Annotated in this window: 49 protein-coding genes (1 of these 49 cut by a window edge); 27 read left to right on the top strand and 22 right to left on the bottom strand. The window is 66.9% G+C overall.

Going from position 1 to position 57,058, the window contains the following annotated elements; all coding sequences use genetic code 11:
- From FQU96_RS25590 to FQU96_RS25575, 4 genes are all read left to right on the top strand, one after another.
- Nucleotides 1-675 carry the 3' portion of an efflux RND transporter periplasmic adaptor subunit gene (locus tag FQU96_RS25590; RefSeq protein ID WP_146544198.1) on the top strand. 507 nt of this gene lie to the left of the window's left edge, so 675 of the gene's 1,182 nt are visible here — the last part of the coding sequence; its start codon lies beyond the left edge, outside the window; the stop codon is at nt 673-675.
- A 120-nt stretch (nt 676-795) separates the two neighbouring features.
- Nucleotides 796-1,836: an ABC transporter substrate-binding protein gene (locus FQU96_RS25585; RefSeq protein WP_255468531.1), complete on the top strand. Its 1,041-nt coding sequence runs from the start codon at nt 796-798 to the stop codon at nt 1,834-1,836.
- A gap of 5 nt (nt 1,837-1,841) precedes the next feature.
- Complete coding sequence (locus FQU96_RS25580) at nt 1,842-2,666, top strand: ABC transporter ATP-binding protein (protein WP_146544197.1); 825 nt, start codon at nt 1,842-1,844, stop codon at nt 2,664-2,666.
- A 108-nt stretch (nt 2,667-2,774) separates the two neighbouring features.
- Nucleotides 2,775-3,587: an ABC transporter permease gene (locus tag FQU96_RS25575; RefSeq protein WP_146544196.1), complete on the top strand. Its 813-nt coding sequence runs from the start codon at nt 2,775-2,777 to the stop codon at nt 3,585-3,587.
- A gap of 96 nt (nt 3,588-3,683) precedes the next feature.
- Here the strand turns inward: FQU96_RS25575 and FQU96_RS25570 are convergent, their stop codons facing one another.
- On the bottom strand, nt 3,684-4,517 hold the full coding sequence (locus tag FQU96_RS25570) for an enoyl-CoA hydratase (RefSeq protein WP_146544195.1): 834 nt from the start codon (nt 4,515-4,517) through the stop codon (nt 3,684-3,686).
- Between the two features lie 131 nt (nt 4,518-4,648).
- Between FQU96_RS25570 and FQU96_RS25565 the strand changes: the two genes are divergently transcribed.
- The 6 genes from FQU96_RS25565 to FQU96_RS25540 all read left to right on the top strand — a co-directional run bounded on the left by FQU96_RS25565 (nt 4,649) and on the right by FQU96_RS25540 (nt 9,675).
- Nucleotides 4,649-5,113: a MaoC family dehydratase gene (locus FQU96_RS25565; protein ID WP_146544194.1), complete on the top strand. Its 465-nt coding sequence runs from the start codon at nt 4,649-4,651 to the stop codon at nt 5,111-5,113.
- 36 nt (nt 5,114-5,149) lie between these two features.
- Nucleotides 5,150-5,824 (top strand): gamma-glutamylcyclotransferase, encoded by a 675-nt coding sequence (locus FQU96_RS25560; RefSeq protein ID WP_146544193.1) that lies wholly within the window; start codon nt 5,150-5,152, stop codon nt 5,822-5,824.
- Nucleotides 5,821-6,741 carry a DMT family transporter gene (locus FQU96_RS25555; RefSeq protein WP_146544192.1) on the top strand — a complete coding sequence of 307 codons (921 nt, stop codon included), beginning with the start codon at nt 5,821-5,823 and terminating at the stop codon, nt 6,739-6,741. Before FQU96_RS25560 ends, FQU96_RS25555 begins: the two co-directional genes overlap by 4 nt.
- Nucleotides 6,742-6,868: 127 nt before the next feature.
- A complete protein-coding gene (greA, locus tag FQU96_RS25550) occupies nt 6,869-7,345 on the top strand; it encodes a transcription elongation factor GreA (protein WP_146544191.1) in 477 nt (158 codons plus the stop codon).
- A gap of 162 nt (nt 7,346-7,507) precedes the next feature.
- Complete coding sequence (locus FQU96_RS25545) at nt 7,508-8,692, top strand: CaiB/BaiF CoA-transferase family protein (protein WP_146544190.1); 1,185 nt, start codon at nt 7,508-7,510, stop codon at nt 8,690-8,692.
- Between the two features lie 188 nt (nt 8,693-8,880).
- Nucleotides 8,881-9,675 (top strand): enoyl-CoA hydratase, encoded by a 795-nt coding sequence (locus FQU96_RS25540; protein ID WP_146544189.1) that lies wholly within the window; start codon nt 8,881-8,883, stop codon nt 9,673-9,675.
- A gap of 38 nt (nt 9,676-9,713) precedes the next feature.
- On the opposite strand, the gene FQU96_RS25535 is transcribed toward FQU96_RS25540, so the two are convergent.
- Nucleotides 9,714-10,196, bottom strand: coding sequence for an Lrp/AsnC family transcriptional regulator (locus FQU96_RS25535; RefSeq protein ID WP_146544188.1), 483 nt, complete (start codon nt 10,194-10,196; stop codon nt 9,714-9,716).
- Between the two features lie 244 nt (nt 10,197-10,440).
- On the opposite strand from FQU96_RS25535, the gene trxB reads away from it, so the two are divergent.
- Nucleotides 10,441-11,412 carry a thioredoxin-disulfide reductase gene (trxB, locus tag FQU96_RS25530; protein ID WP_146544187.1) on the top strand — a complete coding sequence of 324 codons (972 nt, stop codon included), beginning with the start codon at nt 10,441-10,443 and terminating at the stop codon, nt 11,410-11,412.
- A 72-nt stretch (nt 11,413-11,484) separates the two neighbouring features.
- On the top strand, nt 11,485-12,375 hold the full coding sequence (locus FQU96_RS25525; RefSeq protein WP_146544186.1) for a LysR family transcriptional regulator: 891 nt from the start codon (nt 11,485-11,487) through the stop codon (nt 12,373-12,375).
- Nucleotides 12,376-12,952: 577 nt separating this feature from the next.
- On the opposite strand, the gene FQU96_RS25520 is transcribed toward FQU96_RS25525, so the two are convergent.
- Nucleotides 12,953-13,948 carry an AraC family transcriptional regulator gene (locus tag FQU96_RS25520; RefSeq protein WP_146544185.1) on the bottom strand — a complete coding sequence of 332 codons (996 nt, stop codon included), beginning with the start codon at nt 13,946-13,948 and terminating at the stop codon, nt 12,953-12,955.
- Nucleotides 13,949-13,965: 17 nt separating this feature from the next.
- Here FQU96_RS25520 and FQU96_RS25515 point away from each other — a divergent pair, with 17 nt between their 5' ends.
- Both FQU96_RS25515 and FQU96_RS25510 read left to right on the top strand, forming a co-directional pair.
- On the top strand, nt 13,966-14,151 hold the full coding sequence (locus FQU96_RS25515) for a hypothetical protein (RefSeq protein ID WP_146544184.1): 186 nt from the start codon (nt 13,966-13,968) through the stop codon (nt 14,149-14,151).
- Nucleotides 14,152-14,214: 63 nt separating this feature from the next.
- Complete coding sequence (locus FQU96_RS25510) at nt 14,215-14,892, top strand: DUF899 domain-containing protein (protein ID WP_146544183.1); 678 nt, start codon at nt 14,215-14,217, stop codon at nt 14,890-14,892.
- Between the two features lie 473 nt (nt 14,893-15,365).
- Here the strand turns inward: FQU96_RS25510 and FQU96_RS25505 are convergent, their stop codons facing one another.
- The 6 genes from FQU96_RS25505 to FQU96_RS25480 all read right to left on the bottom strand — a co-directional run bounded on the left by FQU96_RS25505 (nt 15,366) and on the right by FQU96_RS25480 (nt 21,608).
- Entirely contained in the window at nt 15,366-15,662 is a 297-nt protein-coding gene (locus tag FQU96_RS25505) for an immunity 53 family protein (protein WP_146544182.1), read from the bottom strand.
- 84 nt (nt 15,663-15,746) lie between these two features.
- Entirely contained in the window at nt 15,747-16,541 is a 795-nt protein-coding gene (locus FQU96_RS25500; RefSeq protein WP_146544181.1) for a sterol desaturase family protein, read from the bottom strand.
- A gap of 142 nt (nt 16,542-16,683) precedes the next feature.
- Complete coding sequence (locus tag FQU96_RS25495; RefSeq protein WP_146544180.1) at nt 16,684-17,454, bottom strand: ferredoxin--NADP reductase; 771 nt, start codon at nt 17,452-17,454, stop codon at nt 16,684-16,686.
- 259 nt (nt 17,455-17,713) lie between these two features.
- The gene (gene bla, locus FQU96_RS25490; protein WP_255468530.1) at nt 17,714-18,586 is read right to left on the bottom strand and encodes a class A beta-lactamase; all 873 of its coding nucleotides are present in this window, start codon (nt 18,584-18,586) and stop codon (nt 17,714-17,716) included.
- Between the two features lie 269 nt (nt 18,587-18,855).
- Nucleotides 18,856-19,794 carry a polyphosphate kinase 2 gene (gene ppk2, locus FQU96_RS25485; protein ID WP_146544179.1) on the bottom strand — a complete coding sequence of 313 codons (939 nt, stop codon included), beginning with the start codon at nt 19,792-19,794 and terminating at the stop codon, nt 18,856-18,858.
- Between the two features lie 536 nt (nt 19,795-20,330).
- Nucleotides 20,331-21,608: a serine hydrolase gene (locus tag FQU96_RS25480; RefSeq protein ID WP_146544178.1), complete on the bottom strand. Its 1,278-nt coding sequence runs from the start codon at nt 21,606-21,608 to the stop codon at nt 20,331-20,333.
- 198 nt (nt 21,609-21,806) lie between these two features.
- On the opposite strand from FQU96_RS25480, the gene FQU96_RS25475 reads away from it, so the two are divergent.
- The 4 genes from FQU96_RS25475 to FQU96_RS25460 all read left to right on the top strand — a co-directional run bounded on the left by FQU96_RS25475 (nt 21,807) and on the right by FQU96_RS25460 (nt 25,991).
- Entirely contained in the window at nt 21,807-22,934 is a 1,128-nt protein-coding gene (locus FQU96_RS25475; RefSeq protein WP_146544177.1) for a ferritin-like domain-containing protein, read from the top strand.
- A gap of 323 nt (nt 22,935-23,257) precedes the next feature.
- The gene (locus FQU96_RS25470; RefSeq protein ID WP_146544176.1) at nt 23,258-23,926 is read left to right on the top strand and encodes a DUF1062 domain-containing protein; all 669 of its coding nucleotides are present in this window, start codon (nt 23,258-23,260) and stop codon (nt 23,924-23,926) included.
- A gap of 94 nt (nt 23,927-24,020) precedes the next feature.
- Nucleotides 24,021-25,583, top strand: a complete 1,563-nt coding sequence (locus FQU96_RS42270) for a hypothetical protein (protein WP_178130699.1) — start codon at nt 24,021-24,023, stop codon at nt 25,581-25,583.
- Nucleotides 25,584-25,742: 159 nt separating this feature from the next.
- Nucleotides 25,743-25,991 (top strand): hypothetical protein, encoded by a 249-nt coding sequence (locus FQU96_RS25460; RefSeq protein ID WP_146544175.1) that lies wholly within the window; start codon nt 25,743-25,745, stop codon nt 25,989-25,991.
- A gap of 185 nt (nt 25,992-26,176) precedes the next feature.
- Here the strand turns inward: FQU96_RS25460 and FQU96_RS25455 are convergent, their stop codons facing one another.
- Both FQU96_RS25455 and FQU96_RS25450 read right to left on the bottom strand, forming a co-directional pair.
- Nucleotides 26,177-30,502: a phytase gene (locus FQU96_RS25455; RefSeq protein WP_146544174.1), complete on the bottom strand. Its 4,326-nt coding sequence runs from the start codon at nt 30,500-30,502 to the stop codon at nt 26,177-26,179.
- Nucleotides 30,503-30,655: 153 nt separating this feature from the next.
- Nucleotides 30,656-31,528, bottom strand: a complete 873-nt coding sequence (locus FQU96_RS25450) for an NAD(P)-dependent oxidoreductase (protein ID WP_146544173.1) — start codon at nt 31,526-31,528, stop codon at nt 30,656-30,658.
- A 138-nt stretch (nt 31,529-31,666) separates the two neighbouring features.
- Between FQU96_RS25450 and FQU96_RS25445 the strand changes: the two genes are divergently transcribed.
- From FQU96_RS25445 to FQU96_RS25425, 5 genes are all read left to right on the top strand, one after another.
- Complete coding sequence (locus tag FQU96_RS25445; RefSeq protein ID WP_146544172.1) at nt 31,667-32,017, top strand: helix-turn-helix domain-containing protein; 351 nt, start codon at nt 31,667-31,669, stop codon at nt 32,015-32,017.
- Nucleotides 32,018-32,148: 131 nt separating this feature from the next.
- Nucleotides 32,149-33,030, top strand: coding sequence for a sulfite oxidase heme-binding subunit YedZ (locus FQU96_RS25440; RefSeq protein WP_146544171.1), 882 nt, complete (start codon nt 32,149-32,151; stop codon nt 33,028-33,030).
- 285 nt (nt 33,031-33,315) lie between these two features.
- The gene (locus FQU96_RS25435; RefSeq protein WP_146544170.1) at nt 33,316-34,473 is read left to right on the top strand and encodes an efflux RND transporter periplasmic adaptor subunit; all 1,158 of its coding nucleotides are present in this window, start codon (nt 33,316-33,318) and stop codon (nt 34,471-34,473) included.
- An 11-nt stretch (nt 34,474-34,484) separates the two neighbouring features.
- Nucleotides 34,485-36,455, top strand: coding sequence for a MacB family efflux pump subunit (locus FQU96_RS25430; protein ID WP_146544169.1), 1,971 nt, complete (start codon nt 34,485-34,487; stop codon nt 36,453-36,455).
- Nucleotides 36,455-37,873, top strand: a complete 1,419-nt coding sequence (locus FQU96_RS25425) for an efflux transporter outer membrane subunit (protein ID WP_146544168.1) — start codon at nt 36,455-36,457, stop codon at nt 37,871-37,873. Before FQU96_RS25430 ends, FQU96_RS25425 begins: the two co-directional genes overlap by 1 nt.
- On the opposite strand, the gene FQU96_RS25420 is transcribed toward FQU96_RS25425, so the two are convergent.
- Both FQU96_RS25420 and FQU96_RS25415 read right to left on the bottom strand, forming a co-directional pair.
- The gene (locus FQU96_RS25420; RefSeq protein WP_146544167.1) at nt 37,832-38,641 is read right to left on the bottom strand and encodes a DUF2927 domain-containing protein; all 810 of its coding nucleotides are present in this window, start codon (nt 38,639-38,641) and stop codon (nt 37,832-37,834) included. The two genes, FQU96_RS25425 and FQU96_RS25420, sit on opposite strands and share 42 nt — an antisense overlap.
- 155 nt (nt 38,642-38,796) lie before the next feature.
- Nucleotides 38,797-39,561 carry a DUF2927 domain-containing protein gene (locus FQU96_RS25415; RefSeq protein WP_146544166.1) on the bottom strand — a complete coding sequence of 255 codons (765 nt, stop codon included), beginning with the start codon at nt 39,559-39,561 and terminating at the stop codon, nt 38,797-38,799.
- Between the two features lie 382 nt (nt 39,562-39,943).
- Between FQU96_RS25415 and FQU96_RS25410 the strand changes: the two genes are divergently transcribed.
- Nucleotides 39,944-40,978 (top strand): succinylglutamate desuccinylase/aspartoacylase family protein, encoded by a 1,035-nt coding sequence (locus FQU96_RS25410; protein WP_218574861.1) that lies wholly within the window; start codon nt 39,944-39,946, stop codon nt 40,976-40,978.
- Nucleotides 40,979-41,146: 168 nt separating this feature from the next.
- Here FQU96_RS25410 and FQU96_RS25405 read toward each other — a convergent pair whose 3' ends face one another.
- Nucleotides 41,147-41,509, bottom strand: a complete 363-nt coding sequence (locus FQU96_RS25405; RefSeq protein WP_218574860.1) for a helix-turn-helix domain-containing protein — start codon at nt 41,507-41,509, stop codon at nt 41,147-41,149.
- Between the two features lie 146 nt (nt 41,510-41,655).
- Complete coding sequence (locus tag FQU96_RS25400) at nt 41,656-43,230, bottom strand: ABC transporter substrate-binding protein (protein ID WP_146544165.1); 1,575 nt, start codon at nt 43,228-43,230, stop codon at nt 41,656-41,658.
- Nucleotides 43,231-43,357: 127 nt separating this feature from the next.
- Between FQU96_RS25400 and FQU96_RS25395 the strand changes: the two genes are divergently transcribed.
- A complete protein-coding gene (locus tag FQU96_RS25395) occupies nt 43,358-44,128 on the top strand; it encodes a class III extradiol ring-cleavage dioxygenase (RefSeq protein ID WP_146544164.1) in 771 nt (256 codons plus the stop codon).
- Nucleotides 44,129-44,289: 161 nt separating this feature from the next.
- Here the strand turns inward: FQU96_RS25395 and FQU96_RS25390 are convergent, their stop codons facing one another.
- Complete coding sequence (locus FQU96_RS25390; RefSeq protein ID WP_146544163.1) at nt 44,290-44,700, bottom strand: cupin domain-containing protein; 411 nt, start codon at nt 44,698-44,700, stop codon at nt 44,290-44,292.
- Between the two features lie 169 nt (nt 44,701-44,869).
- Between FQU96_RS25390 and FQU96_RS25385 the strand changes: the two genes are divergently transcribed.
- On the top strand, nt 44,870-46,036 hold the full coding sequence (locus tag FQU96_RS25385; RefSeq protein WP_146544162.1) for an iron-containing alcohol dehydrogenase: 1,167 nt from the start codon (nt 44,870-44,872) through the stop codon (nt 46,034-46,036).
- 64 nt (nt 46,037-46,100) lie between these two features.
- Here the strand turns inward: FQU96_RS25385 and FQU96_RS25380 are convergent, their stop codons facing one another.
- From FQU96_RS25380 to FQU96_RS25370, 3 genes are read right to left on the bottom strand one after another with little or no spacing between them, the layout of a single operon-like run.
- Nucleotides 46,101-46,991 (bottom strand): carbohydrate ABC transporter permease, encoded by an 891-nt coding sequence (locus FQU96_RS25380; protein ID WP_146544161.1) that lies wholly within the window; start codon nt 46,989-46,991, stop codon nt 46,101-46,103.
- Complete coding sequence (locus tag FQU96_RS25375; protein WP_146544160.1) at nt 46,988-47,896, bottom strand: carbohydrate ABC transporter permease; 909 nt, start codon at nt 47,894-47,896, stop codon at nt 46,988-46,990. Before FQU96_RS25375 ends, FQU96_RS25380 begins: the two co-directional genes overlap by 4 nt.
- A 10-nt stretch (nt 47,897-47,906) precedes the next feature.
- Nucleotides 47,907-49,256, bottom strand: a complete 1,350-nt coding sequence (locus FQU96_RS25370; protein ID WP_146544159.1) for an extracellular solute-binding protein — start codon at nt 49,254-49,256, stop codon at nt 47,907-47,909.
- A 279-nt stretch (nt 49,257-49,535) separates the two neighbouring features.
- Between FQU96_RS25370 and FQU96_RS25365 the strand changes: the two genes are divergently transcribed.
- Nucleotides 49,536-50,693: an MFS transporter gene (locus FQU96_RS25365; RefSeq protein WP_178130698.1), complete on the top strand. Its 1,158-nt coding sequence runs from the start codon at nt 49,536-49,538 to the stop codon at nt 50,691-50,693.
- Between the two features lie 12 nt (nt 50,694-50,705).
- On the opposite strand, the gene FQU96_RS25360 is transcribed toward FQU96_RS25365, so the two are convergent.
- The 3 genes from FQU96_RS25360 to FQU96_RS25350 all read right to left on the bottom strand — a co-directional run.
- The gene (locus FQU96_RS25360) at nt 50,706-51,182 is read right to left on the bottom strand and encodes a hypothetical protein (protein WP_146544157.1); all 477 of its coding nucleotides are present in this window, start codon (nt 51,180-51,182) and stop codon (nt 50,706-50,708) included.
- 218 nt (nt 51,183-51,400) lie between these two features.
- Complete coding sequence (locus FQU96_RS43060; protein ID WP_146544156.1) at nt 51,401-56,596, bottom strand: autotransporter domain-containing protein; 5,196 nt, start codon at nt 56,594-56,596, stop codon at nt 51,401-51,403.
- A 262-nt stretch (nt 56,597-56,858) separates the two neighbouring features.
- Nucleotides 56,859-57,058, bottom strand: a 200-nt coding sequence (locus tag FQU96_RS25350) for an autotransporter domain-containing protein (RefSeq protein ID WP_146544155.1), incomplete at its 5' end; no start/stop codon positions are given.

Genomic DNA, 57,058 nt, shown 5'->3' with positions numbered 1-57,058 from the left:
GTCAAGCAGGCCCAGACCAGGGCGGCGCGCGCCAATGTCGATCGGCTGCAGACGATGGCCGGCTTCAAGCAGATCCTGGCGCCGTTCGATGGTGTCGTGACGGCACGCAACACCGATCTCGGCGCCTTGATTAATGCCGACAGCGGCAGCGGCATGCCGCTGTTCGTGGTCGCCGACGTGCGCAAGCTGCGCCTTTACGTCAACGTGCCGCAGAGCTTCGTGCCCGGCGTGAAGCCGGGAACCAAGGCGCGAATCACGGTGCCGGAATATCCCGCCCGCGTGTTCGCCGCGACGGTCGAGGCCTCGGCGCAGGCCGTCGATCCGGCGTCGGGCACGACGCGCATGCAGCTGGTGGTCGACAATGCCGCGGGCGAGTTGATGCCGGGTGCCTTCGCCAACGTGCGGCTCGATCTGCCGCAGCCGACGGACGTGCTCAGCGTGCCGGCCAGCGCCTTGATCTTCGGCCAGGACGGGCTGCGCGTCGCCACCGTCGATGCGCAGAACCGCGTCGTTCTCAAGACCGTCGTGGTGGCGCGCGATCTGGGCCGCGTGGTCGAGATGGCATCGGGCCTTGCCGCATCCGATCGCATCATCGAGACGCCGCCGGATGGCATCACGGACGGCACTGTCGTGCGCATCGTGGGCGACAGTCCGGCGCCCAAATCCGGGAACTGAAGCCCGAGCGACGGGTGCTCTCTTGCCGCACCGGTCCGCCGGGAGTGGACGCTGCCCGTGGCTTGCGGCAAGCTGCACGCAAGTGAACAAGCTCGTCCATACGAGAGGTTGGAGGAAACGATGCATGACACGCGCATGGGGCGCCGCCGCCTGTTGCTGACATCGGCCGCGGTCGGAACGCTGGGCGTGGCGTTGGGCCGCCCGGCCATCGCCAAGCCCGAGAAGGCCAAGGTCGTGCTCGCCGTCGGCGGCAAGTCTGGGCTGTATTACCTGTCGCTGACCATCGCCGAGCGTCTCAACTACTTCAAGGACGAGGGCCTGGATGTCGAGATCAACGACTTCCAGGGTGGCGCCAAGTCGCTGCAGGCATTGATGGGCGGCAGCGCCGATGTCGTGGCCGGCGCCTACGAACACACGATCCGTATGCAGCAGCGCGGCCAGCCCATCATCGGCTTCGCCCTGATCGGCCGCGGCATGCAGCTCAGCATCGCGCTGCTGAAAGACCGCGCCGCGAAGGTGAAGGGTCCCGCCGACATCAAGGGCATGAAGTTCGGCGTCAGCGCGCCCGGCTCGCAGACCCACATGCTGGTGAACTACTGGGCCGCCAAGGGTGGCCTGAAGCCGAGCGACATCGTGGCTATCGGCGTCGGTGCCGGTGCGTCGGTGATCGCAGCGGTCGAGAAGGGCGAGATCGACGGCATCTCGCAGACCGATCCGTCGATCACCATGCTGGACCAGAAGGGGCTGATCAAGGTCATGGTCGACACGCGCACCATGAAGGGCAATCAGGAGCTGTTCGGCGGCTCGATGCCGGCCGCCTGCCTCTACGCCCAGCCTGACCTGGTGAAGAAGACGCCCGGGACGACACAGGCGCTGGCCAACGCCATCGTGCGCGCCAACCAGTGGCTGCACAAGGCGACGCCGGAAGAGGTCGCCAAGACGGTGCCGGAGAACTATCTGCTGGGCGATCCCAAGCTCTACATGACGGCCTTCAGCAGCGTGCGCGAGACGATCTCTCCCGATGGCGTGATGCCCGATGATGGCCCGGCGAACTGCCTGAAGTTCCTGGCCGAGGGCGACAAGGATATCAAGCCGGACAAGGCGACGCTCGCATCGACCTGGACGAACGAGTTCGTCAAGCGCGCCGGCCAGAAGACCTGAGCCGGATGACGTCGACCGGTACGCCGGCGCTCGCCTTCAACGACGTCACCTGCCGCTTCGCCGGCCGCGACGGCGGTGATGCCTACACGGCGGTCGCCAACACGACCCTGGCGGTGCAGGCCGGCGAGTTCGTCTCCGTCGTCGGTCCGACCGGCTGCGGCAAGTCCACCCTGCTCAACGTGGCCGCCGGCCTGCTGGCACCGTCGTCGGGCACGGTGGATGTGTTCGGCGAGCGCCTGGTGGCCGAGCGCGGCGTCAACCGGCGCGCCGGCTACATGTTCCAGGCCGACGCGCTGATGCCCTGGCGGCGCGGCATCGATAATGTCGTGGCCGGCCTGGAGTTCCGCGGCGTGTCGCGCGCCGAGGCATTGCGCCAGGGCGAGGACTGGCTGCGCCGGGTCGGTCTGGCCGGGTTCGGCGATCGCTATCCGCACCAGATGTCGGGCGGCATGCGCAAGCGCTTGGCGCTGGCGCAGACCCTGATCCTCAGCCCCGACATCCTGCTGATGGACGAGCCGTTCTCGGCGCTCGACGTGCAGACGCGCCAGCTGATGGAGAACGAACTGCTGGCGCTGTGGGCCGAAAGCCGCAAATCGGTGCTGTTCATCACCCATGACCTGGAGGAGGCGATCGCGCTGTCGGATCGCGTGGTCGTGTTGTCGGCGGGACCGGCGACGCGACCCATCGGCGACTTCAAGGTCGACCTGCCGCGCCCGCGCGATGTCTCGGAGATCCGCATGACATCAGGCTTCAACGAACTGCACCGCGAGATCTGGAACACCATGAAGGAAGAGGTCCTGAAGGCCTATGCCCGGCAGAGAGCGGCCTAGCGTGTTGTTTCGGACCGCGCGCGTCCACGCGCGCACTCGCTCGCAGCGAAGCGAAGAGCGAAAGCCTGATGCGCGCGTGGACGCGCGCGGTCCGAAAACGGCACACCCATGAAGATCAGCCAACTCCAGCTGACGGTGCTGCGGCTGCTCGTGCTGGGCGTTGCCATCGGCATCTGGTGGGCGCTGACGGACCCGGCCTTCCTGCCGCCGATCTATTTCGACGACCCCGGGCGCGCCGCCTTCTTCTTCGGCAAGCCGTTCCGGGTGTTCGAGATCATCATCAACTGGTTCGTCTCCGGCGAGATCTTCTCGCATCTGGCCATCACCTTGCTGGAGACGGCGCTGGGGTTTGTCGTCGGCTCCGTCCTGGGGCTGGGCATCGGCCTGTGGCTGGCGTTGGCACCGACCGCGTCGGCGATCTTCGATCCCTACATCAAGGGCTTCAACTCGATGCCGCGCGTCGTGCTGGCGCCGATCTTCGCGGTCTGGTTCGGGCTCGGCATCTGGTCGAAGGTGGCGCTGGGCGTGACCCTGGTGTTCTTCGTGGTGTTCTTCAACGTCTACCAGGGCGTGCGCGAGGTCAGTCCCACCATCATCGCCAACGCCCGCATGCTGGGCGCCAACAAGCGCCATCTGCTGCGCCACATCTATCTGCCCAGCGCCATGAGCTGGGTCTTCGCCAGCCTGCACAACGCGGTCGGGCTCGCCTTCGTCGGCGCCGTGGTCGGCGAATATCTCGGCTCGGCGCGCGGCGTCGGCTACCTGATCCTGCAGGCCGAGGGCACGTTCGACATCAATACCGTGTTCGCCGGCATCCTGGTGCTGACCGCGTTCGCGCTGCTGCTCGACATGGCCGTCGGCGTGGTCGAAAAGCGCCTGCTGCTGTGGCAGCCCAAGACCAGCGAGACCGAGCCGACGTGAATTCCTGGGAGCGCGGACGTCTCGTCCGCATCTTTCTTGCGCCTCTGCGCGTAGCGCCGAGGGATGAGCGGGCGGGACGCCCGCGCTCCCAGGAAATCACCGTCCGGTGAAGCGGGCCTTGCGCTTCTCCAGGAAGTGCGCCACGCCCTCCTTGAAGTCGGCGGTGCTGAAGCTCTGTTCCATCTCGTGGTTGGCGATCACGGTGGCTTCCGACAGCGTCTGGAACTGCGCCTCCCAGATCTGGCGCTTCATGACCGCGACCGAGCGCGGCGAGACGTCCTCGACGATGGTCTTCAGGTAGGCGCGCGTCTGCGCCATCAGGTCCTGGTCGGGGAACAACCGTTGCACCAGGCCCAGCTGCAGGGCCTCCGGCGCGCGCACCTTGCGCGCCGAGTAGAGCAGGTCGGCGGCGTGCGGCAGGCCCACCAGCTTGGGCAGCAGCCAGGAGAGCCCGTGCTCGGCGATGAGGCCGCGCTGCGCGAAGGAGGTGGTGAACATCGCGCTCTCGCCGGCAAAGCGCATGTCGCAGTACAGCGCGATCACGAAGCCCAGCCCGGCGCAGGGGCCGTTGACCGCCGCCACGATCGGCTTGGGGATCGCCGGGAAATACGAATGGGTCATGCGGAAATCGGCGCGCGCATTCACCGATGCAGTCGGGTCGACCGCCGGCCGCGGCACGGCGCCGCTGACGGCAGCACCGGCGCCGCTGCTGGCGGCCGTCAGCACCTCCATATCGGCGCCGGCGCAGAAACCGCGGCCGGCGCCGGTCAGGATGATGGCGCGCACCGCCGCGTCGGCCGCCGCCCGCAGCATCGCGTCCTTGACCTCGCCCTGCATCTGCCGGGTCCAGGCGTTGAGCTTGTCGGGCCGGTTGAGGGTGACGGTGGCGATGCCGTCGGCGACGGCGTACTGCACGGTCTGTTCGGTCATGGTTCCTCTCGGCGCGTATGGGCGGCCTGCGTGATTAAACGTTGATTTATGGCGGCCGGCATTGTGATCTGCAAGGCGATGCCCGCAATGGCGCCCCCACTGTGGCGCATTGCCGGAACAGGGAGGCAACGATGGCCAAGCGTGAAGTCGAGACCCCGCAGGACATGGCGAAGCTGGTCGGCCAGGAGATCGGCGTCAGCGACTGGGTCGAGGTCACGCAGGAGCGCATCAACCTGTTTGCCGACGCCACCGGCGATCACCAGTGGATCCATGTCGATGTCGAGAAGGCGAAGAAGGAGATGCCCGACGGCAAGACCATCGCGCACGGCTTTCTCACCTTGTCGCTGATCCCGATGTTTGCGCACGACATCCTGAAGATCACGAAAGTGTCGCGCGGCATCAACTATGGCTGCAACAAGGTGCGCTTCACCAGCATGGTGCCGGTCGGCAGCCGGCTGCGCGCGCGCCAGAAGCTGCTGGCCGCCGATCCCATGCCGGGCAATGGCATGCGCATGACTTATGAATGGACGATCGAGCGTGACGGCGGCGACAAGCCGGCCTGCATCGCCGAAACCATGGGGATCGCCTACGCCTGATCCGGCGCGCGCCGGCAAGAAAAGACACAGGGTGACGTGCTCAAACGCGAAGAACTGACGCCCGAACGCGTCGACCAGATCGCCAGCGAAGCGAAGGCCGCCGGCTTCGACTACTTCCTCTCGCGCCCGGAGCGGGAGCGACGGCTGGCCGAGGCCTTGTCCTGGTGGACGCGCGGTACCGACGCCTGGGTGTTCGGCTACGGTTCGCTGATGTGGAATCCCGCGTTCCATTTCGTCGAGCGCCGTCCGGCCCGGCTCGAGGGCTATCGCCGCAGCTTCTGCTTCTGGACGCCGCTGGGGCGGGGCACGCCGGAGAAGCCGGGCCTGATGCTGGCTATCGAGAAGGGCGGCGTGTGCGATGGCATGGCCTATCGCATCGCGGCGGCCGAGGTCGAGGGCGAGCTCTCGATCCTGTTCAACCGCGAGATGCTGAGCGGCATCTACGATGCGGTCTGGGTCGGCGTCGTCGATGCGGCCGGCCAGCATTTGCGGGCCGTCACCTTCGTCATCAATCCGACGCACCCGCAATATTGCGGCCGCCTTGATATGGACCGCAAAGCCGATCACATTGCCCATGCCGAAGGCCGGCGCGGTACCTGCCGCGCCTATCTGTTCGAGACCGCCGATCAGCTGCGCGAGCTCGGCGTGCGCGACCCCTACATCGACAGCCTGGAGAGTGAAGTGTTGCGACTGCGGGACGGCCGGCGATGATGCAATGGCGCGCCCGCTGGGCGGCGATGTCCGGCAACCTGCAAGGCATCATCCTGGTCGCGATCTCGGGCGTTCTGTTTGCGGCGCTGAATGTCTGCACGTTCTTTCCGGCCGGCGAACTCAACTCCTACATGATGGCGTTTTGCCGCTATCTGTTCGGCGCGCTGTTTCTGTTGCCGATCTTCTGGCGCAAGGGCTTCGTCGAGCCGTTCCGCACCGAGCGCCTGGGCCTGCACGCGATCCGCGGCGCCCTGCACACCAGCGGCATGCAGCTGTGGTTCGTGGCGCTGCCGCTGGTCACGCTGGCCGACCTCACGGCACTGGGCTTCACCGGTCCGATCTTCATCACCCTGGGTGCCGCCCTGTTCCTGGGCGAGGACGTGCGGCTGCGGCGCTGGATGGCGGTGATCGTGGGCTTCATCGGCGCCATGCTGATCGTGCGTCCCGGTTTCACGGCGCTGGGCATCGGTGTGCTGGCGGCGCTCGCCTCCACGCCGCTGTTCTCGGCTTCGAACCTGATGGCCAAGGCGCTGGCGCGCACCGACGACGCCGACACCATCGTGATCTGGCAGAACGTTTTCATCGTGCTGTTCGCGGCGCCGTTTGCCATCGTCTTCTGGCAGACGCCGAGTTGGGAGCATATCGGCTGGTTCCTCCTGGCCGGCCTGTTCGGTACGGTGGGGCACCTGGTCATGCAATATGGATACCAGGTGGCGGAGATTTCAGCCGTGCAGCCGATCGGCTTCCTGTCGCTGATCTGGAATACCGTGTTTGGATTTATTCTGTTCTATCAACAGCCCAGTATGTGGACTTTCATTGGCGCGGCAGTGATTTTCGCCAGCGCTATGTATATCTCGCATCGCGAGGCGGTCCGCCGGGCCCAGGTCCGCACCGCCGCGGTGGAGGCCAAACCGTGACATCAGGGCGCCCGGACGGGGGGCCGGAGCCTCTTGCGATGGGTTTCCCCAACCCCCAAATCCGGTTATAGTGTCCCGAATGAGCCGGCCCTCAACGCCGGCCGTTTCTTTTTCCACGGATTGAACGATGGACAAGGTTCCCATGACGCCCGCCGGGTTCAAGGCTCTTGAAGATGAGCTGAAGACCCTCAAGACGACCGAGCGGCCGAGCATCATTCGGCAGATCTCGGAGGCGCGCACCCATGGCGACCTGTCGGAAAACGCGGAGTATGCCGCCGCGCGCGAACGTCAAAGCTTCGTCGAGGGCCGCATTCTCGAGATCGAGGACGTGATTGCGCGTGCCGATGTCATCGACGTCGCCAAGCTCAAGGGCGGCAAGATGATCAAGTTCGGCGCCACCGTGAAACTCGCCGACGAGGACACCGACGAAGAGGTCCGCTACCAGATCGTGGGCCCGTTCGAGGCCGATCTCGTGAAGCACCGCATCTCCGTCACGGCGCCGCTGGGCAAGGCCCTGATCGGCAAGACCGTGGGTGACACCGTCGAGGTGCAGACGCCCAGCGGCACCAAGAGCTACGAGATCATGCAGGTGCAATTCAAGTGACCCCTGGGAGCGCGGGCCTCTGGCCCGCATTCCCAGGCGATAGCGCTGCACGACGCCCGGCTTCGGCCGGGCGTTTTTCGTTGGGCGGCCGTGCATGTCAGGGGACTCGTGCATGACCCGTCGCCGGTGCTACCACCATGGTCTCGACTCGGAGGAGACGGCATGGCCGGACAAGGACCACTGGCGCGTTTCAAGGTGCTCGATCTCACCCGCGTGCGCGCGGGTCCGACGTGCGTGCGCCAGCTCGCCGACTGGGGCGCCGATGTCATCAAGATCGAGATGCCGCCGTCGGCCGAGGAAGGCGAGGGCATGGGTGGTCCGCGCCTGGGTCCGGACTTCTGGAACCTGCATCGCAACAAGCGCAGCCTGACCTTGAACTTGAAGGAGCCCGATGGCGTGGCGGTCTTCAAGGCGCTGGTGGCCGATGCCGACGTCGTGGTCGAGAACTATCGCCCCGACGTGAAACACCGCCTGGGCGTCGACTACGAGACGGTGCGCAAGATCAACAAGCGCATCGTCTACGCCAGCATCTCGGGCTTCGGCCAGGACGGTCCTTACGCGCTGCTGCCGGGCTTCGACCAGGTGGCGCAGGGCATGGGCGGCCTGATGTCGATCACCGGCCTGCCGGGCCAGGGTCCGGTGCGCGTCGGCATCCCGGTCGCCGATCTGACTTCCGGCCTCTTCGCGGCCCAGGGCATTCTGATCGCGCTCCTGGAGCGGGAGCAGTCGGGCGAGGGACAGTGGGTGCAGACCTCGCTGCTGCAGGCGCAGATTGCCATGCTCGATTTCCAGGCAGCGCGCTGGCTGGTGAACAAGGAAGTGCCGGGCCAGGCCGGCAACGACCACCCGACCAGCATTCCCACCGGCGTGTTCCCGACCAAGGACGGGCACATCAATATCGCGGCCTCGGGCCAGCGCATCTGGAAGCGGTTCTGCGAGGCGATGGACGCGCAGGCGCTGTTCGACAATCCGGCGTACAAGGCCGACGCCGACCGCTCGAAGAACCGCCAGCAGCTCAACGCCGATATCGGCACCTACAGCCGCAAGTACACCAGCGCCGAGCTGATCGAGCGCCTCAACAAGGCCAGCGTGCCCTGCGGTCCGATCTACACCATCGACCAGGTGTTCGCCGATCCGCAGGTCCGGCACCTCGGTGCGGCCGCGCCGTTGCACCATCCGCGCAAGGGTGACGTCGCCGTGGTGGACCAGGCGGTGCGGCTCAGCCGCACGCCCAGCGTGATCGACCGCGCGACGCCGGAACTGGGCGAACACACCGACGCGATCCTGCGCGGCATCGGCTACGACGACGCCAGGATTGCCGATCTGCGCAAACGCAACGTGGTGTGATTATCCCTCCCCCAGCTTCGCTGGGGGAGGTGGCCGAAGGCCGGAGGGGGACCCGACGGAGTCTTTGTTGTGAAGACCACGTCGCCTCCCCTCCGCCCGCCGACGTTTTCGACGCGAGGCGTCGAAAACGTCGTAGCGGGGGCACCTCCCCACGGCGTGGGGAGGAGATCAGAAGAAAGGACCAGACGATGGACACCGGCACGACAAAGATGATCGCGCGCAAGGAGGATGGCATCGGCTGGATGATCTTCAACCAGCCGGAAAAGCTGAATGCCGTGTCCTACGACATGTGGCTAGCCGTGCCCAGGATCCTCGCCGACTACGAAGCCGATCCCAACGTGCGTGTGATCGTGCTGGCGGGTGCCGGCGACAAGGCGTTCGTCTCCGGCGCCGATATCTCGGAGTTCGAGCAGAAGCGCGGCACGGCTGATGCGATCAAGGTCTACAACGAGGCGGGCGATCGCGCCAACGCCGCCCTGATCAACGCCACCAAGCCCACCATCGCGATGATCCGCGGCTATTGCATCGGCGGCGGCCTGGGCATCGCGCTCACCACGGATCTGCGCATCTGCGGCGACACCTCGACCTTCGCCGTGCCGGCCGCCAAGCTGGGTTTGGGCTATGCCTATGGCGGCATCAAGCGGCTGGCCGATGTCGTGGGACCGTCGTTCGCCAAGGAGATCTTCTTCACGGCGCGCCAGTTCACCGCCGAAGAGGCGCGCGTCATGGGACTGGTGAACCGCATCGTGCCGGTCGCCGAGCTGGAGCCCTACGTGCGCAAGTACGCGGCCACTATTGCCGGCAATGCGCCGCTCACCGTCAAGGCGGCCAAGATGGCGATCAACGCCGCGACCAAGGATCCCGACAAGCGCGACCTCGCCACCGTGCAGGCTGCCGTCGATGCCTGTTTCGCCAGCGACGACTACAAGGAAGGTCGCACCGCGTTCATGGAAAAGCGCAAGCCCGCCTTCAAGGGGCGCTGATTGCCGGGAGCGCGGGCAGCCAGGCCGTGCTCCCAGGCTTACTCCGCCGGGATCGGCACGCCGGGTTGATGCTTGGCGGTGCGGAAGACCATCAGCGACTTCACGTGGCTGACATTGGGCGCCGAGGTCAGCTTGGTGGTGAGGAAGCGCTGATAGGCGTCCCAGTCCTCGGCCACGATCTTCACCAGGAAATCGGCTTCGCCGGCCAGCATGTGGCACTCGCGGACATTGGGCCACGACGCCATCAGCTCCTCGAATGCCCGCAGGTCGGCTTCGGCCTGGCTGTTCAGGCCGACCAGCCCGAACACGGTGACGGTGTAGCCCAGCGAGTCGGGGGCGATGTCGGCATGATAGCCGCGGATCACGCCGGCCTTCTCCAATGCCCGCACGCGCCTGAGACACGGTGGGGCCGAAATGCCGGCGCGCTTGGCAAGATCGACATTGGTCATGCGACCGTCGTCCTGTAGGTCAGACAGGATGCGACGGTCGATCTTGTCCAGTTTAACGCGGCTGCTCGGCATCAATGGCTCCCAGGTTGGCGGGGTTCTAGGCCATTCAGACAGTGAAAAGCAATAAAATTACGTGAATGTCCCGAAGTGGGCATTTTTCGGGCGGAATGAGCCTTTTCTTCTCGCCGTTGATGTGCTCTCGTCCCGTTCTGCATACGGCCACTGCCATTTTCTTGAACTGTGCATGAATCAAGCCGATAGGGCTTGAGCTCTGCGTCTTTGTGGTACATATGCAAGAGACGTAGGGATGACAGGGATGAGCACGACGCATCAGAGCAAGGTTCTGATCATCGGGTCGGGACCGGCGGGTTATACGGCCGCGATCTATGCTGCGCGCGCCAGCCTCAAGCCGATCCTGGTCCAGGGCCTGCAGCCGGGCGGGCAGCTCACCATCACGACCGATGTCGAGAACTACCCGGGCTTCGCTGACGTGATCCAGGGCCCCTGGCTCATGGAGCAGATGCAGAAGCAGGCCGAGCATGTCGGCACGCAGGTCGCGTTCGACGTGATCACGGATGTCGACCTGTCGCGCCGGCCCTTCGTGGCGACCGGCGACTCGGGCGATCGTTACGTCGGCGACACCCTGATCATCAGCACCGGGGCGCAGGCGCGCTGGCTAGGCATTCCGTCAGAGGAAACCTTCCGCGGCGGCGGCGTGTCGGCCTGCGCCACCTGCGATGGCTTCTTCTTCCGCGGCAAGGAGGTCATCGTGGTGGGCGGCGGCAACACCGCCGTCGAGGAGGCGTTGTACCTCACCAACCACGCCACCAAGGTGACATTGATCCACCGCCGTAGCTCGCTGCGGGCCGAGAAGATTCTGCAGGAGCGGCTGTTCCGCAATCTGAAGGTCAGCGTGGTGTGGGACAGCGTGGTCGAGGAGATCGTCGGCGAGACGGCACCGCACCCGCTGGTCCAGGGCGTGCGCGTGCGCAACGTCAAGACCGGTGCCACGCAGGTGCTGCGTACCGACGGCGTGTTCATCGCCATCGGCCACACACCCACCACCGAGCTGTTCAAGGGCAAGCTCTCGATGGATCCCGAGGGATACATCGTGACGCGGCCGGGAACCGTGGAGACCGACATACCGGGCGTCTTCGCCGCCGGTGACGTACAGGACAAGATCTATCGCCAGGCCGTCACCGCCGCCGGAACCGGCTGCATGGCGGCGCTGGATGCGGAGCGCTTCCTGGCGGCCCACGAGGCCACGCAGGCCAAGGCAGCGGAGTAGTCGGTGGCGTTGAGTGTCCCTCTCCCGTCGGACCGGGAGAGCACGAACAAGAGCCAGGGAGGAATCGGTAAAATGGACTGGGACAAGCTGCGCATCTTCCACGCCGTGGCAGACGCGGGCAGCTTCACGCATGCAGGGGACCAGCTCAAACTGAGCCAGTCGGCGATCAGCCGGCAGATCGGGGCGTTGGAGGAACAGCTCGGCGTCATGCTGTTCCACCGCCACGCCCGCGGACTCATTCTCACCGAGCAGGGCGAGCTCTTGTATCGCACCGCGCGCGAGATGGCCGGCAAGGTGGCGACGGCCGAGACGCTGCTGCACGCCAACCAGGACAAACCGGTCGGCCGGCTGAAGATCACCGCCGCCATCGGCTTCGGCTCGGTGTGGCTGACGGCGCAGATCCACGAGTTCATCAGCACCTATCCCGAGATCGACGTCAGCCTGATCCTGTCGGACAACGAGCTGGACCTGGGCATGCGCGAGGCCGACGTGGCGCTGCGCTTCATCGCGCCGCGTCAGCCCGGGCTGGTGCAGCGCCACCTGATGACGGTGCACAGCCACGTCTATGCGGCGCCCGGCTATATCGAGAAGTACGGCAAGCCCACCAAGGTGTCGGACCTCGACAACCACCGCCTCATCATCTTCGGCGAAGACGCGCGCGCGCCGGTGCAGAACGTCAACTGGCTGCTGCAGGCGGGCAACCCCGACAACAAGCCACGCAAGGTCGTGCTGCGGGTGAACAACACCTACGGCATCTTCCGCGCTGTGGAGAACGGCCTGGGGATCGCCTCGCTGCCCGACTATCTGGCGCGGCAGTCGACCAAGCTGGTGCAGGTGCTGCCCGAGGTCAACGTCCGGACAACGGACGTGTTCTTTACTTACCCCGAGGAATTGCGTCACTCCAAACGCATCGCCGTGTTCCGCGACTTCCTTTTGCGCAAGGTCGCAGAGACCCGCTTCTGAGTCTGGACGAGCCTCACCCTGAGGCGCGGCCCGCCGGGCCGCGCCTCGAAGAGGCAGTGCGATAGCTCAGCCTTCAAGATTCCGTCTGGAGCCTATCCTACAACGTCGCCAACGTGAGCAGCGCGCGCGCCGACGCGTGCCCGGACGCAGCGCATTTTGACATGCGTACAAACAACGGATCGAAACAGCGCAAGCGTCCGTCTGCCGAGTTTTTGCGCATACCTGCATTTCCGCAAGGGTGATGCGGGGTCCGCATGGCTGAGATGAGTTATTCCCCATAGTAAACCGGCACGTGTACCCTCATCTTTGGATCACTACTGATGCGCCGCATTGCTGCGCGCAACGGCAGTGGGCTCGGGCCTCCCGGGCAGGGATCTTCGGATCCTACGTCTCCCAGACGTGAAGCCTCCCTGTTTGACTTGGCCGGGTCCTTGTGACCCGGCCTTTTCTTTTCTGGCGTCGACTGTCGCGGCACGTGGTTTCGAGCCGTCCATCGATCATATGTCGATGGCGCTACTCCTCCGATGGTTGTCGCCCCGACCGCGGTGTCCGCAGGCTTCCAAGGCGGCCTGCGCAATCAGTCAGCAGCGGTCGCCGCGGCGCGCAGGTCGGAGGGCGTCACGCCATAGCGCCGGCGAAACGCGCGGTTGAAGTAGGACAGATCCCCGAACCCGGTATCGAGCGCGATGGCGCTGATCTTCAGACGCGCATAGCGCGGACTCCGCAGCAGGCGGTGCGCGCGCGCAAGACGTTGCGCCAGAACATACTCCGTGAAGGTCGTGCCCTCGCGTTCGAACAGGCGCTGGACCCACCGTGGCCTGACCCCATGCCGCGCGGCGATGGTCGCCACGGACAGGTCGGGCCGGTCAAGCCCGTCTTCGATGTCCTGCTTGATCGCGCGCAGCAGCGCCGCCTGCCCACCCCGGCGCTTGGCAAGCTCGGCGGCCTCGCGCGTCGCGCCGATGGCCAGCGCCATGAGGTCATGCACGTGGGTTACGGCTTGCCGCCGCAGATCAGGCGCGGCGAGACCTTCCGTCTCCTCGAGCAGACCGATGTAGTGGATCAGGAGCCGCAGCGCCGGATCGTCGGCGGGGATGGGCCGGCCATAGGCGGCGTCCAGATCGGTGACGAACGACGACAGGATGTGCCGCGGCGCCCGCACGTTGATGTATCGGCCGAACGCCGGCACCTTCAGGCATGCCGGCGCCGCCGCTGTCATGAGGCTCGCCTCGCCAGGTTTCAGATCGAGCCCGCGGCCGAACTGATGCACCTCGTAGCGGGAGGTCAATCCGACGGTCACGAAAACATCGTCGCTGTCGACGAACTCCCGCGGCAGACGATAGGCCGCCGCCGACCGGCGGGCCTTCGCAACCCCCAGCCCTGGCATGCGCCACAGGGTGGCCTCGGTGCGAAACGGCTCGGCCGAGCAGGGCTCGATCTCCCGCTTGGACAGCGTGCGGCCGTAGATCTCGCGACAGGCGGCAAGGCGCTCATGCGGCGCATAGTCCTCGGAAGAGAACCGGACGACGGTGCAGTCGCCGGCGTCGGGCGCAATAGGGGGCGAAGGGCTCATGTCGCGCTCACCTCGTGATGCCGCGTGACGACAACTACCCGATCGTTCCGGCCGGCGCGTCGGTCGATCGGATGATGCGCGAAGATGAATTTGGACCGCAAGCCGCTGAATTTCACGCGTTTTCGATGCTCGAGGCTGCGGCGCTGGCCGGTGCGGCCGGACCCAGGGCGCGCCACGCGCAAAGCGTGTTCAACCGATGGTGAGGTGCGGAAACCGGGGCGAGCATGGACGCGTTGGGACCTGAGCGGACAAAGGAGGACGTTTCCATGAAGACACCCCCGATCGTCTCGGCGCCGACATGGGAGGCCGCTCGCCAGCAGCTGCGCGTGCAGGAAAAGGAAGTGACCCGCGCCCGTGATGCGCTCGCTGCCGCGCGACGGCGCATGCCGTGGCTGGCCGTGGAGAAGACATATGCGTTCCAGGGGCCCGACGGCACGGTGAGCCTCCTCGACCTGTTCGAGGGCCGCCGTCAGCTGATTGTCTACCGTGCCTTCTACGAACCCGGTGTGGGCCGCTATCCCGATTATGCCTGCGTCGGCTGTTCCATGGTCGCCGACCAGGTCGCCCATCCCGCCCATCTGAACGCCCGTGACACGACGCTCGTCTTCGTGTCGCGCGCCCCGCAGCAGAACATCGCCCGCCTCAAGTCGAGCATGGGATGGGAGAAGATCCCCTGGTTCACGACCGCCGACGACTTCGACAAGGACTTCGGGGTCGACGAGTGGCACGGCACCAACGCCTTCATCCGCGACGGCGATCGCGTGTTCCGCACCTACTTCATCAACGGCCGCGGCGACGAGGCGATGGGCGGCACCTGGGCCTACCTCGACATCACCGCGCTGGGGCGCCAGGAGAAGTGGGAGGACTCGCCCGACGGCTATCCCCAGACCGACCCCTACGACTGGTGGATCTGGCACGACCGGACGCCGCGCAACGCGAGTTGACCTGCGGCAGCCGGCCGATCTGCCGATTTCGTGACCGCCGGCTGTCGGTCCGAGCGAAGCCGGCTGTCATTCCGAGCGAAGCGAGGAATCTTTGGCGGCGTGCAGGCCCGTCACGAAGATCCCTCGCGGCGTTCGGGATGACAAGTCGCGATCCGATGGATCGCGTTCTGTCAGGGCAACGGGGACCTACAATCCAGACTAGGCCGTAGACTCATCTAAGCACGTAGCCACAGTCGCTTCGCAGCTAGAGCGCTTCACGTTTTGATAGGAGCAGAGAGGCCTGGTCGGCCGCCGCTGTCATCCTGAGCGCAGCGAAGGATCCTGCGGTGTTGGTATAGCCGCTGTCGGCGCTGATGATCACCAGCGCCGACGCTCTTTGAGCGATCCACCGCAAGGTCCTTCGCTGCGCTCAGGACGACGGCAATGGCGATTCCATCACACGATGAACCGCTCTAGCGGGTGGATGAACCGCTCTAGCGGGTGTTGGTCGCCCAATCTCGGAACGTCTCGAGAAGCGACCGAAGGTGGAGGGGGCCACCAACGCCGTGAAACACGTTGTCCTCCGTCCAACATGTCCACCAGTCGGTTTCGTGCCCATAATTGTGGTCGATCCGATCAAGCGTCTGGCCGTCACAGTCCGTTCCTGCGAGGTCGATTTTCAACGACCAGCCCGGGTTATCGATGGTGCTGATCGAGGGGCCGAAGCCGTGCTCCCATTCTCCATCGCACTGGGCCTCATACCAGCGGGCCAACCAGTCCAGAACGTCCATCAGATTATGCTATCGGAACGCAATCGGAGTGGAAAGAACGGACCGCTTCGCCAACGCGTCGTCCCACGTCAATAGGTTCACTACCTAGTCCGCGCTCGCGGTCCGGCGCTTGACCGCTTCGGGCTCGAAGTCGGCCACGGCGGCGTCGTAGCCGGGATAGAGCGTGCCCATCCAGCGGTCCCAGGACGAGAAGGTCTGGGCGTAGTTGTAGCGGAAATGGCTGTGGTGCTGGTCGTGGAACACCGTGCTGGACAGCGGCCACGGCGTGCGCGCCAGGGGCGAGGCGAAATGCTCGTAGCCGGAATGGCCAACCATGCCGATGATCTCGTCGAAGATCTTGTACGCCACGAGGACCGGCCAGGGGATCGGCAGCACGAAGACGATCAGGGTGAAGTAGAACTGGAAGACGAACGAGTCCAAGAGCGAATCGTGGTGGTTCGACCAGCAGGTCGGCACCAGGCTGGCGTGATGCACCAGATGGAAGCGCATCATCGGCCGCCAATGCAGCAGGCGATGCACCCAATAGAACCAGGCGTCGTAGAGCACCAGGTTGATCACGAACATCAGGGGCACGGACCACCACGACAGCTCCAGCGGGGCCAGCGTCCAGCCCTGGGTCTGCGCGAACAGGCCGGCGGTGAAGCACAGCGATGTCGTGAGGACGGAGACCGGCGCATAGGCCAGCTCCTGCCACTTGCGGCTGTTGACCCGGTGCCTCTGCACCTTGAGTTCCGGGTGGCGGGCGTTCATGACTTCGAGGAACAGGCCGGTGCCGACGATGGTCACCACCAGGACAAGGGTCGCCGCCACGAGCAGCGACAGAAAGTCCAGCGGTCCGGCGCCGGGCGCCATTGCCCTGAGTACGCTGTCCAGTCCCATGCGACGTACCCGATCCCGACTTTTGCCGTGCGCCCGCGATCACGCCGCGGCCTGCGCGACGAAGGCTACTCCTTTCGTGATGGCGGTCAACAACCGGCGGCTCGGTGCGACAGCAAGGTTACTGTCCTCGCTGTAGCCCGGCCTAGCCGACGAAGGCTTTCTCGACCACGAATTCACCGGGAGTTGTCGTGCTGCCTTCGGCGAGGCCGGCATCTTCCAGGATCGCGCGCAGGTCGGCCAGCATCTGCGCGCTGCCGCACAGCATGAAGCGGTCGGCCTCGCGGTTGAGCGGCGGCAGGCCGACATCGCGTGCCAGCGTGCCGTTCTCGAGCAGATGCGAGATGCGCCCGCGATATCGGAACGGCTCGCGGGTCACCGTCGGATAGTAGATGAGCTTGTCGCGCACCAGGTCGCCCAGGATCTCGTCGGCCGGCAACTCGTCGGCGATCCGGGACCGATAGGCAAGATCGCGCACGTGGCGGCAGCCATGGACCAGGATCACCTTCTCGTAGCGTTCGTAGACGTCGGGGTCGCGCACCAGCGAGAGGAAGGGTGCGAGGCCCGTGCCGGTGCCCAGCAGGTAGAGGTTGCGGCCCGGCGTCAGGCTGTCGAGCAGCAGGGTGCCGGTTGCCTTGCTGCCGACGAGCACCGAATCGCCCGGCGTGAGATCCTTGAGCTTCGACGTGAGCTTGCCGTCGGCAACCTTGATCGAGAAGAACTCCAGCGCCTCGTCGTAGTGGGCGCTGGCGATCGAGTAGGCGCGCAACAGCGGCCTGCCGTCGATCTTGAGTCCGATCATGGTGAACTGGCCGCTGGCGAAGCGGAAACCCTTGTCGCGCGTCGTGCGGAAGCTGAACAACTCGTCGGTCCAATGATGTACGGACAAGACGGACTCGTTTCTCAACGCACTCACAATCACCTCCGCAGGTTCGGCGCAGCCGCCGGCGGCGGGACGGACCGCCGACAGGCATCGGCATATATTGCAAATGCGAGTCATTCGCAATTATATTCCGGATCCCAACCCGAAGATCCGAGTGTCGTCGGCGTTCGACGATCCCGCGGAGGAGCCTGCGGCGATAGCCTCCGGGCTACAGGGTTCGATCCGGTGAACGCGGGGCATTCATGCGCGCTTCTCCGATGCCCATGCGCCGGCTGACACGAGCGCCGCGCCGTCAAGCCGCCAGCGCCGAGGCGACGGTCCATCCGATCGCGGCGATCGCCGCGTTCCGATCGTCGAGCGCCGCCCTGGTTTCAGTCAGGTAGACGCAGATGATGATCGGGCCGCGCCCGGGAGGCCACGCGACGGCAACGTCGTTGGTTGCGCCGTTGTCGCCCGTGCCCGTTCGGTCGCCGACGCGCCAGGTCTTGGGCAGGCCCGCCCGCAGCCGCGCGTCGCCGGTCTTGTTCGCCACCAGCCAGGCGGTCAGCTGGTTTCTGGATGAAGCGGACAGCGTGTCGCCAAGGACGAGCTTGCGCAGGTTCTCGGCCATGCTGTCGGGCGTTGTCGTGTCCCGCGGGTCGCCTGTCGCGGCCTCGTTCAAGGCGACTTCCCACCGATCGAGGCGGGTGATCTTGTCATCCAGCCCGCGCACGAACCGGGTCAGGCCCTCGGGTCCTTCAAGCGCCTGAAGGATGAGGTTGCCGGCGGTGTTGTCGCTCAACGTCATCGTTGCCGTGCACAGGTCTGCAAGCGTCATGCCGTCGGCCACGTGCGCTTTCGTCGTCGGTGAATGGGGAACGAGGTCGCCCGCCGAGTACTGGATGCGGCGCCCCAGGGTTTCCTTGCCATCGTCAACCCGCTTCAGCACGGCGCCACAGGCCAGCGCCTTGAACGTGCTCAGGATCGGAAATCGCTCACCGCCGCGGTGGCTGGCGCGCGTTCCGCTCGTCGTGTCCATCACCGCAACGCCCAGGCGGCCGCCCACCTTGGCCTCGATACGCCGGCACGCATCGCCGACAACCACCGGCCAGCCATCCGCCGCCGGCGCCGTTCCGCTGCGGATCATCAACCCGCCCGCAACGCCCGCACCGATGCCGGCCGTCACCCATCGCCTCGAAATCATACGCTGCCCTCCGTTGACCGGCCGAACCATGTCCAAGAGACCGCGCGGCCACAAACGATCGTTTGTAGGAGGAGCCACAAGTTGGATTGGGGGCAGCGTGGTCGGCCGTTGCGATCCGCGTAGCGGCTCGTCGGCCCGCGTCCGGCCTGCCGGGGTGCTTATCCCTGGCGTTCCCTGTGCAGGGCGGCCCGGTGTTCGCGTTGGCGGCGGGCCTTAGGCCCGCCGCGTCCGTCCCGTGGTGCTCCGACGTTTCAGTAGATTTCCGGCACCCAGCGCTGGCCGGATTTGGGCGGCCGTACGTAACCGTCGTCCTTCTGGCGTGGCGCAAGCTTGATCTTCGGCGGCTGGACTTCCTTGTACGGGATCATCGACAGCAGGTGGCTGATGCAATTGAGACGCGCCTTCTTCTTGTTGTTCGCGTCGACCACGTTCCACGGGCTGAGTTCGGTGTCGGTGAATTTCTGCATCGTGTCCTTGGCGCGCGAATATTCGACCCAGTGCTCGCGCGATTTGAGGTCCATCGGCGAGAGCTTCCAGCGCTTGATCGGGTTTTTGATGCGCTCCTCGAAGCGCAGCTCCTGCTCCTCGTCGCTGACCGAGAACCAGTATTTGACAAGGATGATGCCCGATCGGATCAGCATCTCCTCGAACAACGGGCAGGCGCGCAGGAACTCTTTGTATTCGGCCTTGGTGCAGAAGCCCATGACACGCTCGACACCGGCGCGGTTGTACCAGGAGCGGTCGAATAGCACGATCTCGCCCTTGGCCGGCAACTGCGCCACATAGCGCTGGAAATACCACTGACCGCGCTCGCGTTCGGTGGGCGTGCCGAGTGCCACGATTCGGCATACGCGCGGGTTGAGACTTTCGGTGATGCGCTTGATGACACCGCCTTTGCCGGCGGCATCGCGCCCTTCGAAGATAACGACGACCTTCAGCCCTTCGTTCTGCACCCAATCCTGCAGCTTGATCAATTCGAACTGCAGCTTCACCAGCTCATCGGTGTATTTGTAGGGCTTGCGGTCCTGGTCCGAATTTTTCTTCTTCTTGTCCTTTTTCTTCTTCTTCTTTTTGTCGGAGTCGTCATGGTCGAGCTGCCATGCTGCCTCCCGCTCGACACCCTCGACCACATTCTCGCGCACTTCGCCGTCATTCGGCGCGGCCTCAGTCTCCCTGTTCTTCTTGCCCATTGTGCACTCCTCCCATAGGCCTTTGTTCGAGGGCACCCAACTGGAACTGGCAGCACTGACCGCTTGGCAGCGATTTGTTCAACCCCGCGCGAGGAACCTGCGAAAGCCTCGCGTGTGTTAGATCCGGCCGGAGCAGGTTCGACGGTCTGCCTGCGCATGCGATCGGGGTTCTCAAGGGGCCCCGTCGCCGGCAGCCTGCCCATGCTTCTGGCGGGTCGGTCGAGATGTAGGCCTCGATCTCGCGATCCTCCTTAAGCTGGATGTTGTCCTCCGAGCGGGCACCGCTGTCGGCGAATATCTGAGCCGGCTTCTGCTTGTGCTGGTGATTGCGGCGTCGATCATAGGCGCCAATTGGCCGATACTGGCGAGCGTAATCGCTTATCCTACAGCCCTCGCTGGGGCGAGGCCAGCCTTAGTCAGCCTCGGACCAGCACGCCATTCATCCCGTTGCGGTTCGATCGCGTTCTCTCGATCGTTCCCGCGTGCGGGGCAGGGACGGATTGTCCTTGGTGTCGACCGTTGTAAAGAAGGCAGACCTATTTCTCGGCGGCGGCGGCGACGGCGCGCCACAGGGCCGATGTTTCGAAAATACCCGGGTCGACGGGCCGTGGACGAACGGCCGTGTTCACCATCGCAAGCTTCAGCCGGGGATGCACATAGATCGCCTGGCCGTGCACGCCCAGAAGCGCGAACTGCCGCTCGGCGCCCGGCAGGATCCATGTCTGGTAGCCATAACCATAGGATCGCGTCGCGACGTACGGCTTCAGATGCGCGCGATCGTCGGGCACCGTGGTCATGTCGCGTATCCAGTCGGCCGGGACGATCTGCATTCCGTTCGCGTGGCCATCGTTTGCCATCAGCAGCGCGAGCCGCCCGTAGTCGCGCAGCGTGACGTTGAGGCAGCACGAGCTCAGCTCTTGTCCGGAGCGGTCGATCAGCCAGGAGGCGTTCGCCCCGGCGCTCATCGGCTGCCAGATTTTCTCTGACAAGTAGGTCGCCAGGGGCTGGCCCGTGGCGGCGCGGAGGGCAAGTCCCAGTACCATCGTATCGGCGCCGGCATAGTTGAAGTGCGTGCCGGGCGGCCAGGGCCGGTCGCTGAAAGATTTCAGGACATCGAGAACGGTGGGGCCATCCTGGGCGAACATCGCACGCCATAATCGCGCCTGGTCATCGGCGCCGTTGTACTGCTCGACGTACCGTATGCCCGACGACATCTGCAGCAGGGCGCGCAACGGCGTGGCGCCGTAGGCGGAACCACGCAAGTCAGGTACGTAGGTTTCGGCGGTATCGTCGACCGACCGGATCTTGCCGTTGCGCAACGCGATCCCAATCAGCAGGGCAGTCACGGTCTTCGCCATCGAGGCGGAGTAGAACCTGTGCGCTGCCGTGCGATCATACTGGTAGCGCTCGAACGCGATCCGGGTGTCGCGCAGGATCAACAGGCCGGTGACCGGATTGGTGGCGAGGTAGTCCTCGATCGTTTTGCGCTTGTCGCCGTGGGTGTAGGTGATATCGAACATCGCATCGGTGCTAAGCAGCGGGGATGCGTGCGGTGGCGCCGCAACCGTGTGGAACGGCGCCAGCTTCTCGGTGTTGCTGAACGTGCCCACCAGATATCGCTGCTGGAAAGCGGTTGCCCGATCGCCGACGGGATAGCCCTCATCCCTGCCGTATTGCTCCTCTTGCGGCGCGGCGGATGCCGCCCAGGCGGCGAGGAAGAGGACCGTCGCAAGCAACGCGGCCGAGCGGTGCATTGTCTTTCTTCCTTGGTGGAGATCGCTGTAGCACCAACTGTGATGGCTGATACCGCGCATCGTCAATCCGACAAGCTCTCCTGTGCCGACGACACGATCCGGGCCGCGCTGCCTCGTTGCGCTGGCCCTAGGGTTTCCGCCGGCATTTTCGGGTCTTTTTGCAGTATTGTTCCTCTATGCGGGTAGATTTTGCGTGGCGCCAGAGCTACAATTTTCTGACCTGAAATAGAAAAAATGTCACACGTGCGGAGGAACCTCATGACCCACCACCCGGACGACGCGCACATCACGCACGACCCGGCCTACAGCGTGGTGGCGCCGGATGATTTTCCGGCGATGATCGAGGTCGATCGCTACGAGATGCGCTCGGATGCCTTCGACGGCATCATCGGCGCCACGCACGATCACTTCTGGGATCCGTTCAACCCGGCCTATCTCGACTACGCGCAGCCCTTCGACATCGAGCGCGAGTACATCATGCCGCCCGACCGGGTGCCGGAGTTGAACTCGGCCGTCTCCGATCGTCTCGACGAGAGCCAGCGCATTCGTCTGGCCAACAACATCACGCGCTTCCGCATGTCGGGCATCCTGCATGGCGAGCAGGGCGCACTGTCGCTGTCGGCCTCGCTGTGCGACATCCTGCTCGATCCCGGCGCCCAGGAATACGCCGCCAACCAGGCGCGCGAGGAGGCGCGCCACGTCGCGGGCTTCGGCCGCTACATCAAGGTGCGCTGGGGCAAGGCCTATCCCTGCGCCGACGAGCTCGGCAAGTTCCTCAACGACATCGTGCTGTCGCCCATCGTCTACAAGAAGCTGGTCGGCATGCAGATCATGCTCGAGGGTCTGGCGATGGGCGCCTTCGCCGACACCCACGCCCACACCCGCGATCCGCTGCTCAAGCGGCTGGTGCAGCTGGTGATGACCGACGAGGCCTTCCACCACAAGTTCGGCAAGATCTGGGCCGACCGGACCTTGCCCAAGCTGTCGGCGGAGGAGCACGAGAAGGTCGAGGACTGGGCCGCCCATGTCTTCGAGTCGCTGCTGTTCAACCTCACCAGCATCAGTCAGCGCACCTACATCTACGACGAGTTCGGCCTCGACTGGCAGTGGGTGCGCGACGCGGTGCGCGAAGCCTATGGCCGCGACAGCCGGCGCAACTCCATGCAGGAGAGCACCAACATCTTCCGCGTGCTGATCAAGACCCTGCTGAAGGCCGGCATCATCACCGACCGCACCAGGCACGTGTACAGCCCCTGGGTCGATCTCGGCGAGCTGGTGGGCGAGGGTGACTCGATGGTGGGCGACGCCATCGCCGCCGACGGCATCGAGTACCTGCGCGAAATCAACCGCAAGCGCCGCGTCATCGGCCAGAAACTGACGGCCTGATGCGCCAACGGGCTTTACCAGCCTGATCTTTCTGGGCTAGAGAGCGCCGGGTTTTTCCCGAGGTTCCTGTCTTGCCATCGTAAACGCCGGTCTCGCCAGTTCACTGGAAGCGCAGGGCAGCGCGTGTCGCGCTGCCGAATTCGAGAACGTGCGTTCGTCATCGTGGGCGGCTTGAGACCGGCTTGGCAGGCTCGATCCGCCGCCGCTGTCACCGCGCCGCGCATCAGCTCTCCCGTCGTTCCTTCCGCGCCACGCCGTGCCCCTGACCGGGGCTCCTCACGCCGTCGACTTGATGAACTTCCCGTCGGGAAGGGCAAGTCGGCATGTCGGGTCTCTTTTGTGTTCAATGGATCATCACGCCCCGGATCACCCCACGGCCATGGTTGACGTGCCCTCGGTGCAGCGGCCCGCGGCCGTTCTGCTGCAGCGACAAGGCCAGGGTTAACGCCAACGGCAAGCGCCTCGATGCCTGGCTGATCTACCGATGCGCCGACTGCGGCAGCACCTGGAACCGGCCGCTCCTCGAACGCCAGAACGTGCGCAACATCGATCCGGCGCTCCTGCAGGCCCTGCAGACCAACGACGCGCGGTGGCTGCGGCGCCTGGCCTTCGACATCGATGCCTTGAAGCGATGGTCGGCGCGCATCGAAGAGTCCGCCGCCGTCGATGTCGAGAAACGGCTGCTGGTCACGGACACGACCGGAGCGGCGGAGATCCGGCTGACCGTGACGGCGCCGACCAGCCTGCGCGTCGATCGCCTGCTGGCGAACGAACTCGCGCTGTCACGCAGCCGCATCCAGGCGCTGCAGGCCAGCGGCTTGCTGACCCTCTCGCCGTCCGGACTGCGCCCGCTTCGGGGGCCGATCCGGGACGGCATGCGCGTGTGCATCGACGCCACGGCGGTTGCGGCCATGGCGCCGCTGGTGGACGGCCCGGGATACGCGGGCCGGCCGCTCGGGACCGATGGCACGAAACGGTCACGGCTGTTCTGATCGTCGTGCCCCCGCGGCACGAAACCTTTCCCGGCCCCGCCCGTCGACATTCGATGCGTCAATGCGTCTGGAGTCGTCAGGGGAAGGTCTTGCCATGGCGGCAGCAAGATTCGGAGAAGGTGCAACGTTCCCGATCATCGGATCGCTCGTGCTGCACATTGTCTTTATCGGCCTGCTGGTCGCCGGGCGCATGGGGACCGAGCAACCTGCCGAAGCGGTCGCTGGCCGCGACACCGCAGCGCCGGGCGAGGCGGCGCTTCCTGTCGACCTGCACTCCTTCCGCGGCGCGCACAGGCCGGGCCGTCCGGCGCCCGACGAGTCGCGGGAAATGACCGCGGCCACCGTGCCGGGCGTGCCCAATGCCCTGCTGGGGACGTCCGATCGCACGATCGTGCCGACGGAGCCGTCACCGACATCGCCGCCTGGCGTGTCGGACTCGACGCCGTCGGCCGTCGGTACCATGCCATCGCTCATCCGGCGTGCAGGACAGGGCAGCGTACCCGAGTCCCGGCCGATCGTGCGCGCGCCGCCGGCGGCGCCCACGGCTGAGCCAGGTGCATCCGACCTTGCTTTGGCGGCGATGAGGGTGTCGCACACACCGCTGCCCGGCATGCCCGTGCTCAAGGTACAGCCCGTCGCACCGATCGCGGCGGCCGCGCCGCAGCGTCCGGCGTCGCCCAAGCCCGGCCCGGCCGATCAGACCGTGATTCCGTCGGTCGATACGGTGCCGGCACCCGTCGCCGATGCGCCGCGTCCGGCGGTGATGCCCGACATCATGCTGCAGAACACCATACCCGGGTCCATACCGGGGCCGGGCATCTCGAACCGGGCCACGATTCCCCTCGATGTGCTGGCCGTGCCGACGCCACCGAAACCGGCGGATACGCAGTTGCCACCGCCGCCACCACCGAAACCGGTGATCGCCCGGACCGTGGCACCGGCAGCCGCCAAGCCGGCACCGGCCAACCCGGTGCCCAGGCCGAAACCGCGCGTCGTCCGGCCGCCGCCGCAGTCAGCGGAACCCACGCCCGACATGGTGGTGATTCCGCCGGAGCCGGAACCGGTCGTTGCCATGCCGGTATCGCCGCCGCCACCACTGCCGGCCGCAGCGTCACCCCGACGCTCGACGCGCGCCGTGGATCCCTTCGCCAACCATGGGATCAATGGCGAAGGCGGTGGCGAAAGCGGCGTCGGCAGCACGAGCAGTGCGGCGGGTGGCTCGGCCGGGGGTGCTGGCGGTTCTGGCGCTGGCGGCAGCGGTGCCGGCGGTAGCGCAGGCGGTTCCGGTGCCGGCGGTAGCGGTGCTGGCAGTGGCGCAGGCGGTTCCGGTGCCGGCGGTAGCGGTGCTGGCAGTGGCGCAGGCGGTTCTGGTGCCGGCGGTAGCGGTGCCGGCAGTGGCGCCGGTGGCTCTGGTGCCGGCGGCAGCGGCGCCGGCAGCGGCGCTGGTGGTTCTGGTGCTGGCGGCAGTGGTGCCGGCAGTGGCGCTGGTGGTTCTGGCGCCGGCGGTTCCGGAGGTGGCGGTGCTGGCGGCGGCTCTGGTGGAGGCGGCGGCGGTTCCGGCGGAGGTGGCTCCGGTGGAGGAGGTGGCGGCGGCTCTGGAGGCGGAGGCGGTGGCTCCGGCGGAGGTGGTGGTTCTGGTGGCGGTGGCAGCAAATAAGAGGCCGCCATGGCGCACCGGATTTCCGGAGTTTCAGGACGGCCGCGAAAACGCTGAAGCGCGATCACGCGATGGTGAAACATCCGAACGGGATGGTCCGCGGGTATTCCGCATGGCGGCGATCCAACCAGGCGCCGCCCGATTCAACGGGAGACCTCCATGGCTCATCGCTCGACCCTCGTTCTTGCCACCGCCGCGGCGGCGCTGTTCGCTGCAGGTACGGTCGCGACCGTCGCCCAGGCACAACAGGGCACGCTGAAATGCGCCGGCATCAATGCGTGCAAAGGCACCAGCGCCTGCAAGAGCGCAAGCTCGTCCTGCAAGGGCATGAACGCGTGCAAGGGCCAGGGTTGGACCCCCGTATCCACCACCCTGGAATGCACCACCAAGGGCGGCCGCATCCTGTAGCAGATGGACCTCTCCCCACCGGGGAGAGGTCGACGCGTGCGCAGCGCGCGTCGGGTGAGGGGGCGTCGAAGCCGCACGCGGCGTTCGACGAGAAGCACCTCGCGTGCGCGGCGGCCCCCTCACCCGGCGCCCGCGCGCCGACCTCTCCCCGGTGGGGAGAGGTCAAGAGGACCGCGCTCCCAGGATCACACCAGCGGATCGTGCTGGATGATCACCTGCTGGGCCAGCGTATCGGTCGAGACGCGGCCCGACAGTTCCGCGATCGTGGTCCAGGTGTTGCCGCCGCCGTCGGCATCGACCTGGATGTCCGTCTGGCCGTGCGTGGTGCGGGCGCGCAGGAAGCCGCCGGCAACCAGATCGGCGCCGTCATCGCCGGTGAAGTTCGTGAACAGCGTGGCGGCGAACACGATCTGGTCGCGTGCGTCGCCGCGCGTCTGGAAATCGCGAAGCCGGTCGGTTCCGTCCGCCGGCGTCGTGAACACGAACCAGTCGATGCCGTCGCCGCCGCGCAGCGTGTCGTCGCCCGTGCCGCCGACCAGCACGTCCCGACCGCGGCCGCCGTCGAGCCGATCATCGCCATCGCCGCCGAACAGGCGATCGTTGCCGCGGCCGCCGTCGAGATCGTCGTCGCCGGCATTGCCGCGCAGCGTGTTGGCCGCGTCGTTGCCCGACAGCCGGTCATCGTGGGCGCCGCCGGTGACGTTCTCGATATCGATGATGGTGGCGGTGCCAAAGCGCGTGGCACCGTCGGCCAGATCGAGCCTGATGTCGTCATCGACGGCACTGAAATCCAGCGTGTCGTTGCCGTCGCCGCCGTCATAGACCTCGCCGCGGCGGCCGCCGTGGCCCCACAGCAGAGCGAGTTTGTCCTCGGCTGACCACGGGCCATGCGGCCAGCCATGGCCGCCCGAGGGCAGCGCGCCGATCAGCACGTCATCGCCGCGGCCGCCGTCGATCACGTCGCGGCCGGCACCGCCGTCGATCACGTCGTTGCCGTCGCCACCGTCGATCCGGTCGTTGCCGGCACCGCCCAGCAGGTGATCGTCGCCACCTTTGCCGTCGATGCGGTCATCGCCGTCGTGGCCTGCCAGCCTGTCGTCGCCGGGGCCGCCGCGCATGACGTCGTCGCCCTCGCCGCCGGTCTTGTCGCGATCACGCGGGTCGCGCGCGAGCGGCGTGGGATCGAGGCCGATCGCACGCAGCGCCTGGGCCAGATCGACATACTTGAAGTTGGCGTCGAAGTTCTGGATCTCGCCGCTGCCGGGATCGGGGAACACGGTCTGCGGCGCGCTGGAGCCGTCCTGCATCACCACCAGGCCGTTGGGAAAGGCGTTGCCCAGCGCGCCGGAGAAGATGTCGAGTCCGTCCGACTCTTCGACTCCGTCGATGCCCTGGCCGCCGGCGACGGCGACGCGGCCGAGGAAATCGCCGGTGTCGAGGTCGATCACGGAGAACGTCGAGTCGCCCTGGCTCGACACGAAGAGCTGGCGTGAGCCGTCGTTGCCGTAGCGGATCGAGAGCCCTTCGAGGTCGGGCACCAGGAAATCGGCGTCGCGCGCCACGAACGCGGTGAAGCGGCCGTCGCTGGTGGGATCGGCGTTGAAGCTGTAGATGCCGCCGCTCTCCAGCGATACGTAGCCGATGCCCGTGATGTCATCGACGACGATGCCTTCGGACTGCAGGTCCTCGGGATCGACGTCGTCGGGATTGGGCAGGGTCAAGGTGCGGACCAACTCGAACGAGACCTTGCCGCCCGGGTCGTTCACCAGGCGCAGCTGCGCGATGTGATCACCGCCGGCTTGTGTGACGAACACGTAGGCCTGGCCGTCGGCGCCGGTGTAGGCGTCGAGCCCATAGGCCGTGGCCTCACCGTCGTCGACGCCGAAGATGCTGGCCGGCACGGTGGCCGACGTCACGTTGGTGAGGGCGCGGGTCTGCGGGTCGACGGCAAAGATCGCGAGCGTGTCGTTGGCGCGGTCGGAGGCGACGAACAGGTCGGTGAACGTGCCGTCCACCTTCACGTTGTAGAGCACGTCGACGTTGTTGTAGCGGATGCCCTCGGGTTCGATGGACTGGATCTCGTGGCCGGCCAGGTCATAGACGCGCAGCCCGCCTTCCTTGTGCGCGGTGACCACCACGCTGGCGTTGGGGTCGTCGGGGTTGAGCCAGATCGCCGGGTCGTCGGGATCGGGGCCTTCCACGTCGACCGTCGGATCGGGGAAGCGGCTCTCCGGCGGCGTCTCCAGTACCGGCGCGATCGTGGGGATGTCCTGCAGGTCGATCGCGAAGGCGAGGAACTGGGTGAACTGCGTGCCGGCGAAATTGTTGTCCGATACCAGGATGATCGACTGACGCCCGTCGGCCAGGCGCGGGCCGAACGAGATGCCCTCGACGTTGTCGAGCGGGATGCCGAGATCGGCAAGGTCGAACAGCAGCTCCTTCTGCACCGGCGCATCGACGTTCACCACCAACTCGCCGTCCTCGATCGTCGTCGGGATGGCCGCGGTGTGCGAGACGTCGGTGGCGCCCTGGGTGCGCACCTCGTAGAGGCGGATGAAGTTGCCGGCACCGGTGGAGAAGCCGCGCTCCATGGCCAGGAACGTGCCGTCGTTGTCGATCGCCAGCATGTCAACCAGGCCGTTGTTGGCGAAGCCGTCGGGCGGCACCGGCGGCGTCTCGACGGCATCGGTGACGTAGACATACTCGGCCACCGGCTGTCCGCTCACCAGGTCGTAGCGGATGATGCGCGACGCCGAGCCGCTCTGCAGCGTGACGGCCGGGCCGTCCTGGAACAGCGCGTTCTCGGTTGCCGTGTAGAGCGTGCGCTGGTCGGGCGTGACGGTGAGGCTCTCGAAGGCGAGGTTGTTGCGGATGCCGTGGTTGGCGCTGGGCAGGAACTTGGCATCGACGGGCAGGGTGGCGAGCTGCTGGCCCTGCAGCGAGAACAGGTTGACGAACGGCGCCACGCCGGCGTTGGCGTCACCCTCCGACGAGATGAAGAGGCCGCGGTCGGTCAGCGCGATGCCCTCGGGATCGAGCGACAGCGCCGGGAAGGGCTGGCCGTTGGCGCCCAGCAGCGTCGTCACATCGGTGAAGGCGACGTCGCCCGCGCCGAGGGTACCGTCGGCGATGTCGATCGACAGCGTGTAGAAACGCGCCGGGTCGATCTGGCTGCGATCGTCGGCGATGGCGTAGAAGACGCCGCGCGCGGCGTCGTAGGTGATACCCGACAGGCCACCGACCTCGGTATCCTCGAACTGCAGGCCGGTGGGGAAGGTGAGCTGGCCCAGGAAATCCAGGCCGGTGGCATCGCGGCGCTGGTCGTCGGTCACGGCCAGGTCCATGTACACCAGGCGATGGTCGGAGCTGGGGAAGCCACCGGGCAAGCCGGGGTCGAACGTGCCGACCAGGCCGAAAGTCGGATCGTCGTTCAACGGCCAGAACACGCCGCCGCCCTTGGCGTCGAGGCCGACCTGCGAGGGCAGCACGTAGTCGGCGCGCAAATTGCCCGGCGTGCCGTCGGCAAAGTCGGCGGTGTCGCGTGCCGGATCGCTGACATGCGTGGCATTGGCGCCGCCCTGCAGCGCCGACTGCTGTATCGCGCCGGCGCTGGTCGGCACCACGCTGCCATCGACGCTGGGATTGTTCAGGATCTGCTGGATCGCCTTGTCGACGCTGTCGCCATCGTTGGGATCGGCATTGTAGTCGCCCACGATGACAAAGCGTTCGCCCGGCGCCAAGCCGCCGGTGCCGCCGTGATCGTCATAGATGTAGCCGCCGGCGCCCGGCGTCACGTAGTCGTCCCAGAAGCGGATCTCGTCGGCGTTGCGCAAGCCGTTGCGGTCTTCCGGGCCGTCGAACACCGGCGGCGTCGGGTGCGCCGCCAGGATGTGCACGGTCTCACCGTTCACCGTGACCGGGATGTCCCAGTGGCTCTTGGACGACAGCGGCAGTGCCGCCAGCTCCTGCGGCGAGTACCAGTCCTGCGGCTGCGCCGTGTTGGGATCGTCGGGCAGCCGGGCGCCCGGCATGTCCTTCCACAGGAAATTCTGGAACGTGCGTACGTTGGCGGCGTCGATGGGATGGCGCGAATAGATCACCATGCCGAACTGGCCGGGGAAAGCGCCGAAGCCCAGCGCGTCATCGCCGTAGCCCGGCGCGCCCGGCGTGGTTACCACAGCGCCGTTGTTGTTGAGGTCGAAGCCCGAGGCGATGCCGGTGTTGGAGGGTGCGATGTAGACATAGGGGAAGTCGATCGGCGCGGCGCCGTTCTGCGACACCGAAAGGTAGTTCTGCGAAAACAGCGATGCGGCCAGCGAGCTGCCGTTGGGGCCGCGCGTGTCGAAATCGAATTCGTTGACCAGCACGATGTCGGGTGCCGCGCGCTGGATGATCTCGGCCACGGCACGCGCCTGGACGTTGCCGGGCGTGCTGAGGTCGGTGATGAGGGCGCCTTCGGTGGCGCGGTTCAGCGATGCGTTGAACGTGGCGACGCGAAGCTCGGTGCTCATCACATGATCTCCCCGGTGGACGGCCCGTACCGAGGATCGCGGCAATGCTTAACCATCGCATGACCATGTCTTGACGTACGCGTGACTGTGGAAATCCCTTCCCGCGGGCGCGGCCCGCCCGGCAGGCCGGGGAGGGCAGAAGCGGCCGACGCCTCAGCGCATGAACGGGACGAGCGCGGCGAAGTCGTCGTGCAGGTGGCCGGCGGCGATGGCGGCCCTGAAGATGCCGTCGAAAGCATCCGGCAGGGCGCGGTTCAGCTGCCGCTCGCTGCATAGCGACATCAGGTGCTGGAAAGCGCCGTGGTGCGCTGCGATGGACGCCAAGGTGTCGTCGTCGCCACGGTAGCGCCGCTCGCGCGCCCGCGCGATCAGGTCGTCCGTCGCGTCCAGGATGATCTTCGTGAAAGGCTGCAGATGGTGGGCATAGGCGTCCAGCGCGATTCCCTCGACCTGGCAGACGGTGATGGCCTGCAGTGTGCCGAACAGCTTCCCCCACAGCGCGCTGAGCAGCGCGATATCGAGCGCCGATGCGTGACCGACATTGTCGCCCACATGAACCATGTTGCCGCCCAGCACGTCGAACACGGCCTTGTTCACGTCGAATGTCGGGCGGTCGCCGGCGTAGAGGATCGTTGCGAAGGGCTCGCCGATGACGTTCGGTGTCGCCATGATCGCGCCGTCCAGGTAGCGAATGTCGTGACGGTCGGCCCACGCGGCCGTCTGGCGCGCCTGGTCGGGAGAACCCGATGTCAGTTGCACCAGCAGCTTGCCGCCGAGTGCGCGGCTCACGGCGGGCGATTGCAGATGGGTATCGGCGGCGGCGTAGTCGAGGACATTGACGACGACGATGTCGGATGCGGCCACGGCTTCGTCGAGCGAAGCGGCGATGCGGGCACCGAGATCGGCCAGCGGCCTGCAGCGCTCCGGCGTGCGATTCCACACGCGGGTCTCATATCCGGCTTTCAGGAAGGCGCGGGCCAGCGCAGAGCCCATGCGTCCGGCGCCAAAGACACAGATTGTCGTCATTGCGGGCAACTCCTGTACCGGGCAGCGATGCGTCGCCGGGTCCCCCATGGGTGTTGCCGAGTGATAAGTCGGGCTTTCTCGCCCTGTAAATTACGCACTATAAAGTAAGCGCTGACCGCCAGGTAAGGAGCGATCTCGATGACGCAACCGCAGCTTGTTGATTGTGGCTTTGACGCCGCGCTCGGTGCGATCGGCGGCAAATGGAAGACCCACATCCTGTGGGAGATCCATCTCAAGCCGCGGCGCTTCGGCGAACTCAAGCGCCGGTTGCCGGGCATCAGCGAGAAGGTCCTGGCGCAGCAGTTGCGCGAGATGGAAGCCGACGACCTGGTGCGCCGCGAAGTCTTTCCCGGTGCCGTGCTAAAGGTCGAGTATTCGGTGACCGAGTACGGCACGACCCTGAACGCCGCCGTGGTCGGGCTTGCGCAGTGGGGCAAGGGCCATCAGCGCCGGCTGGCAGCCAAGAGCCGGACCGCCGCCGCCGCTTGATGGCGTTCGGAACACTGCACGGCGTAGTGAGGAAAACTCTCACACAATGGTGAAGGCGGGAGCGCGAACTGTGTATCGTTCGCACCGGCGCCATCGGCCATATCGCTGTTGAACAGAGGTACGCTGACTGAATGCCGTGGTTTGATCCTGCCGGACGGTTCTCGCCCTTCAAGCTCGCCGTCTTCATCCTTCTCTTCGTACCGGCCGCCGTGATCGCCGAACGCTACGTCAGCGGCGCCCTGGGGCCGCGCGCGCTCAACGAGGCGATCCACCAGGTCGGCAACTGGACCCTGAAGCTGATCCTGATCTCGCTGGCCATCACGCCGGGCCGTCGCCTGCTGCGCTGGCCGCGCCTGATGCAGATCAGGCGCATGGTCGGTGTCGCCGCCTTTGCCTATGCCGCCGTTCATCTTTGCCTCTACATCGCCGACGAGTCGCTGGACCTGCGCAAGGTGGCGCTGGAGATCGTGTCGCGCATCTACCTCGCCATCGGCTTCATCTCGCTGCTGGTGCTGACCGCCATGGCGATCACCTCGACCGACGGCATGGTGCGTCGCCTGGGCGGCCGGCGCTGGCGGCGGCTGCATCAGCTGGTCTACGCCGCGGCGCTGCTGTCGGTCGTGCACTTCTTCATGCAGACCAAGTTCAACGTGAACGAGCCCTGGGTGATGGCCGGGCTGTTCGTCTGGCTGATGGCGTATCGCGTGGTGGTCTGGCGCGGCCGCTGGGAGGGCCGCCTGGCGGACTGGTGGCCGTTGCTGCTGACGGTGCTGGCGACCGCCGGCACGGCCATCGGCGAGTCGATCTACTACTGGATCAAGCTCGGCGTCGATCCGACCCGGGTTCTGGCTGCCAACCTGATGTTCTCGCCCAGCATCCGGCCAGCCTGGATCGTGCTCGCGATCGGCCTTGCCGTCGCCGCCGCGGCCGCCGCGCGGCGCGACTGGACGCGCACCGCAGCGCGCCCGCGCATCGACACCGGCAACCTGTCGAACGAACTGCGATCGCCCTGAGGCGGTTTATGCGCTGACGGAATCGGCCTCCGTCGTCCTGACAGCCTGTGACGTCATACGCTCACGCTGTCATCCCGAGCGTAGCGAGGGATCTTTCAGCGTTAGGCTCGCGGCCGGGAAGATCCCTCGCTACGCTCGGGATGACAGCGTGGGCTTGAAACCGATGCGCTCTCGTACGACGGTCAGCCTGCCGTCACGCGGAGCCACCGCATCAATTCGGGGTGATCAAGGCTGTTGTCAGGTTCGCTGCCTACATGCCCGCTGAGGTCATGGAGCGAGCTTGGCATGCGGCAGCAGTCGATTGGCGTGATCGTCGTTCTGATGCTGGCGACAGCCGGCATCGTGGCGCCGCCGTCGCTGGCGGCGGGCGAACCGGCCGCGCGCCATGACACGGCGCCCGTCGTGCGCGGCAATGTCGAGGACGTCGTCACCGCGCTGGGTTCGCTCCAGCCATCGCAATATGTCGATGTCGGGGTGCAGGTGTCGGGTCAGCTGCAGGCGATCCACGTCGCGATCGGCGACCGGGTGATGCAGGGCCAGCTGGTCGCCGAGATCGAGCCGACCCTGTATCAGGCCAGGGTCACCGCCGACCGCGCCGCGCTGGAGAATCTCGAGGCGCAGCTGCGGCTCAAGACCGCCGGCCGGCACCTGCTCGATCGGCAGCTCGAGCGCCAGAAGGAGATGCTGCCGGCGCGGGCCACCAGCCAGGAGGCCTACGACGCCGCCGTCACGGCGCTGGAGCAGAACAGCGCCGAAGTGTCGGCGCTGGAGGCCCAGATCCGCCAGACCCGGGCCAACCTTGGCGCCGACGAGGCCAGCCTGCAGTACACCCTGATCCATGCGCCGATGGCCGGCACCGTGGTGTCGCTGACGGCGCGCCAGGGCCAGACGCTCAATGCCACCCAGACGGCACCTGTCATCCTGCGCATCGCCAATCTCGACACCATGACCGTGTGGACCCAGGTGTCGGAGGCGGACATCCCCAAGCTCACCGAGGGCATGGACGCGTACTTCACGACCCTGGGCCGGCCCAACCGGCGCTGGAGCGGCACGCTGCGGCAGATCCTGCCGACGCCGGAGATCGTCAACAACGTCGTCCTCTACAACGCGCTGTTCGATGTCGACAATCGCGACAAGGCGTTGCTGCCCTCCATGAGCGCACAGGTCTTCTTCCGGATCCGGCAGGCACAGGATGTGCTGGTGGTACCGGCGGCGGCCCTGCGCATATCCGATGGTCCCGGTGCCGGCGATGTCACCTTGGAGGTGGTCCAGCCGGACGGCAAGCGCGTGCTGCGCCATGTCGAGGTCGGCGTCAGCAATCGCGTGACGGCGGAGATCAAGTCCGGCGTGGCGCCGGGCGAACGGGTCATCGTGCCGGACGCGGGCACCAGTGTCCCGGGTGACAGCGCCACCACGTTCCGTTTCAAGTGGCCCCGTCTGTGAGCGGCGCCCTCATGACCGACACGATCGACCCGCCGCTGATCGATCTGCGTGACGTGCGCAAGCAGTTCGTGCGCGGCAGCATGACCATCGACGTGCTGAAGGGTGTGACGCTGTCGATCCGCGCCGGCGAGTTCGTCGCCATCATGGGTGCATCGGGCTCCGGCAAATCGACCCTGATGAATATCCTCGGCTGTCTCGACCGGCCGACATCCGGCAGTTACCGCTTTGCCGGTCGCGAAGTGGCGGCGCTCGATGCCGACAGCCAGGCGGTGCTGCGCCGCGAGGCGCTGGGCTTCATCTTCCAGCAGTACAACCTGCTGGCCACCGCGACGGCGGCCGAGAACGTCGAGATTCCGGCGATCTACGCCGGCCTGTCGCGCCGCGAGCGCAGCGCGCGCGCCGTCGAGTTGCTCGACATGCTGGGACTGGCGGCGCGCGGCGATCACCGGCCGCGCCAGCTGTCGGGCGGCGAGCAGCAGCGTGTCAGCATCGCCCGCGCGCTGATGAACGGCGGCAAGGTCATCCTCGCCGACGAGCCGACCGGCGCGCTCGACAGCCGCAACGGTGCCGAGGTCCTGCGACAGCTCAAGGGCCTGCATCAGGCGGGCCATACCGTGGTGCTGATCACCCACGACCAGACCGTCGCCAACCGCGCCGACCGCATCATCGAGCTGCGCGACGGCCTGATCGTACGCGACCAGCAGGCCACGGAGCGGACGCAACCCGCGGGCCGCGTCTTCGCGCCGGATCCGCGCGTGGTGCTGCGCCAGCGGGCACGGCTGCCGGTCATGGACGACATCGCCGCGGCCGCGAAGATGGCGCTGCGGTCGTTGCGCACCAACATCTTTCGCACCGCGCTGACGCTGCTGGGAATCGTGATCGGCGTCGCCTCGGTGGTCACCCTGGTGGCGGTGGCCGACGGCACCAAGCGCGAGGTCCTGCACAACATCGCTTCGATGGGCAGCAACCTGCTGCTGGTGCGGCCGGGTGCGCCCAACCTGCGTAATTCAGGCGCGACGCCGGCCACCCTGGTGGCCGCGGACGCCGAGGCGCTGGCCGGTCTCGACGGCGTGCTCTCGGCGATCCCCGAGTTCGGGGTCCAGGTCACGATCCGCTACGGCAATGCCGACTACACGACGTCGGCGACCGCGACCGGCGCCGGCATCCCGCAGGCGCGCAGCTGGCCGCTGGCGGCGGGCAGCTTCTTCACCAGGGGCGACGTGCAGCGCTACGCGCCGGTGGCGGTGCTGGGACAGACGGTGGCGCGCAACCTGTATCCGGCCGGCAAGGACCCGATCGGCACCTACGTGCTGCTCAACAACGTGCCGTTCCAGGTGATCGGCGTGATGTCGGCCAAGGGTGCCACGCCGCACGGCGTCGACCAGGATGACCTCGTGTTCGTGCCCATCACGACCGGCCGCCTGCGCCTGCAGGGCCAGCGCTATCTGCGCTCGATCACGGTCGACGTGCGCGACGTGAAGCGCATCGACCAGGTGCAGGAGGCCGTACGGCAGGCGCTGGTGGCCCGCCACGGCAGCGAGGACTTCCAGATCCGCAACATGGCGTCGGTGCTGGCGACCGCCAGCCAGACCGCCAACACGCTCACCCTGCTGCTGGCCGCCATCGCCGCCATATCGCTGGTCGTCGGCGGCATCGGCGTGATGAACATCATGCTGGTGAGCGTGACGGAGCGGACCCGCGAAATCGGTATCCGCATGGCCACCGGTGCCCGGCGTCTCAACATCATGCTGCAGTTCAATACCGAGGCCCTGGTGGTCTGCGCCATCGGCGGCGTGGTCGGTGTGGCGCTGGGCGTCGGCTTCGCCTGGCTGTTCTCCCGGCTGGGCCAGCCCGTGGTGGTGGCGCTGTGGCCCATGCTGGTGGCCTTCGCCTGCGCCTTCTTCACCGGGCTCGTCTTTGGCTACCTGCCGGCGCGCAAGGCGGCGCGCCTGGACCCGGTGGTCGCCCTGGGGGCCGAGTGATGAAAATCATGCTCCTGCGCGCGGCGGGCGTACTCGCCCTGGCCATCGTCGTATCCGCCTGCACGACGGTGCCGTCCTACCAGCCGCCGGCTACGCAGGCCCCGGACGGCTGGGATGCCGGCGCGGCGGGCGCCGGCATCTGGCCCGATCCGCGCTGGTGGCAGGCCTTCGGCAGCGATGAGCTGAATGCCCTGATCGTGGAGGCGAGCACCAACAATCACGACCTGCAGGCCGCAGCCATTCGCATCGACGAGGCGGCGGCGCGGGCCAGGATCGCGGGCGCGCCGCGCTGGCCCACCCTGGGCGCCGGTTTCGAGCCGGGGCGCGAGCAGAAGGCGACGTCGAAGGACCTCTTCGCCGGCGTGCAGGCATCGTACGAAATCGACCTGTTCGGTAAGTACGGCGCCGCGGCGTCCGCGGCACGGGCGCGAGTCGAGGCCAGTGTCTATGACCGCCAGGCGATGGCGCTGTCCCTGGAAGGTGATGTCGCCGCCACGTTCTTCCAGATCCTGTCGTTGCGCGATCGTCAGCGCGAGATGGCACAGTCCATCGATACCGCCCAGCGCATGCTGGGCATCCTGCGCACGCGCGACCACGCGGGCAGCGCGTCGGATGTCGAACTGGCGCAACAGAGCAGCATCGCGGCCCGCCAGCAGGCAGCATTGCCTGACCTGCAGCTGGCGGAACACCAGGCGATCGCGGCGCTGGCCGTGCTGGTGGGACGCAATCCCGAGGGTTTCAGCGTCACCACCCGCTCGCTGCAGCAGCTGCGTGTGCCGCCTGTCGTGGCCGGCCTGCCGTCCGAACTGTTGCTGCGCCGGCCCGATCTGCGTCGCAGCGAGGCCAACGTGCGAGGGATGCATGGCGATTGGGAATCCTCGCACGCCGCGCGCTTTCCCAGCATCGTGCTGACGGCTGCCGGCGGTCTGGCCAGCAACGCGTTGGGCGCGCTGTTCAATCCCGGCAGCGCGGTGGCGTCGATCGTCGGGTCGCTGACGGCACCGATCCTGGCCGGCGGCCGCCTGTCGGGTCAGGAGAAGCTCGATGCCGCGCGTTACCGCGAGCAGGTCGCGCTCTACGACGGTGCCGTGATCGCCGCCTTCCGCGACGTCGAGAATGCGCTCTACGCCAGCACGCTGAACCAGCGCGCGATCGCGCTGGACCGCGAGGCCGACGCCCAGGCCCGCCGCGCACTGGCGCTGCTGGATGTGCGCTACAACACCGGCGCCATCGATTTCCTGGCGGTGCTCGATGCGCAACGCAACGCCGTCGAGACGGCCGACGCGCTGACCCAGGCCCAGCTGGCGCGTTTCATCGCCGCGATCAATCTCTACAAGGCGCTGGGCGGTGGCTGGTCGGACGCCGACGGCCGGCCGCTACAGGCCGTCGCCGCGGTAGCCGGGCTGCAGCGCGGGTAGCGTCGGCGGCGAATCGGCCAGCGACCGCGGACCGCCGAACGCGGCCAGGCCACGCTTGGCCGTGGCGCCGCGGCCAGGGCAGAGCGTTGCCGCCGCCGCCGTGGCGCCGATCTTCTCGGCGATGATGCTGCAGGCAAGCGGTGCTGCCGTCTCGGCCGGCATCCCGGGCTTGAGGCGCCGGTCGTACAGCGTCTCGATCAGGATGGTGTCGACGGCGGTCAGTTCGGCCTGCCCGGCGTGGGTGTAGCTCAGCACGCTGAGCGCGGCATGGGCATGGGAGCGGAAGCCGAAGCCATGCATGGTCTCGTGGTTGATGCAGCGCGTGATGCGCTCGGCGTTGGCCAGGTTGACGTAGATCTCGGCCCGCACCATGCGCCCGGACTCGGTCCAGTCGACGGTGGAGCGGCAAGGCGATTTGCCGGCGCGGTCGCCTTGGCCGGGCTGGATCCGGAAATTGACCCGCCGATCCCGCCAGGCCACGCGCGTGACCGGTACCCCCGCGATGGCCGCCAGGGCGCGCACGGCGGCTTCGGCGGCGGGGGCGATCGGGGCCATGCCAGCATCGTCGGCGAGCGCCAGGTAGATCGGGTCGGTCCAGCGTGCCAACTCGGTCGCTGGCGCGTTGTTGACGCGCAGCGCCGCATCGTCGAAGGCACGCGCCACGCCGTCCAACGACAGGTGGCCTGGGCCGTCGCTGGCGTCTGCCGGCTTCAACGGTCCACAGGCAATGGCGATCGCAAAAGCCACCCAGGTGGCGAGTCTCATCATGGATGACTCGAAATGGCTTTGTTGAGAAATTCGGTGAGCTGAACAAAAACGCGAAATATCAGAAAATGTTAGACGGGAATCCTAAGCTCATCAATCGGGTTAACAGAGCGCGCGCCCGGAAATCGGTCCAAAATCGTACCGCCTGGCGCGGCGCTCTACTGATCGCGATCGCGCCGCCCGAACAGGGCAACCTGCCGGCCTGAGGTGCCGCGGCCGCCGCATTGGATGGTGGCGTCGCGCGCCGTCAGGCCCAGCTTTTCACCGATCACCGTGCACGCCGCCGTGGTGGCTTCGGCCGGCCGCATGCCGGGTTGCAGGCGCGGATCGTACAGGGTTTCCAGCATGACGCGGTCCAGCGCCGACAGCTGGGTCTGGCGCGCCTGCTTGTAGCTCAGGATGCTGAGCGCGCCGTGTGCATGCGAGCGGAAGCCGAAGGCATGCATCACCTCATGGTTGATGCAGCGTGTCAGCGAGCCGCGGCCACCGACATAGACCTCGACCTCGGCACCGGCGATGCGGCCGTACTGCGAATAGACGCTGGCGCGGCACGCGACCCGGCCGCCGGTGTCGGCCGGGCGTACCAGGAAATTGCGCCGCGAATCGTTGACGCTCACGCGATGGACGCTCACCCGCGCGATGGCGGCCATTGACCGCACCGAGGCTTCCACCTCTGCCGCGATCGCCTGCATGCCATCGCCGTCGGCGACAGCGAGGAAAATCGGGCCGCTCCAGCGCACCAGGTCGGCCGGCTGCGAGTCGTTCACACGCAAGGCGGCCTCGTCAAAAGCGCTGGCCGCATCCTGCAACGCTGCCGGAGAGAGGGTATCGCTGGCATGTCCGGCGGCGATGACACCGCACGCCAGACCCAGGGTCAGGACCACCCGCGCCGCCCCTCGGCGCATCGACTCAACGTCAATCATTTTTGGCCTGAATGAATTTTTGGCAATCGAATGAAAATACTGAAAACACAAAATGTGAGAGGAGATTAGGTCGGGCGGATAACTTGATCAAAGACATTAGGATCGGCCTTTAAGAGAATCGGTCCGGGGCGGATTGAAGGTCGGACAAAAGAAGAACGAATTGCGAGAAGAGACCCGGGCACGCAAGGGAAAGTAGGTCGAAGCTTAGGATGCCCCTGCCGATGGTGGGTATGTTCGTTTTGTGACAGATTTGCCACACCCTGTGGATAATCTCAGGGGGCGTGCAACAGGCAGTCTTGCGGCGCGCGGGTCGGGCGCCGCACAGTCGCGTCCGCGGGAGCGCCGGCTGGATCGCGTAAGGGCGGCCGGGCTCTTCTTTTGTGTGGACCGTGGAGGGGAGGCAGGCATCGACGCCGGCGCACGCAGCCGACTTTTTCTCGAGCTCGACCTGGCCAAGGACGGCAAGCAGACAGGCTTCATCCGGGTGCCGCACTCGGTGCACCGCTCGGCCTATGGCTGGCTGCCGATCCCGGTGGCCTGCATCAAGAACGGCGACGGCCCGCGGGTGCTGATGATGGCGGGCAACCACGGCGACGAATGGGAGGGCCAGCTGGCGCTGGGCGGGCTGATCCGCGGGCTCGACCCCTCGCAGGTGCGGGGCCGCATCATCATCCTGCCGTCAGCCAACTTCCCGGCGGCGCTGGCTGGCATGCGTACCTCGCCGATCGACGACGGCAATCTCAACCGCAGCTTCCCCGGCGACCCCGATGGCGACATCACGCGCCAGATCGCGTTCTTCATCGAGCATGTGCTGCTGCCGAAGTGCGACTACTCGATCGACCTGCACTCCGGCGGCAGTTCGTTGATGTACATCCCCAGCACCCTGTGCCGGCGCGATCCGGAGCCGGCCGGCATGGAGAAGCTGCTGGGCATGATGCGCGCGTTCGGCGCGCCGCTGGGCTGGATCGGCTCGGCGCTGCAGGGCATGGACCGCACCTTGACGGCAGCGTCGCGCCGGCAGGGCGTGATCAGCATCGGCACCGAGCTGGGCGGCGGCGGCCAGGTGACGCCCTCGGTGCTGAAGCTGGCCGAGGAGGGCGTGCGCCGTGTGCTGGCGCATCTGGGCGCCTATACCGGGCCGGTGCCGGCGACGCCGCCGACCCGCTTCCTGACGATGGGCGGTAACGACTACTACGTCTACGCGCCCGACGGCGGCGTGTTCGAGCCGCTGGTCGAGCTGGGCGACGAGGTCAAGCGCGGCCAGCCGGCCGGCCGTATCCACTTCCACGACACGCCCTGGCGCGAGCCCAGCGTGGCGCATTTCGAACGCGATGGCCTGGTGATCTGCAAGCGCGTGCCCGGCCGCAGCGAACGCGGCGACTGCCTCTTCCACCTCGGCACGCCGTACGAGGGGTAGTTCGGATTTCCTCTCCCGTGAGCGGGAGAGGAAGGGGCCCATCGTGCGCAGCACGATGGGAAGGTGAGGGGATAAGGACGAGGCGCTTCGTGTGTGGCCCCTCACCCTCCCATTGCGCTGCGCGCAACGGGCCCCTCCCTCTCCCGCAAACGGGAGAGGGACTAAGGCCTACTCCGCTGCCTGGGCGATGCGCGGGGCGCGGGTGCTGTCCTCGGCCAGCCACTTGCTGCCCAGCGCCGAGAGCTGGTCCAGCACGCCGCCGAGTTCGCGACCGCGCGCGGTGAGCGCGTAGGTGACCTTGGGCGGGATGGTGGGCTCGTAGTGCCGGCTGATCAGCTCGGCCTGTTCCAGCGAGCGCAGGCGTTCGGTCAGCATCTTGGCCGACACGCCGGTCACCCGGCGCTTCAGTTCGCCGAAGCGCTGCGGTCCATGCTCGCCCAGGGTGTAGAGGATGTAGGTGGTCCAGGGGCCCATCAGGATTCGCAGGATGAAATCCATCGGGCAGGACACAGCGTGCCGTTCGTCGTCCATCTTTCCTCCCGGCGCACGGGGCTGAATGACACAAGGGTTCCCAGATCTGAACACCTCCGGCGTTACGTCTATTCCATATAGTTACGCGCCCGGTACCTCAGCGGATGCAGCGAGGCGCGCCGTCGGCCGCGGCGCGCCCCTTGCGGCTATTTCTTGCTGATGTTCCAGAACACGGCGACAGGCCCGGGCAGCCAGCCTTCCATGCGGTCCTTGCGGTAGGCGCCGTATTGCTTGAACTGGCCGATCACGAGATGGTGACCTTGCTCGGTGATGCGGTCCTGGATCTTGTCGGAGAGCGCCTTGCGGGTCGCATCGTCGGTGGCACGCGAATACGCGGTGCGCGCCTTCTCCAGTTCCTCATCGCACGTCCAGCCGAACCATGCCGTGTCGCAGCCGCCGCTGGTGAAGATGTTGACCGGGTTGGCCGCGTCGACGGAGACGGCGGTGGTGAAGAACATGTGCCAGCCGCCCTGGGCCGGCGGATCCTTCTTGGCCCGCCGCGACACCACCGACTGCCAGTCCATCGACTGCATGTCGACCTTGAAGCCGACCTTCTCGAGCTGGGCCTTGGCGACCTGCGGCAGCCGGTTGGTCGACTGCAGATCGGTGGCGTGCATGATGACGATCGGCGTGCCGTCGTAGCCCGACTCCTTCAGCAGCTGGCGCGCCTTGGCGAGGTCGGGCTTGATCAGCAGGTCGCCATAGGTCTTGGCCTGCGGCGTGCCGCAGACCAGCGGCGCGTTGCAGACGGTATAGATGTCCTTGTCGCCGACCTGCGCCTGCAGGTAGTCCTCCTGCGCCGTGGCGTAGAGCACCGCCAGGCGCGCCTTCACGTTGTTGAAGGGCGGGTGAAGGTGATTGAGGCGGGCGATGATCTGGCTGCCCAGCACATTCCAGCCGTAGATCTGGATGTTCTTCTCGTCCTTCATCACCGGGAAGAGGTCGGGCGGCGGCAGCTCGATCATGTCGATTTCGCCGGCGATCAGCGCGTTGACCGCCGTCAGCGCATCGGGGATCGAGAGCCACTCGATGCGATCGACCTTGGCGACCTTGCCGCCGGCCAGCCCGGAGGGCGGCTCGGCGCGCGGCTTGTACTTCGCGTTCTTCACGTAGACGACCTTGTCGCCCGGCTTCCACTCGTCCTGCTTGAAGATGAACGGCCCCGAGCCGATCATGTCCTTGATCTGCTGGTTCGACGGCGTCTCGGCGACGCGCTTGGGCATGATGAAGGGCACCGTCGAACTCGGCTTGCCCAGCGCCTCCAGCACCAGCCCGTAGGGCTCCTTCAGCACCAGTTGCACCGTCTTGGGGTCGACCGCTTTCAGCTCCTTCACGAACTGCCACAGTTGCTGGCCCATGCCGTCGCGCTCGGCCCAGCGCTTGATCGAGGGCACCACGTCCGCGCTGGTCACCGGCTGGCCGTCATGCCATTCCAGGCCATCGCGCAGCGTGAAGGTGTAGGTAAGCTTGTCGTCGCTGACCTTCCAGTCAGCCATCTGCGGGCGGATGTGCAGATCGCCGTCCTGCGCCAGCAGGGTATCGTAGATCAGGTAGCCGTGGTTGCGGGTGATGTAGGCGGTGGTCCAGATCGGATCCAGCACCTTCAGGTCCGAATGCGCCACCACGCGCAAGGTGGTCTGCGCCTGCGCTGCCGACCACAGCAGACTTGCCCCAACCAGGCCGGCCATCATTGCGGCCGCCGTCTTGCCCAACACGGACATCACCCTCACTCCCCTGGGAAACGCCACATCGCACCGGTGGCAGGTCAACGATAGCAGCATTCGGCGCCCGCTTGTCGAACCATCAAGGCGCTGGCACGGTGGCGATCGGCCAACCTTGTGAGCAGGCATGACCCCGCTGTTCGTATCTCACGGCTCACCGATGCTGATCCTCGAGGACGTGCCGGCGACGCGCTTCCTGCGCCAGCTCGGCGAGATGGTCGCGCGGCCCACGGCGATCGTCGCCGTCTCGGCGCACTGGATGACGCGCGTGCCGGCGGTCTCGACGGCGCCACGGCCCGAGACGGTGCATGATTTCTACGGCTTCCCGCCGCAGCTCTACACGTTCCGGTATCCGGCGCCGGGCGCGCCCGACATTGCCGAACGCATCGTGGCTGCACTGGATACTGCCGGCATGACCGCGGCGGTCGATCCGGAGCAGGGACTGGATCACGGCGCCTGGGTACCGGCGCTGCTGGGCTGGCCGGCGGCCGACATCCCGATCCTGCAGCTGGCGGTGCAACCCTATCTCGATGCGGCCCATCACCTGGCGGTGGGCCGTGCGCTGGCGCCGCTGGCGGCCGAGGGCGTCCTGGTGCTGGGCAGCGGCAGCGCTACCCATAACCTGCGGGTGCTGATGCGCGGCCAGCACGGCGTGGTGGCCGACTGGGCGCAGCGCTTCGATGACTGGCTGGTGGCGCGGGTGGAGGCGGGCGATGTCGAGGCGCTGGTCGACTGGAAGCGTCAGGCCCCCGATGCGCTGATGGCGCATCCCACCGACGAGCATTTCCTGCCGCTGTTCGTGGCCCTGGGCGCTGCCGGCGAGGGCGCCCGCGGCCGCGCCCTGCACCGCAGCTTCACCAACGGCACCCTGTCGATGACGTCGTTCGCGTTCGAATAGTCCTCCCCAACGAAGTTGGGGAGGTGCCCCCGATACGACGTTTCGACGCTTCGCGTCGAAACGTCGGTGGGCGGAGGGGACCCGACGTGGTCTCAGTTACTAAGATCTCGTCGGGTCCCCATCCGGCCTTCGGCCACCTTCCCCGCAAGCGGGGAAGGGAATTAACGTCCCGCCGGCGGATCGCAGGCGACGGTGCCCATGTCGGCCGGCACCGAGACTTCCAGCAGCTCGAACGTGTCCGAGGTCTTGATCTCGTTGTGGCGCAGGCCGCCGGGGATGTAGAGTGAGTCGCCGGCCTCGACGCGGATGGTCTCGCCGTCCTCGAACTCGAGGTCGACCCAGCCGCTCAGCATGTAGACCAGCTGCGATTCGCACACGTGGTAGTGCCAGCCAGTCGGCCGCGACATGCCCTGCGTGGCCGACGTCACCTGCGCGCGCATGCTGCCGTTGCTGGCCTCGGTGACGCCCAGCTCACGGTATTTGAAGAACTCGCGGCGGCCCGGCACGTACCGGGGCTTGGCCTTGGACGCATGGGCCTGTTTCTTCGGCTTGTCCAAGATGACGGTGTCCATGGTGCGCTCCCTCTCGAATCTCGAAGGCGCCAGTATGGGGCCGCGGCAGCCTTTCTGGCAATGCACGCGCGACCTGACACCTATGCGCACAGTGAGCCGGCAACCCAAAATGTTGCGCCGTCGCCGCCCGCACCGCACTGTGCCGGCCCCCCGATTGACGGAGATCTCGATGCAGGCCGGTGTCTATCGCTATCCCGACATGGACCAGGTCATCTTCGGCCGGGCATGCGCCGATGTCGTGGCCGAGGAAGCGACCCGCCTGGGCGCGACCCGGATCTTCGTCATCGCCAGCGGCACGCTCAATCGCACCACCGATGTCGTGTCGCGCCTCGTGACCGGGCTGGGCAACCGCCACGCCACGACCTGGGATCGCATCGCCGCCCACACGCCGCGCACCGACTGCGTCGAGGCCGCCAACGCCGCGCGCGACGCCAAGGCCGACCTGATCGTCACGATCGGCGGTGGTTCGGTGACCGATGCCGGCAAGCTGGTGCAGCTCTGCCTCGCCAACGATGTCACCGCTGCCGCGCAGCTCGACGACTACAGGCGCATCACCAACGCCACGCCGCCGACGCGCAAGCCGTTGAAAGCCCCGGTCGTGCGCCAGGTCGCGGTGCCCACCACGCTGTCGGCCGGCGAATTCAATCCCGGCGCCGGCTGCACCGACACGGCCACGAAGAAGAAGGAGTCGTACTTCCACGCGCTGCATGTGCCGCGCACGGTGGTGCTCGACCCGGCCGTGACCGTGCACACGCCGCTGTGGCTGTTCCTGTCGTCGGGCATCCGCGCCGTCGACCACGCCGCCGAGGACATCTGCTCGCCGCGCTGCAACGCCTATGCCGAGGCCGCCGACATCCATGCGCTCAAGCTGCTGAGCCGCGGCCTGCGCGCCGTGAAGGCGAACGAGGGCGACCTCGCGGCGCGGCTCGATTGCCTGCAGGGCATGTGGCTGTCGGTGGTGGGCTCGCAGGCCGGCGTCGACAAGGGCGCCAGCCACGCCATCGGCCACATCCTGGGCGGCACCGCGGGCGTGCCGCACGGCTACACGTCGTGCGTGATGCTGCCCTTCGTGATGAAGTGGAACAAGCCGGTGAACGCCGAACGCCAGGCCATCATCAGCGCGGCATTGGGCCGCCCCGGCGCCGATGCGGGCGACGCGCTGCACGAACTGATCGCGGGTCTCGGCCTGCCGCGCTCGCTGCAGGCGGTCGGCGTCGGCGCCGACCAGTTCGACCTGCTGGCCGAGAACACCATGCACGACCGCTGGACCTACACCAACCCGCGCAAGATCGACGGCCCCGCCGACGTGAAGGCCATCCTGCAGATGGCGGCTTGATGGCCCCTGGGAGCGTGGGCGTCCCGCCCGCATCTGAGCGGCGGGACGCCCGCGCTCCCGGGGACTACTTCACCCCGCCGGCCGCCAGGCCCTGCACGATCTCGCGTTGGATGATGATGGTGAGCAGGATCACCGGCAGCATCACCACGATGGCGGCGGCCGCCAGCGGGCCCCAGGCGAAGCTCTCGAAGGTCAGCATGTTGTAGACGGCGACCGGCATGGTGCGCGTGGTGCGGCCGGCGAACACGGCGCCGAAGATGAAGTTGTTCCACGAATAGATGAACGACAGGATGGCGCCCACGACGATGCCCGGCCGCGCCAGCGGCAGGGCGATGTAGCGGAATGCCTGCCACAGCGAGGCGCCGTCGATGCGGGCGGCTTCCTCGAGTTCCTGCGGCAGGGTCTCGAAGAAGCCGATCATGATCCACACCACGATCGGCAGGGTGATCACCATGTGGGTGAGCGCGATCGGCCACACGGTGCCGATCAGGCCGGTGATCTGGAACAGGGTGAACAGCGGGATCAGGTAGGACAGCCCTGGCGTCATGCGGCTCAGCAGCAGCATGGCGGCCAGGCCATGGGCGCGTGCCTTGGCGATGCCGTAGCCCGCCGGCACGCCCAGCAGCAGCGCCACCAGGGTGGCCGAGCCGGTGACCTGGATGCTGTTCCAGAAATAGAGCAGCATCGGGCTTTCGTTGAAGACGTGCACGAAATTGTCGAGCGTCGGCTGGGTCGGGATGAACACCGGCGGCCATGCCGTATTGTCGATGTCGTATTTCAGCGACAGCGACAGCATCCAGAAGAACACGAACAGGCAGGGCGCCAGCAGCACCGTCACCGCCAGCGCCAGGCCGATCTTGTCGAGCGCGCGGCGCAGCCTGCGGCGCGTGCGCGACCGCACCGCGGCGCGGGCCGGCGCCAGCAGGGGCGCGTCGCTGTCGGTCGTTGCTGTCATGCCCACTTGGCCTTCTGCCGCGCCCACAGCAGCACCAGCGACAGCGCCACGATGATGGCGAAGAACACCACCACGACCGCCGATGCCGTGCCGACCTGGTTGTAGGCGAACGCCTGCGCGTAGAGATAGACGTTGAGCGTTTCCGATGCCGTGCCCGGTCCGCCGTTGCAGATCACCCAGATGGTCTCGAATGCCTTCAGCGCATCGATGGTGCGGATGATCATGGCCACGACGAGGAACGGCAGCACCAGCGGATAGGTGATGTTCCAGAACATCTGCCACTGCGTGGCGCCGTCGATCAGCGCCGCCTCGTAGGGCTCGGTCGGCAGCGACGCCAGTCCGCCCAGCACGATGATCATCACGAACGGCGTCCACAGCCAGATCTCGACCAGCACCAGGCTCGGGATCACGGTGCTGGTGGCGAACACCCATTGGGAGGGCGGCAGGCCGACCAGGCTCAGCAGGTAGTTCAGCACGCCCAGCTGCGGATGGAACATCATGGTCCACACCAGCGACACCGCCACCGGCGTTGCCATCATCGGCATGATGAACAGCGTGCGGAAGAAGCCGCGGCCGCGGAACTTCTTGTGGAACACCAGGGCCGAGACCGTGCCCAGCACCAGCGGCAGGAACACCGCCAGCACGGTGAAGTAGAAGGTGTGGCCGATCGACTCCAGGAAGCGGCGGTCGCTGGCGAGCTTGATGTAGTTCTCCAGGCCGATGAACGTGCGGGCGCTGCCGATATGCCAGTCGTTCAGGCTCATCCAGATCGTGAACAGCCACGGGAAGATGATCAGCGCCGTGCACACCACCAGCGCCGGCCAGATGAAGGCGAGATAAGGGCGCAGGCGGCGATCGTCCGATCGCCGCGTCGCGGTGCCCGCCGAAATGTCGACACCGGCCATGGGTTGCCGGTCAGCCCTGCTCGCTCTTCTCGAGGATGGGTTTGAACTCGGCGGTGGCGCGCTTCATCTCGGTGGCCGCATCGGCGCCGCCCAGCAGGTTGGTGAGCGCCGTGCCGATGGTGTCGCGGAACTGCGTCACCGGCACGATCACCGGCAGGCCCGGCATCGAGATCGGCGCGCAGCCCGCTGCCGTCTCCGCCCACTCGCGCGGGATCGTGAGCTGCGACAGCACCTCGTTGTCCTTCAGCGGCGCCGAGCGGAACGGCACGCCGCCGCCAGTCTGCAGCATGCGGCTGGTCATCTGGCGGCCGGTCATCCACAGCGCCACCATGTAGGCCGCCTCCTTCTTGCTGCTGGCGGCGGGGATGGCGGCGCCGCCGCCGAAGAACACGGAGTGATGCGCTTTGGGGCCGGCCGGCGGCAGTGCGTAGCCGACCTTGCCCACGACGCGGCTCTTGGTCTTGTCCTCGGCCGGCGGCGCGAAGCCGATGCCGTCAAGCCACATCGCGGCGCGGCCCTGCATGAACAGGCCCTGGCATTCGTTCCAGTTGAAGCCGGTCACGCCCTTGGGCGCCGCCGTGGTCAGCAGCTTCTTGTAGTACTCGGCGGCGGCGATGGCATCGGCCGTGTCGGTCAGCAGTTGCGGCGGGTTGTCCTTGGTCGTCGTCTGCTGGCCCCAGCCCGACAGGTACTGCGTGTAGAGCACCACGTTGGCATTGCGCAGGCCGCGCCCGACATAGCCCGCGATGCCGTTGTCGGGGTCGTTGAGCTTGACCGCGGCGTCGAACATCTCGTCCAGCGTCTTGGGCGGTGCCAGGTTCTTTTTCGCGAACAGCTCCTTGTTCCAGTACAGCATGAAATAGTCGACGAACATCGGCAGGCTGGTGATCTTGCCGTCGCTCTGCGTCGCGTAGTCCAGGCCGGGCTTGGAGATGTCGGCGAATTCGTAGGCCGCCGGCGTCATCTGCGGATCGCGCGTCCATGGCGTCACGTCAAACAGCCACTTGGCCTTCTCGACCTGCCGCTTCTGGACGTGATAGGCGATGTTGAACAGGTCGAAGGCGGGCTTGCCGGAGTTCAGCTCGATCGTCGTCTTCTGGCGCGCCTGCTGCTCGGGGATGATCTCCAGCCCCATCGAGATGCCGGTGAGCTGCTCGAACTCCTTGGCGTGCCGCTTGACCAGGTCGGCGCGCGGACCGGTCTCCATCACCACTTCGATCGACTGGCCCTTGAAGCGCTGCCAGTTGAAGGCGCCGCTCTGCGCGAACGTCGTGACGGTGTTCAGCATCGGCGCGGCCAGGCCGCCGATGGCGGCGGCACCCTTGAGGGCACGGCGGCGGGACAGGGTACGGTGGCTCATATCAGGCGTTTCTCCCAGGCTTTATTGGATGGAAGCGTAGATCATTGCCACCGCAGGCGTCACCTGTTGTGTGGCCACGATCCATCGGCGCCGGGCAGGTGCGCTATGCAGGGTTGCCGACATGGGTTACAGACCGAAACTGTCATCCCGAGCGCAGCGAGGGATCTTTTGAAGATGGCGCGTAGTGCATCAAAAGATCCCTCGCTGCGCTCGGGACGACAAAGGGCGACTCGCAGTCGAACGATCGCTGGTACTCGGATAGAGCGAGGGGAGTTGACGTTGAGTGCGATCGAGCAGCCGGCGCTGCGCCAGCCGGTGACCTTGGCCGTCCTGGCGCTGGGCGCGTTCGCCATCGGCACCGACGGCTACATGGTGATCGGCGTGCTGGACAAGATCGCCGCCACCTACGGCGTGTCGAGCGCGCAGGCCGGCCAGCTCGTCACCGTGTTCTCGTTCTGCTACGCGCTGTTCGCGCCGCTATGCGGCTGGCTGTTCAGCGCCTATGACCGCCGCAGCGCCATCCTGATGGCGTCCAGCGCGTTCATCGCCGGCAACGTCCTGTGCGGCTTTGCCGACACCTATGTCGCGATGATGGTCGGCCGCGTCGTGGCGGCGCTGGGCGCCGGCATGTTCATGCCGCTGGCGTTCACCATTGCCACCAGCGTGTCGGCACCGGCGCGGCGCGGCACGGCGCTGTCGATCGTGTTCGGCGGCATGACGGTGGCCACGGCGCTGGGCGTGCCGTTCGGCACGTGGCTGGGCCAGGTCATCGACTGGCGCCTGCTTTTCCTGATCATCGCCGCGATGGGGGCGGTGAAGTTCGTGATGCTGGCCGCGCTGCTGCCGGCGCTGCCGCCGGATGGTCCGACGACATTGTGGGCGCGGTTGGCGCCGGTGGGTGATCGCCGGGTGCTGACCACCGTGTCGATCACCTTCCTCGCGGTGCTGTCGGAGTATGTGTTCTACAGCTACGTCACCGTCGTCTTCGCGGACGTCGACTTTCTCGGCTCCGCTGTGTTGCCCGCGATCCTGCTGGCCTTCGGCATCGGCGCCATCATCGGCAACATCGTCGTCGGCATCGTCACTGACCGCCTGGGCCCCCGGCGCGTGCTCTTGCTGGCGCTCGCGGCGCAGACGCTGCTGCTGGCCGCCATCTACCTGCTGCGCCAGGTGCCGCTGGCCGCGATCGCCGCCAGCTTCGCGTGGGGCGCCGTCAGTTACATGTACCTGGTGCCGATCCAGCACAAGCTGCTCGACCTCTCCAAGGCCGCCGGCCAGATGACCCTGGCGCTGAACTCATCGGCGATCTATCTCGGCATCGGCTGCGGCGGCGCTCTGGGCGGCATCGCGCTGGCCACGCTGGGCGTGCCCAGCCTGCCGGTCCTGGCCCTGGTGCTGGGTATCGTGACGCTGGTGCTGATCTACGCCCGCTTCTAGCGGCCGCAGCCCTCAGGGTTTGAAGAGCGCGTGCTTGAGGTCGGCGGGCATGTGCGGATCGGGCCTCGGAACTTCCGCAAAGAGACTGGGGACCTTGCGATACGTCCTGTTGTTCAGCACGCCGATCAGGCTCTGCGCCCGGTCGGTGAATATCTTGTACGTGTTGCGCATGAACGGCACGAAATTGCCGCGCTCGGGAAGTTGGCCCAGTTCGCTCTTCGAATCCTGTTCGACGTAGAAGAACATCATCCAGTAGTGGGTCATGGGACCGAAGATGCCGTCGGCGTGCAGCGTGCCCGCGGGTTTGAGGGACGCACCGTCGTAATGCTTGTTCAGCATGTACTGGACCAGCAGGACGTCGAGCCGGTGATTGGGCGGGTTCCGGGTGTCCTTGGGCGCCAGCGGTATCCCGACGGGGTCGCTGATGTCGTAGAACTTCCACATGCGCTGGTGATCGAGAGTCGGCGGGATGTCGTAGCGCTTGACCATGTCGTTGCTCCCCCTGCGCGAGTACGTTGGTACTTCGTTGGTTACCACCACCAGTCCAGCGAACACGCACACGCAGGGCATATTCCGGCGCCCCCAATCTTTTTGCACAAGAAACGCCCTCTCCCGCGCAGCGGGCGAATCCCTGGGAGCGCGTGCGTCCCGCCCGCTCACGTCTTGGTGCTACGAAGATGCGGGCGAGACGCCGGCGCTCCCGGGGATCAGAACTTGTAGGTGAGGTTGCCCTTGAAGGCATGGTCGCGGGCGCCCGACGCGAGGACGCCGGCGTATCCGGCGCCGACGGTGAAGGAGGAGCCGACCTTGAGATCGAAACCGGCCTCGACGACGACGGCGTTGCGCGCGATGGGCACGCCCTCGACACCGAACGAGGCTCCACCGGCGAACGCCAGCCGCGCCGCCGGTGTGACGTCACCGAAGGCATGGCGCCAGCCCAAGGTGCCGCGCAAGGTGAGCGTCTTGTTCTGGTCGTTCCATACCTGAGCCGCAGCGCGAATGCCGAGTGTCGAGAACAGGTTGCTGTCGCTGCCGCCGCGGGCGCGCAGCGCCGCGATGCCGCCGCGCTCGCCGAAGCGGTTGGTGCTGAGATGGACCCACGCGAGGTTGGCGAACGGCTCCACCGCGACGTCGCCGAGGGCGAGTGCGTGGCCGACATCGCCGAAGAGTTGGGTCGTGCGCGCCTTGTAATCGGCACGTGCGGCATCGGCGAAGCCCGGGAAGGCGATGCTGCGGCTGCTGTCGATGGAGTGCCAGGTATGAGACGCACCGAGCCGCAGACCGATCGGCCCGAACTGTGCACCGCCGTAGAGGGCGAGGTGATAGGAATCGATGGTGGCGCGCGAGGAGCGGCCGTCGACATCGAGCGTCGAGCGGCTGTATCCGGCGGCGAGCCCGACGGTCCATGTCTCGGCGATCTTGGTATCGGCGCCGACGAAGAAGCCGCCTGTCGTGCGCTTGGCGGTGGCGGCGTTGCCGTCGCCTGAGGTGCGGGCGATGGCGCCGAAGCCCTGGAACCAGGCGGTGATGGCGGTGCCGTCCTGCGGGCGCTGGCTCTGGTCGGTGGCCTGCGCCAGGGCCGCGAACTGCGGCGCGGCGCCGGTCGAGGACGTGCCGGACAGCCGCGTGCGGGCGACGACGGCATCGCGCAGATAGTGGCTGTCCTCGATCAGCGCGCTCCGGGTCGAGGCATGGATCTCACCGGAGAGCGCGTCGAACGCCTGCCGCGCCGAGGCGGTGTCGGGCAGGCTGGCGATGATGTCGTAGAGCGTGTTGCCGGCGCCGAGACTCTCGGCGCCACGACCGGTGGCGCACTGGTTGCGCGTGGCGGCGACGTCGCAGAAGGCGACGGTGTTGCGGGTGACGTCGAGATAGACGTTGGTGGGATCGTAGGCCAGCGCGAGGTTGATGAAGGGCAGGTTCTGGGTGAAACCCGAGAAGGTGCCGGTGACGCCGGCGTCGGCGGTGACGATGGTGTATCGGGTGCCGGCGGTGTAGCTGCCCGCGGCCTTGATGACGGAGACGGTACCGCCGGTCAGCGTCGCGGTGCCGGTGGCATGCAGGCGGTCGCTGGTGCCTGCGGGCTCGATCTCGACCTCGTAGGTCGACCCGGGTGCGAAGCTGATGTTGCCAACGACGTTGAGGGTGCCGATGGAATTGCCGGGGCTGACCGTGCCGCCGGTCGCGACGATGCCGCCGACGGTGCCGGTGCCGGCCAGCGTGCCGGCGGTGACGCTGACGACGGAGCTGGCGATCGAACCGTTCACCGTCAGGCGGCCGGCGGTCAGCGTCGTGGCGCCGCTGTAGGTGCTGGTGCCGGTCAGTTCGAGCGTGCCGGCGCCGGCTTTCACCAGGCCGCCGGTGCCGCTGATGGCGCCGGCGAAAATGGTGTCCTTGCTCGATGTCACCGTCAGCGTGCTGGCGCCCAGGGTCACGAACGCGCCGGCGACGCCGCCCAGGTTCTGCACCGTCGTGTCGCTGCCCAGCGCGAGTGTGGCGCCGGATGCGCTGAGCGTGACCGAACGGCTGGTCGCGATCGCGTCCGTGGTGGCCAGCAGCAAGGTGCCGCCGGTGATGGTGGTGGCGCCGGTGTAGGTGTTGGTGCCGTCCAGTGCCTGTGCGCCGGTCCCTGTCTTGACCAGGCCGCCGCTGCCGGTGATCACACCGCTGAAAATCGAATTGGCGGTGTTCACGGTGAGCGTGTTGGCACCCAGCGCCACGGTGGCGCCGGCACTGCCGGCGAGCGCCCGCACGGTCTGATCGCCGGCGGCGGTGATATCGAACGTGGCCCCTGAGAGAATGACCACCCCGGCGCTCATGGCGACGGAGCCGCCAGGTCCCAGCGCCAGGGTGCCGCCGGAGATGTTGGTGACGCCGGTGTGGGTGTTGGCGCCGGTGAGCGTCAGTGTGGCGGCGCCGTCCTTGAACAGGACGTCGCCGCCGGAGAATCTTCCGGCGAAGGTGGTGTCGGTGGTGGACGTGATGATGAGGTTGCCGCCCAGCACGACGCTGGTGCCGGCGACGCCGGCAAGGTTGCGCACGAACGAATTGCCGGCAGCGGCGATGTCGAGCGTGGCGCCCGCTGCGCTGAGCGTCACGGCACTGCTGGCGGCGATGGAACCGCCGGCGCCGATGCGCAGCGTGCCGGCGCTGATGGTGGTGGCGCCGGTGTAGGTGTTGGCACCGGTCAGCACCAGGGTGCCGAGATCCGACTTCACCAGGCCGCCGCTGCCGGCCAGGGGTGCGGCGATGGTGGCGGCCATCTCGGCGCCGGCGGCGCTGCCGTCGCCGACGCGGATGATGCTCTGCGGATCGGCCAGGGTGATGGCGCCGCCCTGCACGCGATAGCCGTTGACCGCGAACTGCATGCCGGTGACGGCGACCGCGCCGGCTTTGTTGTCGACGGTGACGGTGCCGGGGGCGCCCTGGAAGATGGCGAAGCCGGGCTGCGGCTGCATCGGGCCGTTGCTGGCGCCTGATGGAATGGTCCAGTTGCCGTTGGTGGCGGTCCAGGTGCCGTTGCCGCCGTCGACGGTGTTGTTGTTCGGGTTGGCCGGCGCATCGCCGTCCCAGAAGTTCAGGCTGACCCCGGCGCGGTTGACGAGGTTGACCTGGTTGGCCGAGGTCTGGACCAGCAGGTCGGCGGCATTGACGCCACCGGGCACGCTGCCGATGGCAAGGCCGTTGTCGGTGAGCGCGCCGCTGTAGTCGATGAGGCGATAGACGCCGGGGCCGAAGCCGCCGGCGTCGGTGATGTTGAGCCTGCCGTCCAGCGTGAGGTTGCCGGTGACGTTGAACAGGCCGGTGGTGCCGGGTGCGCCCAGCGTGACGTTGATGTTCGAGGCGCCACTGAGCGTCAGCGATCCCATGGTCAGGGTCTGGCCCTGGGTGCCCAGCAGCGTGCCGCCGTCGGCCACCGTGACGGCACCGCCGATGGTGCCGATGCCGCCTAATGTACCGCCTGATTGCACGCTGACCGGCCCGGTCCCCAGCTTGCTGTCGACCCGCAACGTGCCGCTGGCGACGAAGGCAGTGCCATTGAAGGCGCTGTTGTCGCCGGTCAGCACCGTGGTGCCGGTGCCGATCTGGCGCAGCGCGCCGTTGCGGACGATCACGTTGTCGACGATGTAGACATCCGAGCGGTTGATCGCGAGCGTGCCCCGGATCTCGATGGCGCCGGTGATCGAACCCGTCGCGCCGCCGTTGCCCAGTTGCAGGGTGTCGCCGCTGAAGATGAGGGTGCCGCCGCTGTAGGTGTTGGCGGCCGTGAGGATCGTGGTGCCGCCGGCGCCGCCCAGGAACAACGACCCGGTGCCGGAGATCACGCCGTCCAGGACCAGCGTGCCGGTCCGGCTGACGGCGAGTGTGCCATTGTTGATCACATTGCCGATGATCGAGCCCGTCGCGCCGCCGCCGCCCAGCTGCAGGTCAACACCATTGCTGATGGTGGTGCCGCCGGTATAGGTGTTGTCGGCGGTGAGGATCGCGTCGCTGCCGTCGGTCAGGAACAACGACCCGCTGCCGGAGATCACGCCGTTCAGGGTCAACCCGGCGTTCCGGTTGATGGCGAGCACGCCATTGTTGATCACATTGCCGGTGATCGAGCCCGTGGGGCCGCCGTTGCCCAGCTGCAAGGTGCCGGCATTGATGGTGGTGCCGCCGCTGTAGGTGTTGAGGCCGGTCAGCACCAGGGTGCCGGCGCCCTGCTTGACCAGGCCGCCGGTGCCCGACAGCACCTGGCTCACCGTGAAACTGTTGGCCGGATCGGCGATGTCGAAGCCGCCGCCGCCGGCGCCCCAGGTGATCGTGCGCGGGGTCGACGTGAAGCCGGTGCCGATGACGCGCAACGTGCCGCCGTCGAACGAGAGACCGCCGGCGGCATCGCCCAGGGCGGTATCGGCGGCCACACCAAGCGTGCCGCCGTTCAGGACCGTGCCACCGGTATAGGTGTTGTTGGCCGCCGTCAGTGTGGTCGTGCCGCTGAAGACGCGCACGGCAGCGCCACCGTTGATCTGCGGCGCGAAGATGTAGGCGGCGCTGGTGTGATTGAAGTTGATCTCGCTGCCAGGGCCGCCGCCAGCGATGCCCGCGATGTTGAGCGTGCCGGGCGCGACCGCCGCATCGCCCGGCGCGGCGCCGATGTTGATGAAGCCCCTTGCCGTACCGGCGCCGAAGACGATAGAGCCGGCGCCGGCGTTGACCGTCACGGTGCCGCCGTCGGCCACGGTCAGCCTGCCGGTGGCGCCGGTGCCGTTGCCGAGCCTGAAAACCTGTCCCACCACGAGGCTCGATCCCGTGCCGCTGACCGTCGCGCTGCCGACGGCGCCCGCGTCGTAGCCGACGAGGAACTGCACGGTGAACGTTGCCGCGCCGCCGTCGAGGACATTGATCGCGCCGTTGCCAGTGCCCCGGCTGACGTCCGCTTCACGCGCCGTGACCTGCGACCCTGGCCCGGTCACGGTCACCGTTCCCGTCGACGCGCCGCTGGCGATTGTAAGATTACTACCAATCGTCCACCGCGAGCCGGCGCCGTCCACGACGACGGCGCCGCTGCCCCCGGTGGCTCCGATGACGGAGTCCCCCGAGGTCAATGTGCCGCCGTTGCGAATGGTGATCATGCTCGTGCCGGCACTGCGCACGTCCAGATTGTTGGCGACCGCCGCGATCGCGTCGATGATCGCGCTGCCGCCGTTGGTCATCCGGATGGAATTAAATGATGTCGGTACCGCTCCGGAGCTCCAGTTCGCAGGGTCCTGCCAAAACCCTTCACCCGGATTGGTCCAGTTGATGAGTTGGGCGGCGGCCGGAACGGGCAGCGTGAGCGTGCTCAGCAGCGCCCATTTGAAGAGGCGATGCTCGAAACGACGCTGATGGGTCGTATGAATGGGATGTGACGACGCCATAGTGCGACACTCATATGACTGTGCAAAATTTTCGTCGTCATAAGTTTACACATCTAAGGATCGGCTGCGTGGCGTGGTCCCCCGGAGATTGAACCGGAATCAGAGTGAATCTTCTTCGCGTTCACCCCTCTCCCGCGAGCGGGAGAGGGAGGGTGAGGGACCAAGGACGAGATGTCCTGGGAGCGCGGGCGTCCCGCCCGCATCAAGGCGAAAGCTTTGCTTCGCCTGACATGAGCGGGCGAGACGCCCGCGCTCCCAGGGCTCAGAACTTGTAGGAGAGATTGCCCTTGAAGGCGTGGTCGCGGGCGCCCGAGGCGAGGACGCCCGAATAGCCGGCACCGACGGTAAAGGACGACCCGACCTTGAGATCGAAGCCGGCCTCGACGACGACGGCGTTGCGGGCGATGGGCACGCCCTGGACGCCGAAGGAAGTACCGCCGGCGAAGGCCATGCGGGCGGCGG

This window comes from Reyranella sp. CPCC 100927, assembly GCF_007859315.1.
Classification (GTDB): Bacteria; Pseudomonadota; Alphaproteobacteria; order Reyranellales; family Reyranellaceae; genus Vineibacter.
This window is presented reverse-complemented; position numbering and strand designations above follow the sequence as displayed.

Coding starts and splice junctions, on each gene's coding strand:
- FQU96_RS25580 (WP_146544197.1), top strand. CDS start 1,842: ATGACGTCGACCGGTACGCCGGCGCTCGCCTTCAACGACGTCACCTGC.
- FQU96_RS25585 (WP_255468531.1), top strand. CDS start 796: ATGCATGACACGCGCATGGGGCGCCGCCGCCTGTTGCTGACATCGGCC.
- FQU96_RS25440 (WP_146544171.1), top strand. CDS start 32,149: ATGCCGTGGTTTGATCCTGCCGGACGGTTCTCGCCCTTCAAGCTCGCC.
- FQU96_RS25460 (WP_146544175.1), top strand. CDS start 25,743: ATGGCTCATCGCTCGACCCTCGTTCTTGCCACCGCCGCGGCGGCGCTG.
- FQU96_RS25565 (WP_146544194.1), top strand. CDS start 4,649: ATGGCCAAGCGTGAAGTCGAGACCCCGCAGGACATGGCGAAGCTGGTC.
- FQU96_RS25380 (WP_146544161.1), bottom strand. CDS start 46,991: ATGACAGCAACGACCGACAGCGACGCGCCCCTGCTGGCGCCGGCCCGC.
- greA (WP_146544191.1), top strand. CDS start 6,869: ATGGACAAGGTTCCCATGACGCCCGCCGGGTTCAAGGCTCTTGAAGAT.
- FQU96_RS25375 (WP_146544160.1), bottom strand. CDS start 47,896: ATGGCCGGTGTCGACATTTCGGCGGGCACCGCGACGCGGCGATCGGAC.
- FQU96_RS25500 (WP_146544181.1), bottom strand. CDS start 16,541: ATGGGACTGGACAGCGTACTCAGGGCAATGGCGCCCGGCGCCGGACCG.
- FQU96_RS25450 (WP_146544173.1), bottom strand. CDS start 31,528: ATGACGACAATCTGTGTCTTTGGCGCCGGACGCATGGGCTCTGCGCTG.
- trxB (WP_146544187.1), top strand. CDS start 10,441: ATGAGCACGACGCATCAGAGCAAGGTTCTGATCATCGGGTCGGGACCG.
- FQU96_RS25515 (WP_146544184.1), top strand. CDS start 13,966: ATGCCGCGTGACGACAACTACCCGATCGTTCCGGCCGGCGCGTCGGTC.
- FQU96_RS25420 (WP_146544167.1), bottom strand. CDS start 38,641: ATGATGAGACTCGCCACCTGGGTGGCTTTTGCGATCGCCATTGCCTGT.
- FQU96_RS25510 (WP_146544183.1), top strand. CDS start 14,215: ATGAAGACACCCCCGATCGTCTCGGCGCCGACATGGGAGGCCGCTCGC.
- FQU96_RS25370 (WP_146544159.1), bottom strand. CDS start 49,256: ATGAGCCACCGTACCCTGTCCCGCCGCCGTGCCCTCAAGGGTGCCGCC.
- FQU96_RS25555 (WP_146544192.1), top strand. CDS start 5,821: ATGATGCAATGGCGCGCCCGCTGGGCGGCGATGTCCGGCAACCTGCAA.
- FQU96_RS25545 (WP_146544190.1), top strand. CDS start 7,508: ATGGCCGGACAAGGACCACTGGCGCGTTTCAAGGTGCTCGATCTCACC.
- FQU96_RS25360 (WP_146544157.1), bottom strand. CDS start 51,182: ATGGTCAAGCGCTACGACATCCCGCCGACTCTCGATCACCAGCGCATG.
- FQU96_RS25445 (WP_146544172.1), top strand. CDS start 31,667: ATGACGCAACCGCAGCTTGTTGATTGTGGCTTTGACGCCGCGCTCGGT.
- FQU96_RS25390 (WP_146544163.1), bottom strand. CDS start 44,700: ATGGACACCGTCATCTTGGACAAGCCGAAGAAACAGGCCCATGCGTCC.
- FQU96_RS25570 (WP_146544195.1), bottom strand. CDS start 4,517: ATGACCGAACAGACCGTGCAGTACGCCGTCGCCGACGGCATCGCCACC.
- FQU96_RS25525 (WP_146544186.1), top strand. CDS start 11,485: ATGGACTGGGACAAGCTGCGCATCTTCCACGCCGTGGCAGACGCGGGC.
- FQU96_RS42270 (WP_178130699.1), top strand. CDS start 24,021: ATGGCGGCAGCAAGATTCGGAGAAGGTGCAACGTTCCCGATCATCGGA.
- ppk2 (WP_146544179.1), bottom strand. CDS start 19,794: ATGGGCAAGAAGAACAGGGAGACTGAGGCCGCGCCGAATGACGGCGAA.
- FQU96_RS25400 (WP_146544165.1), bottom strand. CDS start 43,230: ATGTCCGTGTTGGGCAAGACGGCGGCCGCAATGATGGCCGGCCTGGTT.
- FQU96_RS25540 (WP_146544189.1), top strand. CDS start 8,881: ATGGACACCGGCACGACAAAGATGATCGCGCGCAAGGAGGATGGCATC.
- FQU96_RS25430 (WP_146544169.1), top strand. CDS start 34,485: ATGACCGACACGATCGACCCGCCGCTGATCGATCTGCGTGACGTGCGC.
- FQU96_RS25415 (WP_146544166.1), bottom strand. CDS start 39,561: ATGATTGACGTTGAGTCGATGCGCCGAGGGGCGGCGCGGGTGGTCCTG.
- FQU96_RS25405 (WP_218574860.1), bottom strand. CDS start 41,509: ATGGACGACGAACGGCACGCTGTGTCCTGCCCGATGGATTTCATCCTG.
- FQU96_RS25505 (WP_146544182.1), bottom strand. CDS start 15,662: ATGGACGTTCTGGACTGGTTGGCCCGCTGGTATGAGGCCCAGTGCGAT.
- FQU96_RS25480 (WP_146544178.1), bottom strand. CDS start 21,608: ATGCGCGGTATCAGCCATCACAGTTGGTGCTACAGCGATCTCCACCAA.
- FQU96_RS25435 (WP_146544170.1), top strand. CDS start 33,316: ATGCGGCAGCAGTCGATTGGCGTGATCGTCGTTCTGATGCTGGCGACA.
- FQU96_RS43060 (WP_146544156.1), bottom strand. CDS start 56,596: ATGGCGTCGTCACATCCCATTCATACGACCCATCAGCGTCGTTTCGAG.
- FQU96_RS25535 (WP_146544188.1), bottom strand. CDS start 10,196: ATGCCGAGCAGCCGCGTTAAACTGGACAAGATCGACCGTCGCATCCTG.
- FQU96_RS25575 (WP_146544196.1), top strand. CDS start 2,775: ATGAAGATCAGCCAACTCCAGCTGACGGTGCTGCGGCTGCTCGTGCTG.
- FQU96_RS25470 (WP_146544176.1), top strand. CDS start 23,258: ATGTCGGGTCTCTTTTGTGTTCAATGGATCATCACGCCCCGGATCACC.
- FQU96_RS25425 (WP_146544168.1), top strand. CDS start 36,455: ATGAAAATCATGCTCCTGCGCGCGGCGGGCGTACTCGCCCTGGCCATC.
- FQU96_RS25385 (WP_146544162.1), top strand. CDS start 44,870: ATGCAGGCCGGTGTCTATCGCTATCCCGACATGGACCAGGTCATCTTC.
- FQU96_RS25455 (WP_146544174.1), bottom strand. CDS start 30,502: ATGAGCACCGAGCTTCGCGTCGCCACGTTCAACGCATCGCTGAACCGC.
- FQU96_RS25520 (WP_146544185.1), bottom strand. CDS start 13,948: ATGAGCCCTTCGCCCCCTATTGCGCCCGACGCCGGCGACTGCACCGTC.
- FQU96_RS25395 (WP_146544164.1), top strand. CDS start 43,358: ATGACCCCGCTGTTCGTATCTCACGGCTCACCGATGCTGATCCTCGAG.
- FQU96_RS25475 (WP_146544177.1), top strand. CDS start 21,807: ATGACCCACCACCCGGACGACGCGCACATCACGCACGACCCGGCCTAC.